Origin of the sequence: Micromonospora sp. WMMD712 (genome assembly GCF_029581295.1) — a bacterium.
GTDB lineage: Bacteria > Actinomycetota > Actinomycetes > Mycobacteriales > Micromonosporaceae > Micromonospora > Micromonospora carbonacea.
In genome coordinates this window covers 597,501-655,171 of the sequence record NZ_CP120743.1, presented here as the reverse complement: position 1 = coordinate 655,171, position 57,671 = coordinate 597,501, and the positions used below count along the sequence as shown (strand labels likewise).

35 protein-coding genes and 2 rRNA genes (2 of these 37 cut by a window edge) are annotated in these 57,671 nt (G+C 74.7%); 16 read left to right on the top strand and 21 right to left on the bottom strand.

Annotation, left to right across the window (positions count from 1 at the left end; genetic code table 11):
- Nucleotides 1–62, bottom strand: the beginning of a protein-coding gene (locus O7633_RS02470; protein ID WP_282325746.1) for a sigma-70 family RNA polymerase sigma factor. 526 nt of this gene lie to the left of the window's left edge; 62 of the gene's 588 nt are visible here — the first part of the coding sequence; it begins with the start codon at nt 60–62; its stop codon lies beyond the left edge, outside the window.
- A 367-nt stretch (nt 63–429) separates the two neighbouring features.
- Here O7633_RS02470 and O7633_RS02465 point away from each other — a divergent pair, with 367 nt between their 5' ends.
- From O7633_RS02465 to O7633_RS02455, 3 genes are read left to right on the top strand one after another with little or no spacing between them, the layout of a single operon-like run.
- Entirely contained in the window at nt 430–966 is a 537-nt protein-coding gene (locus O7633_RS02465; RefSeq protein WP_282325745.1) for a hypothetical protein, read from the top strand.
- A 59-nt stretch (nt 967–1,025) separates the two neighbouring features.
- Complete coding sequence (locus O7633_RS02460; protein ID WP_282325744.1) at nt 1,026–1,568, top strand: hypothetical protein; 543 nt, start codon at nt 1,026–1,028, stop codon at nt 1,566–1,568.
- Nucleotides 1,569–1,620: 52 nt separating this feature from the next.
- Nucleotides 1,621–2,679: a hypothetical protein gene (locus tag O7633_RS02455; protein WP_282325742.1), complete on the top strand. Its 1,059-nt coding sequence runs from the start codon at nt 1,621–1,623 to the stop codon at nt 2,677–2,679.
- A 70-nt stretch (nt 2,680–2,749) separates the two neighbouring features.
- Here the strand turns inward: O7633_RS02455 and O7633_RS02450 are convergent, their stop codons facing one another.
- The 3 genes from O7633_RS02450 to O7633_RS02440 all read right to left on the bottom strand — a co-directional run bounded on the left by O7633_RS02450 (nt 2,750) and on the right by O7633_RS02440 (nt 5,331).
- Nucleotides 2,750–3,259, bottom strand: coding sequence for a PepSY domain-containing protein (locus tag O7633_RS02450; protein ID WP_282325740.1), 510 nt, complete (start codon nt 3,257–3,259; stop codon nt 2,750–2,752).
- A gap of 84 nt (nt 3,260–3,343) precedes the next feature.
- Nucleotides 3,344–4,642: a HAMP domain-containing sensor histidine kinase gene (locus O7633_RS02445; RefSeq protein ID WP_282325739.1), complete on the bottom strand. Its 1,299-nt coding sequence runs from the start codon at nt 4,640–4,642 to the stop codon at nt 3,344–3,346.
- Nucleotides 4,639–5,331: a response regulator transcription factor gene (locus tag O7633_RS02440; protein WP_074476467.1), complete on the bottom strand. Its 693-nt coding sequence runs from the start codon at nt 5,329–5,331 to the stop codon at nt 4,639–4,641. The genes O7633_RS02445 and O7633_RS02440 overlap by 4 nt, the downstream gene beginning before the upstream one ends.
- 102 nt (nt 5,332–5,433) lie before the next feature.
- Between O7633_RS02440 and O7633_RS02435 the strand changes: the two genes are divergently transcribed.
- The gene (locus O7633_RS02435; RefSeq protein WP_282325738.1) at nt 5,434–5,937 is read left to right on the top strand and encodes a septum formation initiator; all 504 of its coding nucleotides are present in this window, start codon (nt 5,434–5,436) and stop codon (nt 5,935–5,937) included.
- A 27-nt stretch (nt 5,938–5,964) separates the two neighbouring features.
- On the opposite strand, the gene O7633_RS02430 is transcribed toward O7633_RS02435, so the two are convergent.
- Together O7633_RS02430 and O7633_RS02425 are read right to left on the bottom strand one after the other, a co-directional pair.
- Nucleotides 5,965–10,980 carry a RelA/SpoT family protein gene (locus O7633_RS02430; protein ID WP_282325737.1) on the bottom strand — a complete coding sequence of 1,672 codons (5,016 nt, stop codon included), beginning with the start codon at nt 10,978–10,980 and terminating at the stop codon, nt 5,965–5,967.
- On the bottom strand, nt 10,959–11,303 hold the full coding sequence (locus O7633_RS02425) for a CU044_2847 family protein (RefSeq protein ID WP_278135115.1): 345 nt from the start codon (nt 11,301–11,303) through the stop codon (nt 10,959–10,961). Before O7633_RS02425 ends, O7633_RS02430 begins: the two co-directional genes overlap by 22 nt.
- A gap of 287 nt (nt 11,304–11,590) precedes the next feature.
- On the opposite strand from O7633_RS02425, the gene O7633_RS02420 reads away from it, so the two are divergent.
- Complete coding sequence (locus tag O7633_RS02420) at nt 11,591–13,198, top strand: RICIN domain-containing protein (protein ID WP_278135113.1); 1,608 nt, start codon at nt 11,591–11,593, stop codon at nt 13,196–13,198.
- Nucleotides 13,199–13,242: 44 nt separating this feature from the next.
- Here the strand turns inward: O7633_RS02420 and O7633_RS02415 are convergent, their stop codons facing one another.
- The 6 genes from O7633_RS02415 to O7633_RS02390 form a co-directional block, all read right to left on the bottom strand.
- Nucleotides 13,243–14,142: a siderophore-interacting protein gene (locus O7633_RS02415; RefSeq protein WP_282325736.1), complete on the bottom strand. Its 900-nt coding sequence runs from the start codon at nt 14,140–14,142 to the stop codon at nt 13,243–13,245.
- Nucleotides 14,143–14,281: 139 nt separating this feature from the next.
- Nucleotides 14,282–14,860, bottom strand: coding sequence for a GNAT family N-acetyltransferase (locus O7633_RS02410; RefSeq protein WP_278135109.1), 579 nt, complete (start codon nt 14,858–14,860; stop codon nt 14,282–14,284).
- A 177-nt stretch (nt 14,861–15,037) separates the two neighbouring features.
- The gene (locus O7633_RS02405) at nt 15,038–17,254 is read right to left on the bottom strand and encodes a carbohydrate-binding module family 20 domain-containing protein (protein WP_282325734.1); all 2,217 of its coding nucleotides are present in this window, start codon (nt 17,252–17,254) and stop codon (nt 15,038–15,040) included.
- Between the two features lie 335 nt (nt 17,255–17,589).
- Complete coding sequence (locus O7633_RS02400; protein WP_347405248.1) at nt 17,590–19,086, bottom strand: MFS transporter; 1,497 nt, start codon at nt 19,084–19,086, stop codon at nt 17,590–17,592.
- Between the two features lie 2 nt (nt 19,087–19,088).
- Complete coding sequence (locus tag O7633_RS02395) at nt 19,089–20,348, bottom strand: MFS transporter (protein ID WP_278135107.1); 1,260 nt, start codon at nt 20,346–20,348, stop codon at nt 19,089–19,091.
- A complete protein-coding gene (locus O7633_RS02390) occupies nt 20,345–21,055 on the bottom strand; it encodes a siderophore-interacting protein (protein ID WP_074476473.1) in 711 nt (236 codons plus the stop codon). Before O7633_RS02390 ends, O7633_RS02395 begins: the two co-directional genes overlap by 4 nt.
- Before the next feature lie 46 nt (nt 21,056–21,101).
- Here O7633_RS02390 and O7633_RS02385 point away from each other — a divergent pair, with 46 nt between their 5' ends.
- Nucleotides 21,102–23,237 carry a penicillin acylase family protein gene (locus tag O7633_RS02385; RefSeq protein ID WP_282325731.1) on the top strand — a complete coding sequence of 712 codons (2,136 nt, stop codon included), beginning with the start codon at nt 21,102–21,104 and terminating at the stop codon, nt 23,235–23,237.
- Nucleotides 23,234–23,800 (top strand): GNAT family N-acetyltransferase, encoded by a 567-nt coding sequence (locus O7633_RS02380; protein ID WP_282325730.1) that lies wholly within the window; start codon nt 23,234–23,236, stop codon nt 23,798–23,800. Before O7633_RS02385 ends, O7633_RS02380 begins: the two co-directional genes overlap by 4 nt.
- Nucleotides 23,801–23,880: 80 nt before the next feature.
- Here the strand turns inward: O7633_RS02380 and O7633_RS02375 are convergent, their stop codons facing one another.
- Nucleotides 23,881–25,125 (bottom strand): PucR family transcriptional regulator, encoded by a 1,245-nt coding sequence (locus O7633_RS02375; protein ID WP_282325728.1) that lies wholly within the window; start codon nt 25,123–25,125, stop codon nt 23,881–23,883.
- 179 nt (nt 25,126–25,304) lie between these two features.
- On the opposite strand from O7633_RS02375, the gene O7633_RS02370 reads away from it, so the two are divergent.
- A complete protein-coding gene (locus O7633_RS02370; RefSeq protein WP_282325727.1) occupies nt 25,305–26,597 on the top strand; it encodes a YncE family protein in 1,293 nt (430 codons plus the stop codon).
- A 62-nt stretch (nt 26,598–26,659) separates the two neighbouring features.
- Here the strand turns inward: O7633_RS02370 and O7633_RS02365 are convergent, their stop codons facing one another.
- Together O7633_RS02365 and O7633_RS02360 are read right to left on the bottom strand one after the other, a co-directional pair.
- Complete coding sequence (locus O7633_RS02365; RefSeq protein ID WP_278135095.1) at nt 26,660–27,457, bottom strand: serine protease; 798 nt, start codon at nt 27,455–27,457, stop codon at nt 26,660–26,662.
- Nucleotides 27,458–27,583: 126 nt separating this feature from the next.
- The gene (locus O7633_RS02360; protein WP_282325726.1) at nt 27,584–30,193 is read right to left on the bottom strand and encodes a CHAT domain-containing protein; all 2,610 of its coding nucleotides are present in this window, start codon (nt 30,191–30,193) and stop codon (nt 27,584–27,586) included.
- Nucleotides 30,194–30,380: 187 nt separating this feature from the next.
- On the opposite strand from O7633_RS02360, the gene O7633_RS02355 reads away from it, so the two are divergent.
- From O7633_RS02355 to O7633_RS02345, 3 genes are read left to right on the top strand one after another with little or no spacing between them, the layout of a single operon-like run.
- Entirely contained in the window at nt 30,381–31,685 is a 1,305-nt protein-coding gene (locus tag O7633_RS02355; RefSeq protein WP_282325724.1) for a S8/S53 family peptidase, read from the top strand.
- 28 nt (nt 31,686–31,713) lie between these two features.
- Nucleotides 31,714–32,346 carry a sigma-70 family RNA polymerase sigma factor gene (locus tag O7633_RS02350; RefSeq protein ID WP_278135089.1) on the top strand — a complete coding sequence of 211 codons (633 nt, stop codon included), beginning with the start codon at nt 31,714–31,716 and terminating at the stop codon, nt 32,344–32,346.
- Entirely contained in the window at nt 32,321–32,785 is a 465-nt protein-coding gene (locus O7633_RS02345; protein ID WP_074476481.1) for a hypothetical protein, read from the top strand. Before O7633_RS02350 ends, O7633_RS02345 begins: the two co-directional genes overlap by 26 nt.
- Before the next feature lie 224 nt (nt 32,786–33,009).
- On the opposite strand, the gene O7633_RS02340 is transcribed toward O7633_RS02345, so the two are convergent.
- Both O7633_RS02340 and O7633_RS02335 read right to left on the bottom strand, forming a co-directional pair.
- The gene (locus O7633_RS02340; protein ID WP_282325723.1) at nt 33,010–38,463 is read right to left on the bottom strand and encodes a carboxyl transferase domain-containing protein; all 5,454 of its coding nucleotides are present in this window, start codon (nt 38,461–38,463) and stop codon (nt 33,010–33,012) included.
- 160 nt (nt 38,464–38,623) lie between these two features.
- Nucleotides 38,624–41,467, bottom strand: coding sequence for a condensation domain-containing protein (locus tag O7633_RS02335; RefSeq protein ID WP_282325721.1), 2,844 nt, complete (start codon nt 41,465–41,467; stop codon nt 38,624–38,626).
- A gap of 140 nt (nt 41,468–41,607) precedes the next feature.
- Between O7633_RS02335 and O7633_RS02330 the strand changes: the two genes are divergently transcribed.
- Genes O7633_RS02330 through O7633_RS02315 form a run of 4 tightly spaced genes read left to right on the top strand, consistent with a single transcriptional unit; the run spans nt 41,608 to nt 52,175 of the window.
- The gene (locus O7633_RS02330) at nt 41,608–47,289 is read left to right on the top strand and encodes a non-ribosomal peptide synthetase/MFS transporter (RefSeq protein WP_282325720.1); all 5,682 of its coding nucleotides are present in this window, start codon (nt 41,608–41,610) and stop codon (nt 47,287–47,289) included.
- Complete coding sequence (locus O7633_RS02325; RefSeq protein WP_282325719.1) at nt 47,286–48,791, top strand: AMP-binding protein; 1,506 nt, start codon at nt 47,286–47,288, stop codon at nt 48,789–48,791. The genes O7633_RS02330 and O7633_RS02325 overlap by 4 nt, the downstream gene beginning before the upstream one ends.
- A gap of 19 nt (nt 48,792–48,810) precedes the next feature.
- A complete protein-coding gene (locus O7633_RS02320) occupies nt 48,811–51,933 on the top strand; it encodes an amino acid adenylation domain-containing protein (RefSeq protein ID WP_282325718.1) in 3,123 nt (1,040 codons plus the stop codon).
- Nucleotides 51,933–52,175, top strand: a complete 243-nt coding sequence (locus O7633_RS02315; protein ID WP_178065507.1) for an acyl carrier protein — start codon at nt 51,933–51,935, stop codon at nt 52,173–52,175. The genes O7633_RS02320 and O7633_RS02315 overlap by 1 nt, the downstream gene beginning before the upstream one ends.
- Nucleotides 52,176–52,229: 54 nt before the next feature.
- On the opposite strand, the gene O7633_RS02310 is transcribed toward O7633_RS02315, so the two are convergent.
- On the bottom strand, nt 52,230–52,631 hold the full coding sequence (locus O7633_RS02310; RefSeq protein ID WP_074476487.1) for a hypothetical protein: 402 nt from the start codon (nt 52,629–52,631) through the stop codon (nt 52,230–52,232).
- Nucleotides 52,632–52,716: 85 nt separating this feature from the next.
- On the opposite strand from O7633_RS02310, the gene O7633_RS02305 reads away from it, so the two are divergent.
- On the top strand, nt 52,717–53,337 hold the full coding sequence (locus O7633_RS02305) for an L-threonylcarbamoyladenylate synthase (RefSeq protein WP_074476488.1): 621 nt from the start codon (nt 52,717–52,719) through the stop codon (nt 53,335–53,337).
- Here O7633_RS02305 and O7633_RS02300 read toward each other — a convergent pair.
- From O7633_RS02300 to O7633_RS02290, 3 genes are all read right to left on the bottom strand, one after another.
- A complete protein-coding gene (locus O7633_RS02300; protein WP_282325715.1) occupies nt 53,334–54,149 on the bottom strand; it encodes a hypothetical protein in 816 nt (271 codons plus the stop codon). The two genes, O7633_RS02305 and O7633_RS02300, sit on opposite strands and share 4 nt — an antisense overlap.
- A 211-nt stretch (nt 54,150–54,360) precedes the next feature.
- Nucleotides 54,361–54,477, bottom strand: a 5S ribosomal RNA gene (rrf, locus tag O7633_RS02295).
- A gap of 89 nt (nt 54,478–54,566) precedes the next feature.
- Nucleotides 54,567–57,671, bottom strand: a 23S ribosomal RNA gene (locus O7633_RS02290) (it continues 7 nt past the right edge of the window).

The window sequence follows — 57,671 nt, the reverse complement described above, 5'->3', positions numbered from 1 at the left end:
GCCCAGCGGGTCACCTGTTCGTCGTCGGCCCCCGCGCCGACCGCCCACCCGGGGCCGCTCACGGGCGGCCGTCCGCGCCGGCGCCGGTCGTCGGCCATTGCCATGGCGGGCGGTGTCGTCGGGCGCTCACCTGGACCGGTACGGTCCGCGACGCTGCTCGGTTCACGTGGTCTGTCTCCCGGCCCAGCTCCGGCGGTTGGCACCCCCCGCCGGGGCGGAGGGCCGTTCTCGGTACGCCGCCCGCAAGCGCCGCACCCCGGTTGGTCGGTGGCCCGGGCGGAAAAGTTCCCGGCCCGCCGCGCCGGGTCGCCTGCCCGGGGGCCGCCGCAGGGCCGGTGGTGTGGACGACGCCGCGCCGCCACCACATCGGACGACCCACCCGGGGCACCCTATTGGACCAATTCTGGCAATTCGGTCTATAGTTGACAGGTGCCTACGTTACTCGCGTCGCTGGGCGTCGCCCTGACCCTCGCCCGGGTCGCCGCCCCCGTCGAGGGGGCGGCCCCGCCCCGCACCGTCCAGCTCGCCCTCACCGTGGGCGTCGACATCACGGTGCCCGCCTCGGCCAACCTCGGCACCGGCTTCGTGGGCGGCGTGCTCACCGGCCAGCTCGGCACCGTCCAGGTGCGCGACCAGCGCGGCAACGTGAATCCCAACCTCTGGGTCGCGACCGTGAGCGCGACGGCCTTCACCACCGCGGGCGGCGGGGCGCAGCGCACCATCGCCAACGGGCAGATCGCGTACTGGTCCGGGCCGGTGGTCCACAGCTCCGGGGGCGGCACCCTGGTGCCGGGCCAGCCCACCTCGGCCCAGGCGGTGACGCTCAACGTGACCCGCGAGGCGTTCCGCAAGACCGCCGGCAACGGCAACAACACGGTGAGCTGGGCGCCGACGATCCGGGTGACCGTGCCGGCCACGATCGTCGCGGGCACCTACCAGGGCACTATCACCCACTCTGTCGCCTAATGGGCGAATTTCCCTGTTCTTGCACGCCGGCCCGCCCGCCGGCCCCTACCTTCGCGGTCATGAGGAAACCACTTCTTACCCTGTCCGCCGCCGCGGCCGCCGTGCTGGCCCTGGCCGCGCCCGCCGCCGCCGCGCCGTCCGGCGACACCATCGTCACCTTCACCATCTCGACCGCGAACCTGGACATCGCGGTGCCGCCCTCGGTCAACCTCGGCGCCGTGTTCGCCGGCTCCACGGTCAACGGCCAGCTCGGCAACGTCACCGTCACGGACAGCCGGGCCGCCCTCAGCGCCACCTGGACCGCGACCGTCAGCAGCACCGCGTTCACCACCGGCGGCGGCACCCCCTCGGAGACGATCCTGCCCAACCTGGTGGAGTACTGGTCCGGTCCGGCGATCTCCACCACGGGCACCGGCACGTTCGTGCCGGGCCAGCTCACCTCCGCGGACGCGGTGACCCTGAACGTCCCGCGCACCGCGTTCAGCAAGACCTCCGGCAGCGGCAACAACTCCGCGACCTGGAACCCGACGTTGCGCATCACCATCCCGGCCGACGCGGTCGGCGGCACCTACACGGGGGTGATCACCCATTCGGTGGCATGAACTCCGCCGCGCCTGCGCGCTGGCGGTCGTCCTCGCGGTCGCCGGGGCGGCCGTGCCCGGCCCGGCGACCGCCGGGCCGGTCGAGGCGGTCACGACGCAGGCGGGCGCGCCCGATCCGGGCCGGGCCCCCGGGCGGGACGGCTCGCCCCGGCCCTCGCCCGGCAACGCCGACGAGGACGTGCCCGCCGCCGTCGGCGTGCGGCTGCTCGACGCTCCGCTGAACCGGCGCGACGACACCCGCGCGCACAAGTACATCGTGGACCACGTCCGCCCCGGCACCACCATCCGGCGACGCATCGTGGTGGAGAACGCCTCACCGGTCAGCCGCACCGTCGACATCTACCCCGCGGCGGCGGAAGTCACCGACGAGGGCTTCGTCCTCACGCCCGGCCGGACCGAGAACGAGCTCAGCAGCTGGATCAGCGTCGACGAGACCCAGGCCGAGCTGGGCCCGGACGACGAGACCACGGTCTGGGTCACCATCGAGGTGCCGAAGCGGGCCGAGGCCGGCGAACGGTACGCGGTCGTCTGGGCCGAGACCACCGGCGGCGGCGACAAGACGGTGCAGCAGGTGGCCCGCGCCGGGATCCGCGTCTACCTGTCGGTGGGGCCGGGCGGCGAACCACCCTCCGGCTTCGAGGTGGCGCCGCTCACGGGTGGGCGGGACGCGGACGGCACCCCGTTCGTCGCCGCCGAGGTGCACAACACCGGCCGGCGCGCCCTGGATCTGGCCGGCGAGCTGTGGCTGGCCGACGGCCCCGGCGGGCTGTCGGTCGGACCGGTGCGGGCCGAGGCGAGGACGCTCCCGCTCGACGGCCGGACCACGATCCGGGTCGCGCTGGACCGCCGGCTGCCCGACGGCCCCTGGCAGGCGCGGCTGGCGCTGGCCAGCGGGTGGACGAAGCGGACCGCGACCGGCGAGGTGAGCTTCGGCGTCGTCCCGGCGGCGGCCGCGGCGAAGGTGGACCGCTCCCGGCTGGCGCTCGCCTCCGGGGCGGCTGCCTCGCTGCTGGTCCTGCTGCTGTTCGGCCTCCACACCTACCGCCGTCGGGCGCGCCAGCCGAGGCGGGTCGTCGGCTCGGGCAGATCCGGTATTCCCCTGCCCGATTAGCGGCCGGACACACCCGTGCGGGCCGCCCCGGTGAGGGGCGGCCCGCACGGGTGTGCCGTTACCGGCCGGCTCAGTCGTCGTCGCGGTCGTCGTCGTGGTCGTCGCGGTCGTCCGCGTCGTCGCGGTCGTCGTCGGCGTCGACCGGCTCCCGCTCGGCGTCGACCACGGTGCCGTCGTTGCGGTCGACGTCGATCTCGTGCTCGGTCTGCCCGTCGACGATCTCGACGCTCCACACCGCCCGGCCGTTCTCGTCGTCGGCCTCGATCTCGACGATCCGCCCGCCGCCGGCCCGCGCGAGGGCGATCTCGCCGGCCCGCTGCCGGTCGACATTGGCGGCCGGGGCGCCGGTCTCCGCCGGGGCGCCGGTGGCCGACGGCACGCCGGTGGCCGGGGGAGCACCGGTCGGGGTGCCGGTCGCGCCGTCGCCCGGGGTCGTGGTGTCCGCCGGGGCGGCGGTAGCGGCGGTCAGGGTGGTGCGGGCCACCCGGTCGTCGGCGGCGGTGACGCCGACGGCCACCCCGGCCGCCGCCAGCATCGCCGCGCCGCCCAGGGACGCCATGATCAGGGAGTTGCGCTTCATCTCGGGCACCTTTCCTCGTGGTTCCTGCCAAGAAGGATCGGTCCCGGCGCGATAGCGGCGCGCTGCACCGACGCTAAGGCCCGGTTAAGGCCGCGCCGGCGCTAGGCGCGGCGGCGGCGCGCCGAGCCAGAGCCGCACCTCCGCACCGCCGCCGGGGGCGGTGCGCAGCTCCAGCCGGCCCCCGGCGGCCTCCGCCGCCCGCCGGGCGATGTCCAGGCCCAGGCCGGTCGACCCGGCCGGGCTCGCGCCCCGGGCCACGGTGGCCGCGGGCATGCCGGGGCCGGAGTCGGCCACGGCGAGCAGCACCCGCCCGTCCCGCCGGGCGAGCCGGACGGTGAACGCGGTGCCGTCCGGGGTGTGCGCGAAGACGTTGCCGAGCAGCGCGTCGACCGCGGCGGCCAGCTCGTCGGCGGGCACCCCGACCGGCAGCGGCCCGCCGGCCAGGTCACGGTGGACCTCCCGCCCGGTGTCCTCGGCCAGCACCGACCAGAAGGCCACCCGGTCGGCGACCACGGCGGCCGCGTCGCAGGCGGCCGGGGCGGCGGCCGGTGACCGGTCGCGGCGGGCCTGGCGGATCAGGCCGGTCACGGCCCGCTCCAGCGCGTCCGTCGCGGCGGCGATGCGGGCCGCGTCCTGCGGGTCGGGCAGCGACTCGGCCTCCAGCCGCAGGGCGGTGAGCGGGGTGCGCAACCGGTGCGACAGGTCGGCCACCTGCTCGCGTTCCTGCGCCAGGAGCACCTGGATGCGGCCGGCCAGGTGGTTGAGCGCGCCGGCCACCTCGCGCAGCTCGGCCGGGCCGGCGGGGGTGACCCGTGCGTCCAGCTCGGCGTTGGCGAGCCGGTGCGACACCGCCGACAGCTCGGTGATCGGCCGGACCAGGGTGCGGGCCAGCCGGTCGGCCACGGCCAGCCCCACCAGCACGAGCAGCACGCCGAGCAGGGCCAGCACGAGCCAGGACCGGGTCACCCCGGCCGTCAGCTCGGCGTGGGGCACGACCGTGCGGATCACCCCGGTGCCGTCCGGCCGGCCCTGCACGGCGATCACCACCTCGCGGCCCGCGTCGGACTCCGCGGTGAGGCTCTGCCCGCGTTCGGCCAGGGCCACCGCGGGGGTACGCGGGACGGGCGTGCCGAGCACGGTGTCGCCGGGCAGGTAGACGCTGACCGGGCGGCCCGACTCGGCGGCGAGCTGCTCGACGGTCAGCCGGATGGTCTCGGCGTCGGCGGTGCCCACCACGGGCACCAGGCTCTGCGCGTCGGCGGTGGCCCGGACGGTGGCCCGGTCCTCGGCCACGGCGCGCACCAGCAGCGCCAGCGGCACGAGGAACGCCACGAGGGTGAGCACGCTGACGGCGGCGGCCAGCAGCGCCAGGCGGGCCCTCACGCCGCGCCGCCCGGCGGCTCCAGCCGCACGCCCACGCCCCGCACGGTGTGCAGGTAGCGGGGCTCCTGGGCGCTCTCGCCCAGCTTGCGGCGCAGCCACGACAGGTGCACGTCGACGGTCTTGTCCGCGCCGCCGTACGGGATCTGCCAGACCTCGGTGAGCAGCTCCCGCTTGGTGACCACCTCGCCGGGCCGGGCGGCGAGGTGGTGCAGCAGGTCGAACTCGCGCGGGGTGAGCTCGACGGCGACGCCGTCGAGGGTCACCTGCCGGGCCCGCGGGTCGACGCGCAGGCCACCCACCACGAGCGTGGGATCCGCCGCCCCGGCGGCCGCGCCGCGGCGCAGCACCGCGCGGACCCGCGCGTCGAGCTGGGCGGCGGTGAACGGCTTCACCACGTAGTCGTCGGCGCCGGCGTCGAGGACCCGGACGATCTCCGTCTCGTCGTCCCGGGCGGTGGCCACGATGACCGGCACCGCGCTGACCGCCCGCAGCATCCGCAGCAGCTCCCGCCCGTCCAGGTCGGGCAGGCCCAGGTCGAGCACGACCAGGTCCGGCCGGTTGTCCAGGGCGTCGCGCAGCCCGTCCATCGCGGTCGACGCGGCGGCCACCGCGTGCCCCCGGTCCCGCAGCGCCCGCACCAGCGGCGTGCGGATGGTCAGGTCGTCCTCGATCAGCAGCAGGCGGGGCACACGACGAGGCTAGCCGCACCGGCCGGCGGCGGCCGGCGTTCTTAACCGTCCCTTAGCGTCGTCCCACGCTGGGGCCAACATTCGATCGGGGATAGTCGGGGCATGCGTCGTCGTTCGTTGTTGGCGGTCGCGGGGTGGCTGGCCACCGCCGTGCTCGCCACCGTGGTCGGGCTGGCCGCGATCCGGCTGGTCGGGGAGAGCATCACCGGCACCCCGGGCGGGGTGCGCAGCCAGGAGGAGGTCGAGCGGGCGCTGGCCGCCCCGGCGTCCACCGCAGCCGCCTCCCCGACGCAGGCCCCCTCCCCCGGCGCGCCGGGGCCGAGCGGGTCCAATCCGCCGGGGCCGAGCGGGTCGGGCGGGCCGGAGCCGACCGGGTCGGGCGCGCGGCGGGTCCTGGCGACCACCGGTGGCACGGCCGTGGCCGAGTGCGTCCCGGGCGGGGTGCGGCTGGTCTCCTGGGCCCCCGCGCAGGACCACCGGGTCGCCGACGTCGACCGGGGGCCGGACGACGACGTCGAGGTCACCTTCGTCGGGCCGGGCGGGGAGCACGAGCTGAAGGTGCGCTGCGTCGGCGGCGAGCCGGTCGCCGTCGCCGACGACGACTGAGGCGCGTCGGCCCCGCACCGGGTCGGCTCAGACGCCCGAGGTGACCCGGTAGGCGTCGAACACCCCGTCGACCCTGCGGACCGCGGCCAGCAGGTGCCCCAGGTGCAACGGGTCGGCCAACCTGAAGCTGAAGCGGCTCACCGCCACCCGGTCGCGGGTGGTGGTGACCGTCGCGGAGAGGATGTCGACCCGCTCGTCGGAGAGCACCCGGCTGACGTCCGCGAGGAGCCGGTGCCGGTCGAGGGCCTCCACCTGGATGGCCACCAGGAACGCCGAGGTGGCGGTGAGGCTCCAGCTCACCTCGACCACCCGCTCGGCCTGGGCCCGCAGGTCGGCGGCCTTGGCGCAGTCGTCGCGGTGCACGCTGACCCCGCCGGAGCGGGTGAGGAACCCGAAGACCGAGTCGGGCGGCACCGGCGTGCAGCAGCGGGCCAGCTTGATCCGCCTGTCGCCGACGCCCCGCACCACCACGCCCAGGTCGTGGCCGTTCATCCGGACCCGGGGCGGCCGGGTGGCCACGGCGGTCTCGGACATGTCCTCCGCCGCGCCCTCCTCGCCCCCGTACGCGGCCATCAGCCGCCGCACGACCGACTGCGCGGATACCCGGCTGTCGCCGACCGCCGCGTAGAGCGACGCCGCGTCGGCCAGGTGCAGGTCCCGCGCGATCGCCAGCAACGCCTCGGGGGTGAGCATCCGCTGCACGGGGACTCCCTGCCGGCGCATGGCCGCGACCAGCGCCTCCTTGCCGGCCTCGATCGCCTCCTCCCGCCCCTCGAGGCTGAAGAACTGGCGGATCTTGGTCTGGGCGCGGGGGCTCTTGACGAAGCCCAGCCAGGCCCGTGACGGCCCCGCCGTGTCGGACTTCGACGTGAAGATCTCGATCACGTCGCCGTTGGACAGCCTCGACTCCAGGGGCACCAGCTTGCCGTTGACCCGCGCCCCGATGCACGTGTGCCCCACCTGGGTGTGCACCGCGTACGCGAAGTCCACCGGCGTCGACCCCGTCGGCAGGGGGATGACGTCACCCTTCTGGGTGAAGACGTACAACTCCTGGCTCGACAGGTCGAAGCGCAACGCGTCGAGGAACTCGCTCGGATCCGCCGCCTCCCGCTGCCAGTCGAGCAGCAGGCGCAGCCACGTCATCTCGTCGACGTGCGCGGGGCCGCCCTGCGCCTGTGCGCCGTGCCGCCACCGGGCCATGATCCCGTACTCGGCGACGCGGTGCATCGCGTGGGTCCGGATCTGCACCTCCAGGTGCCGCCCCGTGGGCCCGACGACCGTAGTGTGCAGCGACTGGTACATGTTGGACTTGGGCATCGCGACGTAGTCCTTGATCCGGCCCGGCACCGGCGGCCAGTTGGCGTGCACCACGCCCAGGGCCGCGTAGCAGTCGCGCACCGTGTCGACCAGGATCCGCACCCCGGCCAGGTCGTAGACCTCGGCGAAGTCGCGGCCCTGCACGATCATCTTCTGGTAGATCGCGTACATGTGCCTCGGCTGGCCCGTCGTCTCCGCCCGGATCCTGGCGGCCCTCAGGTCCGCGTCCACCTTGACGGTGATCTGGCGCAGCAGCGCCTCCCGCCGGGGCCGGCGCGCCTCGACCAGGCGGGCGATCTCCTCGTACCGCTTGGGGAACAGCGTGCTGAACGCGAGGTCCTCCAGCTCCCACTTGATCGTGTTCATGCCGAGCCGGTGTGCCAGGGGCGCGAGGATCTCCAGCGTCTCGGTCGCCTTCTGCTCCTGCTTGGGCCGGGGCAGGAAGGACAGGGTGCGCATGTTGTGCAGCCGGTCGGCCAGCTTGATCACCAGGACCCGCGGGTCCTTCGCCGTCGCCACGACCATCTTGCGGATCGACTCCGCCTCGGCGACGTCGCCGAACGTGACCCGGTCGAGCTTGGTCACCCCGTCGACGAGCGCCGCCACCTCGTCGCCGAACTCGGCCCGGAGCTGGTGCAGGGGGTACGCGGCGTCCTCGACGGTGTCGCCGAGCAGCCCCGCGACCAGCGTCGTGGTGTCCATGCCCAGTTCGGCCAGGATGGTTGCCACCGAGAGCGGGTGGGTGATGTAGGGGTCGCCGGACTTGCGGTACTGGCCGGAGTGCCACCAGGACGCGGTGTCGAACGCGCGTTGCAACAGCAGGACGTCGGCGTCGGGGTGGCACTGCCGATGGGCGGCCACCACCGGTTCGAGGGCCTCGCTGACCTGTGCGGCGTCGCCGCCCAGGAGGCCGTCGATGCCCATCCGGCGGGCCAGCCGCCGCACGGGCGAGACGCGGTGTGGCTCCGCGCCGCCGGCCCGCGCCGCGCCGGGCGCGGCCGCGTCGGGGACGGGTTCACCGGGCGGGGGCGCTGCCTCGACGCCGTCGAGGTGGGCGAGCGCGGTGACGGCCACGCGGCGCTCCAACGGCGCCAGGCCCGCGTGTCGCGCGAGGCGGACCAGCAGCTCGCGGCCCCGCCCGTCGCCCGCACGGGCGAGCGAGTCGGCGGCCCAGACGCGCTGCCCGCCCTCGAACGCCTCGTCCTGGCCGACCACGGCGAGCAGAGCGGGACCGTCGACGTCGACGAGACGCGCCACCTGCTCCATGATCCATTTGTCGCCGCCGTCGCCGACCGTCCCGTCCGGGTCGACGGGGCGGGGCGGCGTCGGGTGCGGCGCGAGGTCGGCCAGCGTGCGCAGGGCGCCGACCCGCAGCCGGCGGTCGATCCTCGGGTCGGTCACGACGGCCCGGGCCAGGTCGGCTCCGGCGGGCCGGCTGAGGTGGACGCAGGTGTCGACGGCCACCTGCCGGTCGTCGACGGGTACGCGCTCGTCGTGGGCGATGACACGCAGCGCCCGTACGGCGTTGTCCACGACCTCCACGGTCAGGTCGTGGCCGTCGTCGACGAGCGCGCCGACGAACAGGGCCGCGCCGAGGCCACCGGTGGCCGTCATGGCCCGCAGGGCCGAGGCGACGGCGTCGGGCTGCGGCCACGCCGCGACCAGGAACCGGGCGAAGGACTGCCGCCAGGCGGGCGGGGGCGCCGCCCGGCCCGACACCGTGCGCTGCAGCAGGTCGCGGAACGCGGGCCCGGCCCGTTCGGGGTCGTGGGCGACGACCTGCGCGGCCAGGTACTCCTGGATGGTCTGGTGCAGGAAGACGAAGTCGTCACCCCGCTCCAGCAGCACCCCGCTGCGGCGCAGGAGATCGGCGAGCAGGTCCCGCCAGGTGCCCGTCGGCACCGACGGCGGGGGCAGGTGGCGGGTCCACCGGGCGAGCTTGTCGACGGCCGGTTGCGCGTCGCCGTCCAGCCGGTCCGCGGCGAGGCGGCCGATGAGGGCGTCGCGCTCGACGATGAGCCGCTCCCCCGCCTCCTCCGCCTGCCGGCCGTAGCGGCGCAGCCGCCGCAGCACCTGCTGGCGGATCCCGCCGTCGGCGTCGCTGTACTGGCGTTCGCTGAGCAGTTGCACGAAGTCGTGGAAGATCCTGCTGCGCCCGCGCGGCAGGCGACGCGGCGCGCTCGCCACGAACAGCTGGCACAGCATGGTGGCCATCAGCGGGTTGCGGGCCAGCTCCCCCAGCCCGAGCCGGTCGAGCTCCCGGTCGAACTCGTCGGCGGTGTCACCGGGGCGATCGACCGCGAGGCGGCTGAACCAGCCCTCGGTGAACCGGCGGCGCTGCTCCTCGTCGAAGGCGAGCAGCTCGAACCGCAGCGGCTCCCAGTCCGCCCCCGAGGCGTGCAGGTCGGCGGCCGGCCGGGTGGCGATGACGAACCGGTGCACGCTGCGCGGCGTCGCCCGGTGGGCGGCGAGGAAGGCGAGGACGTCCTGCCGCCGGCCGGAGTCCATGATCTCGTCGAGGCCGTCGACCAGGACCAGCCAGGTCCCGTCCGACATGGGCGGGGCGTCGAAGAAGCCCGGGGGCCAGGACCCGCCGTTGCCCGCCAACCCGAAGTCGGCCCGCACGCTCCGGGCGACCGCCGCGCCGAGGCTGTCCGCCTCTAGCAGGTCGGTGGCCTGCACCCGGACCGGGACATCGGTGACGTCGGTGCTCTGCTGACGCCGGACCAGATCGCGCGTGACGACCTGGAAGAGGCTGGACTTGCCGGCGCCGGCGCCGCCCACGAGGAACGCGTCCCGGTCGCCGTCGAAGACGACCTCGGCGGGGCGGATCGGCGCGGGCACCGACCACGCCGCCGTGGGTGTCTCGTGCAGCCGGGTCGTCTGCCGGACGTAGACGGCGGACAGGGGCGGCAGCTGGGTGGTCGCGGGCATCCGGTACGGGTGCCGGGCCGATGCCCGCTCCGCGAGCGCCAGGTAGGCCCGTAGCTGGGGGCCGGGGAAGCGCCACCGGCCGGCGGCGAGCTGCCGGTCGGTCAGCAGGCTCAGCCAGTGCCGGTGGTGGGGCTGGACGGTGGCGAGACGCGGGTCGGCGTGCCCGCAGCGGGCGACGATCTCGCCGACGGGCAGCATGTGGGCGCTGCCGGTGGTGCTCGACGTGCAGATCATGCCGCACACCGCGCCGGTGCGGTGGTTGACCACCGGGCTGCCGCTGAACCCCGCCGTGACCGGGGTGCCGCGCAGCCGGAGCAGGCGCAGCGGGTCGTCCTCGCTGCGTCTCGACTGGCCCTCGTAGACGAACGTCGCCGGCTGGCCGCTGCGGAACATGCCGTCGGGGTGCCCGTACGCCCAGAGCGCGTCGCCGACGCTGATCACGGGGCTGGACAGCACGGGCGTCAGCTCGGCCGACGGCGCCGACTGGTCGACGGCCAGCAGGGCGAGGTCCAGCCCGGCCCGGCTGCGGTGGACGGCGTCCGGGACGATCCGCAGGGTGAGGCTGACCCCGGCGGCGACCACCCGCCCGAGCGCGGTCTCCGGTGTCGGCTGCCCGTCGGCGGCGAGCACGTGCGCGCAGGTCGCCACGGTTGCCGGCGCGACGAGGAAGCCGGTGCCGCGGCTCGGCGGGCCCCCGGACGGCGACGGCACCTCGATGGCCACCGTGGCGGCGTGGAGGAGTTCCTCCCAGCTCGCGTCGACCGCGGTCGCTAGGTCGTCGGCTTTTCCCACTCGAGGCCCACCTTGACGCCGGACTTGGCCGAGGCCTTGCCCAGGATCGCCACGAACTTGCCCGACTCGACGGCGAACTCGCAGCTGAACTCGACCGACAGCCGGGTCACGTCCGCCCCGCGCAGCGAGTCGGCGACCTTGCCGGCGAAGGCGGCCAGCCCGGCGAGCGCCTCGTCCAGGCTGGCCGGACGGGCGGCGACCTCGGCCTCGTCGCTGGACGCCCCCGCCCGCAGGACCCCGGTGGACAGGTAGACGACATGCCCGTCGACCCGCAACGGCACCAGGCTCTCCGGCCCGTCCACGGCAACGCCGTCCTCGTTCACGCAACCCACCTCACGTCGCTCGTCGGGTGACGAAGGAGATTCGAACGGTAGTCGCTCGGCGCAACGTCCGGGGCCCGCCAGGCCGGGCAAGCCCTTTCCCGCCCGTCGCGACGCCCTTGACATCCGCCGACGCCCTCGACAGCATCGTGACAACGCATTGACCTGAACCAATGAGGGCGTCCCTGTCGCCCGGCCACCGCCACCGCCACCGGCCGGGCGAACGCCAGCGAAACCCGCCCGGGCCCGGCGGGCCGCGGGCACCGCCACCGTCCCGAGAAGGAGGCCCGATGCCGACCGTGAGCGCGCGCGGCAGGTCGCCACGCCTGGTCCTGCTGGTCACGACGATCCTCGCCCTGGTCGGTGCGAGCGTGGCGGTCGGCCCGCAGGCCGCCTCCGCCGCCACCGTCGACACCGGCGCGACGTACGTGTTCGTCAACCGGCACAGCGGCAAGGCCATGGACCTCTACAACTGGTCCACCGCCGACGGCGCGCCGGTCAACCAGTACGCCCGCAACGACCTCGCCGTGCAGCAGTGGCGCTTCGTGGACGTGGGCGGCGGCTACTACCAGATCCGCTCCGTGCACAGCGGCAAGGTCCTCGAACTGCCCAACGCCGTCGACGGCACGCCGCTCGTGCAGAACCCGGCGGTCAGCGGCAACACCCGCCAGCACTTCGGCCTGGCCGACTCCGACGGCGGACACGTCCGGTTCGTCAACCGGCACTCCGGCAAGGCCCTCGACGTGTGGGGCTGGTCCACCGCCGACGGTGGCATGATCTCGCAGTACCAGGACCTGGGCGGGGCCAACCAGCAGTGGCAGCTCGTCCGGGTGGGCGGCGCCGCCGCCGACTGCGGGTCGGGCTCGTTCCAGGCCGAGGCGGTGCTCAGCGGCGGCACCTGGACGGTCCGCAACGGCGGCAGCACCGTCCACACCGGCACCGACCTGCGCGCCGCCGTGCAGGCCGCCGTGAACAGCCTGACCGCCGGGCGCACCAGCAAGCAGCGGGTCGTGGTACGCGGCTCCGGCTCGATGAGCGCCGGCTCCCGGATCTCGCTGCCCAGCTACACCGCCATCGACGTCTGCGGCACGATCAACGTGACCGGCACCGGCTCCGGCGACCAGGCGCCGATCTACTCCCGGGGCACCACGCAGGTCGAGGTGCAGCACCTCACCGTCACGGGCAGCCCGCTGTACGGGATCTTCCTGCGCAACGTCACCAACGTGGTCCTCGGGCAGATCGACATGCGGCTGACCGCCGGCCTGGGCGTCCGCATCGACAACCGCGGCGACACCAGCCAGTGGACCCGCAACGTGCGCATCGACAACGTCTACGTCTCCGGGGCCAGCTCGCACGCCGTCGAGACCTACGGCGTCGACGGCCTGACCATCGGCACCGTCACCGCCCGCAACGTCGGCGAGTCGGGGCTGCTGCTCAACCAGACGATCAACGCCACCGTCACCACCGTGGACGCGGAGAACGCCGGCGCCGGCACCGGCTACGCGGCGTTCCGCATGGCCAACCGCAACGGCCGTATCGGCGACAGCTACCCGACCAACGTCCGGGTCGGCACCGTGCGGGCCCGGGGCGGTGGCCGGGGGATCTTCTGCGTCTCCGAGTCCGGCGGGGCGGCGATCGACCGGGTCGACATCGCCAACACCGGCAACAACGCCATCCTGATCGAGAACTGCTACGGGGTGAACATCGCCTCCGGCGGCGGCACGATCAGCGGCGGCGGCGAGGTGCGGCTCGCCGAGCGCACCGAGTTCCCCGGCACCCGCGACATCACGCTGCGCAACTTCACGCTGGTCAACAACCGGATCGTGGAGAACCCGTGCGTGGACAACCTGACCATCAGCAACGTCACGTTGAACAACTCGTCGATCAGCCGCTGCTGACCGGGCGGCGCACGGGGGCCGCCGCCGGGCGCGCCGGCGGCGGCTCAGGCGGGGTCGGCCCGGCCCAGCCGCCAGTACCCCATGAACGCCACCGCCCGCCGGTCCAGCCCCCGCTCGGCCACCAGGTGCCGGCGCAGCGTCCGGATGACGCCGGCCTCCCCTGCGAGCCACGCGTACAGCGGCACCGGCGCCGCCGGGACCGGCACCTCCCAGAGGAGTTCCCGGTCCACGTCGACGTCGGTGACCGGGCCGGCAGCCGGCGTGGGGCCGCAGAGCTCGCCGGCCGCCGCCGCGACGGCGGGCACGAGGCGGCTGCCGTGCCGCCCACCGGCCCGGGGCAGCCAGGTGACCCGCACGCCGGGCGGCGCGGCGACGCCGAGCGCGTCGGCGGGCTCGGGCACCTCCAGCAGCGCCCGCCCCCGGGCGTCGGCCGGGAGCCGCTCCAGGATGGCGGTGATCGCCGGCACGGCGGTCTCGTCGCCGGCCAGCAGCAGCCGGCCCGCCGGCGGCGGCCGGAACTCGATGCCGCCGTGCTCGCCGTCGAAGCCGGCGTCGGGGCCGAGCAGGGCCGCCCGGTCGCCGGGGCACACCCGGCGGGCCCACCGGGTCGCGGGGCCGCCGTCGCCGTGCAGGACGAGGTCGACGTCCACCTCCGCCAGGTGCGGGCGGGCCGCCCGGACGGTGTACGTGCGGACCGGGTTGCGCAGGTGCTCGGGCAGGGCCCGGTAGCGGACGTACCAGTCGGGGCCCCCGGGCAGGTCGACCTCGGCCCGCCCGGGCAACGGCAGCGCCAGCTTGATCCGCTGGTCGTAGCCGTTGTCGGCGAAGCGGTCGAGGTCGACGCCGGTGAAGGTGACGCGGACGAACGACGGGCTGAGCCGCCGCACGGCGCGGACCTCGACGTCGAACAGCCGCCACGGCGCGATGGGCAGGGTCTGGGTCATGGCGCCTCTCGGACGTGGGCGGGTTCCGTCCCACGGCACCCGGCGTCGATCATCGGACACCGGTCAGGTTAGCCTACCCTTACACGGGCGCGCGCGGGGGTGGGGCGTCGTCCCCCCACCGGGCGACCCGGCGACCGGATCAGCCTTGGGCGGCCACCCGGTCGAGGAAGACCGACCGGTCCAGGAAGAGCAGCTGGGCCCGCTTCTCCGGCAGGTCGATCTGGGGCCCGGGCACGAACCCGGCACGGACCAGCCGGGCGAGCGCCCGGTCGTTGCGCGCGTCCGGCTCGGCGACGATGCGCAGCCGGGCCGGGTCGGCCAGCACGAAGGCGAGGAACGCGTCGAGGAGGGCTCCGGTGAAGCCGGGCTCGACGCCGCCGTCGGGCGGACCGATCAGCAGGTGGACGCCGAAGTCGCCGGGGCGCACGTCGTAGCACTCCCCGACCGGGTCGGCCGCCGGCTCGTAGGTCTGGAACAGCGCCGCCGGCCGGCCGTCGCGGTGCACCAGGTAGGCGTGGTGGGTGGCGAGCGAGTCGAGGTACTCGTAGATCTCGCGCACCCGCTCGCGGCTGGCCTCGCGCATGCCCCAGAACCGCGACCGCTCCCGGGTGACCCAGTCGTGGATCACGTCGACGTCGCGGGCCGGCTCGACGGGGCGGATGAGCACCTCGCCGAACCCCTCGACGCGTCGCCGGCAGGTGGTCGTTGCGGTCGTCATGGGACTCCTCGGTGGACCGACACCGTGACGGACAGTCACGTAAGGGTAGCTTAACCAGCACATCGCCGGGCGCACCCGCCGCCCCGTCCACCCGCGACGTCCGGGTGCGCACGCGGACGGGCGGCCGGCCCCCGTCGGTGTCGGGGCCGGCCGCCGCGTCGCCGCGTGGCGCGGCGGCTACCTCCAGGTGTCGGTGTTGGTCCGGACGCCGCCGGCCGGGGTGGTGAAGGTGCGGTTGCCCCCGGACTCCCAGGTGACGGTGCCGTCGGGGTTCTTCTTCACGTACTTGTACTCGACGGCGGTGTTCGGGGGCAGGTCGACCGTCGCCCGCCAGACCGGGTAGTCGGCCGGGGAGAGCGCCACGGCGTTGGCCGGGTTCCACCCGCCGAGGGCCGCGACGTTGCCGACGACGTAGACGTTCTGGCCGTAGCTGGTCGTGACGGTGGCGTGGAACGAGGTGGCGACCTGCCCGCTCGTGACGGTGTCGCCGCGGAAGGTCTCGGTGACCGCGTAGGTGCCGCTGGCGGGGGTGGTGAACGCGCGGTTCGCCCCGGACTCCCAGGTGACCACGCCGGCGGCGGTCTTCTTGATGAACTTGTACTCCACCGCCGTGGACCGGGGCAGGTCGACCACGGCCCGGTAGCTGCCGCCGCCCTGCGCGGTCAGCTTGACGGCGCCGGCCGGGGCCCACGAGCCCAGCTCGGCGAGGCTGCCGACGACGTAGAGGTCCTGGCCGGCGGCCGGGGTCGCGCCGACGGTGAAGGTCGTGGCGATCCTGTCGGTCGGGTTGCTGGTCGGGGTGGCCGTCGGCGACGCGGTCGGGGACACCGTGGGGCTGGCCGTCGGCGACGGGGTCGCGCCGGGGCGGGCGTTCACGTGGATCGCGACCGCGTTGTTGGCGGGGATCGTCACCGACGCCCGGCCGCCGGAGACGGTCACCGTGGCGCCGGCGCAGCCGGACGCGGTGGCGGGGCCGGAGACGACGTCGCAGTAGCGGCCGTCGGCGAGGCCGGTGGCGAACGTGGCGGTGGCGGCGCTGCCGGAGTCGTTGATGCCGATCCAGGCGCGGTCGCCGCGGTGGAAGCCGATGACGTTGCTGTTCACCGCCGTGAAGTCCGAGACGGTCCTGACCGACCGCGCGGCGTTGGCCCAGCCGACCATGCCCTTGATGCCGGTGGACTGGGTCAGGCAGTTCCAGGAGCTGCCGCAGACGGTGTCGGTGACGTAGCCGTTGCCGTCGGCAGGCGGGGACTGGTTGCGGTCGGACCAGGAGAAGCTGTCGTAGACCGACGGCTTGCCGTGCGGGTAGGCCAGGGCGAAGTAGTTGGCCAGGGTGTAGTCGCTGCCGTTCTTGTAGGACAGCACGACCCCGTCGCGCTCCAGGTCGTGGTTGGTGACCATGGCGAAGACGTTGGCGCTGGGCGCGTCGAGGTTCCAGCTGCCGACGTTGGCGAGCGTGGAGATCGAGCCCTGGAAGGCCGACTTCAGGCCCTTCGCGTACGCGAAGTCGAGCACGTCGCCGTTGCCGGTGAAGGCCCGCGCCTTGAGGGCGTCGTTGCTCGCGCCGTCGAAGATCTCCTGGGCGACGTACGGGCGCTTGTTCTCGGCGACGGTGTTGTTGAGCTTGCCGAGGATCGCCGCGAAGTCCTCCTTCTTGACGTGCTTGACGGCGTCCACCCGGAACCCGTCAACGCCGAGGCCGATCAGGTCGTTGAGGAAGGCGGCGATCTTGGTGCGGACGCTGTCCTTCTCGGTGTACAGGTCCGTCAGGGACAGCAGCTCGCAGCTGGTGACCTGGGCCTCGTTGTTCCAGTCGGTGATGGTGCCGTTGGTCGGGCAGTTGTCGCCCGGCCGGTGGAAGTCGCCGGTGCCGTAGGGCACCGCGGGGAAGCTGTAGCCGGGGCCGGAGAAGTCGGTGCCGGCGTAGCCGACGACGGACTCCGGGTTGTTCGCGCCGGCCATGTGGTTGACGACCGCGTCGACGTAGACCCGCACGCCGGCGTCATGGCAGGCGGTGACCATGGCCGCGAACTGCGCGCGGGTGCCGAAGCGGCTCTCCAGCTTGTACGACACCGGCTGGTACACCTCGTACCAGGGGTGCACGCCGTCGGCGCTGGTGGGCAGGCTGACCGACTCCTGGGGCGGCGCGACCTGGACCGCGCCGTAGCCGGCGGGGCCGAGGTGGTTGGTGCAGGCGGCGGAGACGGAGGTCCAGTTCCACTCCCACAGGTTCGCCGTCACCTCGCTGTCGTTGAGGGCGACGGCGGCGCGGGCGGGGGTGGCGGTGGTGGTGGCGGCAGCGACGATCGCCGGCGTCGCGCCGGCCGCGACGATCGCGGCGGCGAGCAGCAGGCGACCGGCGCGGCCACGGGGGTGTGGCCCTACGGGTTCCATGACAGGGGGGACCTTCTTCCGGGGTCGAAGAGGCACTGACGCGTGTGGACGGCCGTCCGGGTAGCGAAACGATGCGGCATACCTGAAAGAGATTGCAAGACCTTGCGGCAAGATTCTTGAAACTCAGCGGCAACATGACCGCCGCGCGGACGATCGCACTTCCCCGGAAAGAAGCAGGCCAGCCGCCGCGTGCCCGCTCCGGTGGGTCACCGGAGGGACACGCGGCGTGCCTCGAAAACTGGGACGGCGTTGACGCGCCAGCCGGCCCGCCGTAGCTTCCTCCGCAAGAGGTTCCAGCGGCTTTCAGACCCGGCGTCGCCGCGTCGCGTCCCGCCTCAGCCGGCCCGCTGGGCGCGGCGCAGCAGCCACGCGGCGAGCAGCCCGCCGGCGAGGACCGCGCCGGCCCCGACGGTCTGCCCGGTCTCCGACGCGGCGCGGAAGGCGGCGGTGACCTGGCCGCGCTCGGCGTCCGTGGCGGCGGCCGCCAGCGCCGCGGGGAACGAACCGGCCCCGGCGAGCGCGGCGGGCAGGAGGGCGGCGAACCGCGCGTTGAGCACCGCCCCCAGCACGGCCACGCCGAGGCTGCTGCCGACCTCCGTCATCGTGCCGTCCACGCCGGCGCCCGAGCCGGCCTTCTCCGGCGGGATCGCGCTCATCACCGCCTCCACGATCGCCGGGTTGGCCAGGGCGCAGCCGGTGCCCATCGTGAGCAGCCCGGCCAGCAGCACGCCGTAGCCGTCGGACGGGGCGTGGGTGACCAGCAGGAGGCCGCCGGCGAGCAGCGTCATGCCGACGGCGATGGCGGCGGCCGTCCCGAGCCGGTGGATCAGCCGCGCGGCCACCCCGGCGAGGTTGAGCACGACGATGGACAGCGCGAACGGGACCATCCGCAGCCCGGCCTCCCAGGCGGGGTAGCCGCGGACGAACTGGAGGTGCTGGGTGAGCAGGAACAGCGCGCCGGTCGCGCCGAAGGTGATCAGGACGACCCCGGAGATCGCGCCGACGAAGCGGCGGTTGCGGAACAGGCCCATGTCCAGCATGGGGTGGGCGACCCGCAGCTCCCACCGGACGAAGGCGGCGAGCAGCAGCGCGCCGCCGACGGCCGCGCCGAGCACCGGGGCGGAGGACCAGCCCCGCTCCGGGCCCGCGATGATGGCGTACACCACCGCGGTCAGGCCGGCGGTGGACAGCGCCACCCCGGCCACGTCGAACCGCCCGCCGGCCGGGTCCCGGGACTCCGGCACCAGGACCGCGCCCGCCGCCAGGCAGAGCAGCACGATCGGGATGTTGACCAGGAAGATCGCCTCCCACGGGAAGTGGGCGAGGATGGCGCCGCCGACGGGCGGCCCGGCCGCGAAGCCCAGCGCGCTCGCCGCCGCCCACACGCCGATGGCCCGGGGGCGCTCGGCGGCGTCGAAGACCTGCATCGCCACCGCCAGGGTGGAGGTGACCAGCAGGGCCCCGCCGACGCCCATCCCGGCGCGGGCGGCGACGAGCTGGCCGGTGGACCCGGCGAGCGCGGCCAGCAGCGAGCCCAGTCCGAACAGGACGAGGCCGGCGAGCAGCATCCGGCGGCGGCCGTACCGGTCGACGACGCCGCCGGCGGTGATCAGCAGCCCGGACTGCACCAGCGCGTACGCGTTGATGGTCCACTGCACGTCGGCGGTGCTGGCCCCCAGCTCGGCGGTGAGCACGGGCACCGCCACGGTCAGCACGGTGTTGTCGAGCACCACGGTGACCTGGGCGAGGCAGAGCACCGCCAGGATCAGCCACCGGGTGCGCAGCGGGCGGGCGGGGGCGGCCGGGGGCACCTCCGCGGCCGGGGCGGGCAGGCTCACGGGCCGGTCCGCACGGTCGCCGGGGCCACGGGCGCAGCGGGCCCGGCGGCGGGGGCCGGCGCGGGGCGCGGGTGGCGGCGCTGGTGCGCCACGCCCACGGCGACGCCGGCCGCGACCAGCGCGACCGAGCCGACCGCGACGGCCGGGTAGCCGACCCGGTCGGCGGCGGCGAGCCCCACGGAGGCCGCGGCGAAGGAGCAGACCAGCCCGAACGACGACAGCACCGTGAAGTCGGTGCCGCCGCTGCCCGGCCGGGAGTAGTCCATGTTGACGGTGTAGAGCACGACGTTCGCGGCCGTGTACGCGGCCATGAAGGCCGACAGCGCCAGCACCGTCGGCGCGAGCGGGGCGCGACCGGTCAGCAGCGGCAGCAGCGCCGCCGTGGACGCCGCCAGGGCCACCCCGGCGGCGACGAGAACCCCGGCGCGGCCGAGCCGGCCGACCAGCGCGCCGGCGGCCAGCCCCGCCACGACGGCCGGCACGCTGGTCACGACGCCGGTGACGACGCCGATCCGCTCCAGCGACCAGCCCGCGTCGACCAGGGCGGGCGACACGAGGGCGTACGCCGCGCCCGCTCCGGTGTAGACCAGCGGCACGACGCCGAAGGTCCACCAGCGGCACCCGGGCTGCCCGAGCACCGACCACAGCGCCCGGTACGCCGGCCCGACGCCGGCGGGACGGGCGACGCGCGGGGGCTCCCGGAAGCGCCACACCACCAGCAGCCCGACGGCGGTCAGCCCGGCCAGCAGCAGGATCGCCGGCACCCACCCGTACCGGTCGTAGACGACCACGCAGGCGCCCCCGCCGAGCAGGTTGCCCACGTAGCTGGCCGACACCTGGACGCCGTTGCCGACGCCCCGGGCGCGCTCGGCGAGCACCCGGACGGCGACGGCGTCGACGGCGATGTCCTGGGTGGCCGACAGCAGCACGTACGCGGCGCAGATCGCCACGATGGGCCCGAGCTGCCCGGCGGGCCGGGGGTACGGCAGCAGGGCGAGCAGCGCGAGCACGAGGCCGCCCTGCAACGCCAGCAGCCAGGACCGGTAGTGGCCCAGGCGGCGGGAGCCGAACCGGTCGAGCAGCGGCGCCCAGAGGAACTTGATCGGCCAGATCAGGCCGACGAACTGCAACAGGGCGAGGGTGTCCAGCGAGGTGCCGCCGTCGCGCAGGATCGCGGTCAGGCCGACGGTGATGAACCCGATGCCGAGGTACTGGGTGACGTAGAGGGTGGTGAGGGTGCCCAGCGGTGACCTCACCGGGCGCTCCAGTAGCCCAGCGCGGTGAGCTGGTGCCGGCCGACGCCGAGGGTACGGCGCAGGTGCCGGGTGATGTCCCGGGTGCTGGCGGCCTCGCAGGCCACCCAGTAGTGCGCGTCGTCGACGCCGGGCAGCGCCGAGCGGACGGTGTCGACCAGGTGCCGGCCCTCGTCGCGGCGCGGCACCCAGACGACCTCGTGGTGCTCGCGGGCCCGGGGCGGCAGCGCCTTCTCGTCGTCGTGGGCGTACTCGACCCAGACCGTCGCCGGCACGTCGGGGGCGGCGTCGAGCAGGCTGTTCACGGCCGGCAGCGACGCGGCGTCGCCGACCAGGTAGAGGTGGCGCGGGGCGGGGTCGGGCAGGCGGAACCCGCTGCCCTGCACGGTGGCCTCGATGGTGTCGCCGACGCGGGCGGCGCTCGCCCAGCGGGCCGCGACGCCGTCGTGCAGGGCGAACTCCAGGCTGAACCGCCCGGCCGCCGGGTCCGGGTCCACGAGGGTGTAGGCGCGCTGGTGGGGCCGGCCGTCGTTGTCGAACCACAGCCGGATCCACATGGTGGGGTGGACGCCGCACTCGGCGAGCAGGCCGCCGTCGTCGACGTGGAGCCGCTGGTAGCGCCCGCCCACCGACTCGGTCCCCCGCACCGTGAGCCGGAAGGTCCGGCCGCCCATCGCGCGCAGCACCAGGGCTTCCCAGTTCCGTTTCACGCACCCCTCCAGTAAGGTCTGCCTAAGTTAGGGGAGGGTAACCTAAATGACGCTGTTACGGGAGTCGACGCCACCGCCGGCGTCGCTCGCGCCGCCCGTCGGGCCGCCGGTCCGCGCCGCCGGCATCCACCGCGACACCTGGGGCGTGCCGCACCTGTGGGCCGACACCGTGGACGACCTCGCCCGCCTCCAGGGCCGGGCCACCGCGCTCGACCGGGCCTGGCAGATCGAGGTGGAGCGGTGGCGCTGCGAGGGGCGGCTCGCCGAGCACGTCGGCCCCGCCGAGGTGGGCTGGGACCGCTTCGCCCGCCGGGCCCGCCTCGACGACACCGCCCGGCGCTGCTACGCCCGGCTCGACCCGGCCACCCGGCGCTGGGTCGCCGCGTACGCGCAGGGGGTCAACGACGGGCTCGCCGAGGGCGCCGCCGCGGCCCCGGAGTTCGCGGCGGCCGGCTGCGCCCCCGGCCGGTGGCGGCCGTGGTCGCCGCTCGGCGTCTTCCTGGTGCAGCACGTGCTCTTCTCGACGTTCCCCAACAAACTGTGGCGGGCCCACGTCGCCGCCACGCTCGGGCCGGCGGCCACCGCCCTGTTCGACGTCGAGGCCCCCGGCGGCTCGGGCAGCAACGCCTGGGTGACGCCGGCCGACCCGGCCACCGGCCGCGGCCCGGTCGTCGCCGGCGACCCGCACCGGATCCTCGAACTGCCCGGCGTCTACCAGCAGGTCCGCCTGGCCTGCCCCGAGTTCGACGTGCTCGGCTTCGCGTTCCCGGGGGTGCCGGGCCTGCCCCACTTCGGCCACGCCGGCGACGTCGCCTGGGCGGTCACCAACGCGATGGCCGACTACCAGGATGTCTACCGCGAGCGGCTGCGCCGCGACGGCGACGTGGTCCTGGTCCGCGAGGCCGACGGCTGGGCGCCGGCCCGCCGCCGGGTCGAACACGTCGTGGTACGCGACGGCGAGCCCCTCCCCGTCGAGGTGATCGAGACGGCCCGGGGGCCGGTGGTCGACCACGACCGGGACACCGGCGAGGCGCTGAGCCTGCGCGCGCCCAGCCGGGTCGAGCAGCGCTGCGGCTTCGACGCGCTGCTGCCGCTGCTGCGGTCGCGGACCGTCGACGACGTCGCCGCCGCGCTCAAGGACTGGGTCGAGCCGGTCAACAGCGTGCTCGTCGCCGACCGGTCGGGCGCGGTCACCCAGCTCGTCGCCGGCCTGGTGCCGGTGCGCGACGAGCGGTGCCGCCGCGAGCCGGTGCCCGCCTGGGAGCCCCGCTACCGCTGGAGCGGCCGGTACGCGGCACTGCCCCGCACGACGGTCACCGGGCCCACGGCCTGCGCCAACGACCGCCGGCCCGACGTGGCGGCGCTGGGCCGCGACTTCGCCCCGCCGCACCGGGCCCGCCGCATCCGCGCCCTGCTCGCCGAGGGCGCCGCGCCGGCGGCCGTGCACATGGACACCCGGCTCGACACGGGCGTGCTGCGCGGCGTCCTCGACCGGCTCGACCCCGACGCCCGCACCGGCCCGGCCCGCGACCTGTGGAAGCGGCTGGCCGACTGGGACGGGCGGATGGCCGCCGACAGCGCCGACGCCGCCGCCTACGCCGCCTGGCGGGCGGCCCTCGCCCGGGGGCTGCACGAGCACCCGGCGCTGCGCCCGCTGCGCGCCCCGGGCGCGTACGACGAGCTGTTCCGGCCGTGGACGAACCCCCTCGGGCGGATCGGCCACGCCCTCGACGCCGTGGTGGCGGGGCTGCCCGGCCTCGGCGTCGACGTCGGGCCCGTGGCCGCCGCCGCCCTGGAGGAGGTCGCGCACGGCGACCCGCCCGGCACCTGGGGTCAGCGGCACGCCCTGCACCCCGTCCACCTGCCGGTCTGCCCCGAGGTCGACGCGGCGGTGGCGGCGATGCGCGACCGCGTCGCGCTGGCCGGCGACAGCGACTGCGTGCTCGCCACCAGCAGCGTCCCCGGCCTGTCGGACGCCTGCTGGCGCGGCCCGGTCGCCCGCTACGTGTGGGACCTGACCGACCGGGCGGCGAGCCGGTGGGTGGTGCCCTTCGGCGCGTCGGGCCGCCCCGACGACCCGCACTTCGCCGACCAGTTGCCGCTGTGGGCCACCGGCGACCTCGTCCCGGTGGAGACCGACTGGCGGCTGCTGACCCGTGAATCCGAGAAGAGGGACACGTGACGTACCAGGAGACCCTGCCCGGCCTCGGCGAGCTGTCCCTCGTCGAGGTCGACCCGCAGGCCCACGCCGAGCTGCTGCACGGCTGGGTCACCCAGCCCCGGGCCGTGTACTGGGGCATGGGCGGCTACACCGTCGAGGAGGTCCGCGAGGTCTACGCCTTCGTCGACGGGCTGGCGACGCACCACGCGTACCTGATCCTGCTCGACGGCGCGCCGGTCGGGCTGTTCCAGACCTACCGGCCGGAGGCCGACCCGGTCGGCGAGCGGTACGCGGTGCTGCCCGGCGACATCGGCATGCACCTGCTGCTGTCCCCCGGTCGACGCCCGCCGCGTGACCTCACCGGCACGCTGGGGCAGGCGCTGGTGCGGTTCCTGTTCCGGGACCCGACCCGGCAGCGGGTCGTGGTCGAGCCGGACGTGCGCAACGAGCTGGCGCTGCGGCGGCTGGCGCGCTCCGGCTTCACGTTCGACGACGAGATCGACATGCCGGACAAGCGGGCGCGGCTGGCGTTCCTGACCCGGGAGCGCTTCGAGGCCCTCTTCCCCGCCCCGCTGCCCGGCTGACCGACGCCGGGGGCCGCCGGGTCGGCCGGGGCGGGGCGCGGTGATGTCGTCTTCGACTCAGCTCCCTACCCGGGGGGGCGTCACCTCGCCGGGCGGTGCGACCGGGCGGCCCCGGGACGGCCGGCGGCAGCCTCGCCCAGCGGGTCGCCGGCGAGCCAGGTGCGCAGCGCCCACCACCAACGCACCGTCTGCGGCACCGGCCACCGGCCGCCCGGCTCGGCGAGGGTCGGCGGCATCCCGGTCAGCTCCTGCAACCGGCGCAGCCGGTAGCGCACCGTGTTCGGGTGCAGGTGCAGGGCCTCGGCCGTGCGGTCCAGCCGCTGGCCGTGGTCGAGGTAGGTCAGCGCGGTCGAGGCGAGCTGCCGGTGGAACTCGTCGGCCGCGTCGAGGGCCGCCAGCAGCTCCCCGCTGACCAGGTCGGCCAGGGCCGGCTGGGCGGCCAGCGCGGTCTCCCCGGCGAGGTCGACCACCCGGTGCAGGCCACGCAGCCCGGCCCGGGACGCGGCGCGCAGGGCGGCCACGCAGAGCCGGTGCAGGGCCGGGGCCTGCGCCAGGGGCCGCGCCGGGGCGGCCACCACGAGCCCGGCCGCGTCGGCGAGGTCGGCGGGCGGCAGTCGTACGCACAGGCCGGCGAGCCGGTCGTCGACGGCGCCGAACAGCGCGCCGCCGCCGCAGAGCTGCCGCTCCACCGCCGCGATCCGGGCCGGGTCGGTCAGCTCGGTGACGACGCAGTGGTAGCGGCCGTCGGGGCGCAGCCCGAAGGCGGCCAGGTCGTCGGGGCGCGGCCCGAGGGCGTCCCCGGGGCACGCATCGCCCGCCTCGTCGAGCAGCAGCCGCCGCAGCAGCCGGTTGCGGGCGTCGCGGCGGGAGCGGGCCAGCTCCAGCTCCGCCGTGTGGTGGCCGTCGACCAGGGCGCGTTCCAGCGCGCTGGCGTACCGGCCGAGCTCCAGCAGGGCGTCCAGCAGCGCGGTGTCGGGTATCCCGGCGGCCCGCCCCCGGTCCAGCGCGATCTCGACCACGCGCTGCCGGCCGGCCTGCACCCCGCGCAGCAGGCCGGCGACCGAGACGCCCTGCGCCGCCCGGTCGGCGCCGAGGCGTCGGGCCTCGGCGAAGTCCCGCTCGCTGGGCTCCGTCAGCCGCTCGAACGACGCCAGCCCGGCGGCCAGCAGCGCCGCCACGTGCCGGCGGTTCTCGGCCGTCGGCAGCCGGGCCACCTCGGGCGAGTGCACCCGGGCCGCCTCGACCATCTCGTCCACCACCCGCCGGTCGGTCGCCAGGTCGCGCAGCAGCGCGCCGAGGGCACCGGCCCGCTCCGGCATCGTCATCGGCCCGCTTCCCTCCGCCCGGGCCACTGTGGCCCGTCCACAACGACCCGGCCGGGTTTTGGCCCCCGTGCCCTACCGGGAGTCCGGCTTCGGTTGGTTTCCTTCTGTTACCGCAAAGTAACACCGCACCAGCGCACGCGGAACGCCACCATCGGTCGCCCCACCGGCAGGAGCAGCCCATGACCGCAGCAGCACCGTCGTCCCCGCCCGTCCGCCGTCCCCGCGCCCGCCGGTACGGGGCCGTCGCCGTCGCCCTCGCCGTCGTGGCCGTCGCCGCGCCGGCCCCGGCCGTCGCCGCCCCCGCCGTCCCGGTGGGCCCCGCCGCCCTGGAGGAGGTGATGTTCGTCGGCAACAACTGGGAGGGCACCGTCGACGTCATCCGCTCCCGGGGGGACTACGCCCGCCTCGGCCGGGTCAACGTCGTGCCCGACAAGCAGCAGCGGCTCTGGGAGATCTACCTCAACCCGATCAAGCTCGCCTTCTACCTGGGCATCCAGCAGGGCCCCGGCGAGGGGCACGACCAGCTCGTCGACGACATGTACACCACGCCGGACGGCACCGCGCTGGTGGCGTCCCGGCCCAGCTTCGCCGACGTCGTCTCGATCGACCTGCGCACGGGCGCGGTGCGCTGGCGGTTCCCCGTCTCCGGGTTCCGCTCCGACCACATGGCCGTCTCCCCGGACGGCACCCGCGTCGCGGTGTCGGCGTCCACCTCGGACACGGTGCACGTGCTCGACATCGACACCGGCAAGCAGCTCGGCTCGTTCGGCACCGGCGACACCCCGCACGAGAACATCTTCACCGGCGGCGGCCGGTACATCTGGAACATGTCCATCGGGGATGTCAACAGCTCCTTCGACGCCCCGTCGCAGGACTGGACCAAGGGCGACCGCAAGATCACCATCGCCGACGCGGGCACCTTCGCGAAGGTGAAGGAGATCGACATGCGGCCCCGGCTCGACGCGTACGGCCGCAGCGACCTCTCCGACGCCGTCCGGCCGGCGGTCTTCACCCCGGACGAGAGCAGGCTCTACTTCCAGGTGTCGTTCTTCAACGGATTCGTCGAGTACGACGTGGCCGGCGACCGGGTCACCCGGGTCGCCACGCTGCCGAAGAACCCGAACACCACCGAGGACCGCACGAAGTGGGTCAACGACTCGCGGCACCACGGCATGTCGATCAGCCCGGACGGGGCGAAGCTCTGCGTCGCCGGAACGATGGACGACTACACCACGATCGTCGACCGTTCCACCCTAACCCCGGGTCCGCTGGTCACGGCCAGCAAGCCGTACTGGGCGACGGTGAGCGGCGACGGCCGCGACTGCGTCATCTCCGAGTCGGGCGCCGACCAGGTCACGGCGATCAGCTTCGCCACGGGCCAGAAGGTGGTCAGCGTGCCCGTCGGCGACCACCCGCAGCGGGTGCGGATCGGGCACCTCCCCGCCGGCTGGACCCCGCCGGCCGCCCGGTAGTCCCCCGCGCGGGCGCGGCCCGGCCGGATCACCGGCCGGGCCGCGCCCGTCTGTCGGGGTGGTCAGCCGCCGAGGCTGGCGGCGGCCGAGGCGATCGCGGAGGCGAAGTAGCTCACCTGCGTGTAGACGCCCGGGTAGTTGGGGCGGGCGCAGCCGTTGCCCCAGCTGACGATGCCCACCTGGATCCAGGCGTTGCTGGCGTCGCGGCGGAACATCGGGCCGCCCGAGTCGCCCTGGCAGGTGTCGGTGCCGCCGGAGGCGTAGCCGGCGCAGATCTCCTCGGCCGGGATGATGTCGCCGCCGTAGTTGGCGTTGCAGACGGAGTCGCTGACGAACGGCACGGTGGCCTTGAGCAGGTAGCGCTGCTGGGCGCCGCCCTCGCGCGCCGCGCCCCAGCCGGCGACGGTGAAGGTGCCGCTGTCGTACGCGCCCGAGGTGGCGATGGGCAGGGTGGCCAGGCCGGTGACCGGGGTGGCCAGGCGGATCAGCGCCCAGTCCTTGCCGTTGCCGTTGTAGCCCGGCGCGCGGTAGACGTAGTTGGACCGGACGGTGATCCGGCTGGCCGACTGGAGGTCGACCACGCCGAGCGTGGCGGTGATGCTGGTGTTGGCGCCGGTGCGGCTGACGCAGTGCGCGGCGGTGAGGACCAGGGTGGGGCTGTAGAGCGCGCCGCCGCAGCCCATGGAGAGCCGCACCATGAAGGGGAACTCGCCCTGGGCGGCGGGCGTGCCGCCGACCACGTTCGGGGTGACCGTGGCGTCGCCCGCCGCGGCGGCGGGTGCGGCGAGGGTGAGGCTGCCCGCGGTCACCGCGGCCAGCGCGGTGGCCAACAGGCCGGTGAGGGTGCGCCAGCGAACCATGTGTTCCTCCGCATCATCTGCGGTGCGCCGGGGGTGACGCGCCGCCTTCGGATGACGGGAATCATATTTACGACAGTCGATTACCAATCATCCTCACCTGGTCATACGACGGTGCTATCGCCGCGCTCAGCCTGCGCCGAAGCAGACGAAGGCCGCCGCCGTGGCCAGGGCGGCGGCGTCGCCCGTCGCCACGAACGCGGCCTGGGCGTCGGCCAGGGCCCGCGCCGGCCGCGCGCCGCCCCGCATCCTCCGGTGCAGGTCGAGCATCAGCGCGGTGGTGGGCTCGGCCGGCACCGGCAGCACGGTGGCCACCAGGCAGCGGGCGCCCCGGGCCAGCAGCACCGCCGTGAAGCCCATGACCTCGTCGCCGGGGCGCACCCCGGACAGCCCCGAGTCGCACGCGGACAGCACGACGCAGCCGGGCGGCCGGGGCAGCCGCTCCAGCTCGTAGGCCAGCAGCGGGCCGTCGGCCAGCTCCAGGCGGGAGAATAGCGGGTTGTCGGCCCGGAAGGTGCCGTGCGCGGCGATGTGGGCCAGCGCCGCACCGTCCAGCGCGGCGGTCAGCGCGCCGGCGGTGGCGTCCGCCCCGGTGAACACCCGCGCGCCGGGCAGCACGCCGGCGAGCTGGCGCACCTCGGTCTGCGCGGCCGGCAGGCGCGGCCCCGCCGCCAGCACCGGGGGCCCGGCCGGCGCGTCCCGGCGGTCCGCGGCCAGCCAGGCCGTCGCCGAGGGGGCGACGGTGACCGGCCGGCCGGCGCAGCTGGGCAGGCCCGCCCACGGCACGGCGTGCAGGGCCCCGATCGGGACGACGACCAGGGGACGGTCGCCCAGGTGCCGGCGCAGCGGGTCGAACAGCTGCCGGTCCAGCGCCGTCGCCGCGTGCGCCACCCCGGCCCGCACGCCCGCCGAGTCGCCGGTGGTGACCAGCCGGCGCAGGCCGAAACGCAGCAGCCGGGCCCGGTTCGCCGCCTCGGCGAGCGGGCCGAGGTCGTGCAGCGTCGCCCGGCCGTCGCGGACCAGCACCGCCCGCAGCCGCTCCCCGTGCGCCACCAGCTCGACCAGCACGCGCGGGCCGAGCCGCCCGGCCAGCGTCGACACGCCGGGCGGGGCCGCCACGGCACCGCCGCCGGGCACCCGGCGGGACAGGTCGCGGATGTGCTGCTCCAGCCGCGCCTGCCGGCCCCGCAGCGCGTGCGCCGGCCGACCGGCCAGCAGGTCGTCCTCCAGCAGGCTGCTGACCAGTCGCAGCTCGGTGAGCGCGGCGAGCAGGTCCGGGTCGGCCGGCGGCAGCGCCGCCCGGGTGCGCACCGCGCTGGCCCGCCACCGCTCCGCCCAGGCCAGCACCCGGGCCGGCGCGCCCGAGCGGACCGCGATGTCGAGGCCCTCGGCGGCCAGCTCCTGCCCGTACGCCCCGCTGTGCGCCCGCAGCTCGGTGGCGCCGAGCGAGGCCCGGTGGCTGTCCAGCACGGCCAGCCCGCGCCGCAGCGCCCGCGCCGCGGACCGGTCGTCCCCGGCGAGGCGGTGCGACAGCGCCAGGGCGTACCACCCCTGGGCCCGGCCGGGCGCGGTGCCCCACCGGCGGGCGCGGGCCGCGGCCCCCAGCAGCTCCGCCGCGCGGTCGGCGCGGCCCAGCGCGGCGGCCAGCCGGCCGGCGTCGATCCGGGTGGTCAGCGCGGGGCCGGGCCAGCCGGTCGCGTCGAGCTGACCGGCGGTACGCACCAGCGCCGTCAACAGGGCCGCCGACCGGGTGCCCCGGCGGAACTCCGCGCGCAACTCGACGTGCCGGGCGAAGGCCGCCCAGGTGCGGCGACCCTGGCGGCGGAACCGGGCCCGCGCCTGCGCGGCCGTGCCGATGGCGGTGTCCAGGTCGCCGGCGAGCAGCGCGGCCCGGGCCCGGGCCAGCAGCGCCTCGGCGAGGTCGGAGGCCATGCCCCGGCGGTTCAGCTCCCGCACGGCCACGGCGGCGACCTCGACCGCCTCGTCGAGCAGGGGCACCGACAGCAGCAGCTCGAAGCGGTCCAGCAGCAGCGCCGGCCGGGGCACGGCCAGCCGGCCGTACTCCTGCTCGACCTCGGCGAAGCAGCGCAGCGCGCCCACCGTGTCGCCGCGTTGGCCGACCGCGATGCCCAGGTTCCAGCGGGCGTCGGCGGCGGCCAGGTCCAGCCCCAGCCCCTCGAAGATCGCCGCCGACCGGGCGAGGTCGTCGTCGCGGCCCCGCGCGCCCCGGTGGGCGTTGAGCAGGCCCCGGTTGTTGCGGGCCCGGGCCTCCAGCAGCCGGTCGCCCTCGCGCTGGGCGATGTCGACGGCGAGGGAGTAGTCGCGCACCGCCTCGTCGTAGCGGCCCCGGTAGTGCAGCACCACGCCCCGCTGCATCCGGGCGCGCCCGGCGTCGGCGCCGGTGAGCTGCGGCAGGGCGGCGGTCACCGCCCGCAGCGCCGCGGCGGTGCGGCCGGCGTTGGCCAGCACGTAGCCGAGGCTCATCCGGGCCAGGGCACGCGCCCGGGGCGTCGTGGCGGCCCGTTCCGCCCGGCGCAGGTGACGCAGCGCCCCGGGCAGGTCGTTGAGCTCCCGCAGGGCCAGGCCGATCGCCCGTTCGGCGGTGGACCGCTCGTCACCCGCGACGGCGCGACCCCCGGCGAGCACCCGCTGCGCGACCGCGATCGCCTCGCGGGGATAGCGCTGCACGGCGTCGAGCGCGGACTGGGCCGCGCCGGCGGAACCGGCGCTGTCGGCCATGGCAGACAGCGTTCCCGATGGACCCGCCCACCGTCAATCCGGGGTCCGACAGTGGAAATTGCCGGCATTGGACCGCCCATTCCTCCAATTGACTTTCAACTATGCTTTGGAAGAATCGACAGCGCCCCGACGTGCTGTCGCACCGGGACACCGCCGACCGCGCACGTCGCGACCGCCTGGAGGACCGGTGCTTCCTGACCGCCCCCGCACGCCATTGCCCGCCGGTCGACTGTCCCGGCGAGGGCTGCTCGCCCTCGCCGCGTGCGCGGCGGCGGTGCCGCTCGGCGGCGGGGCGCGACCGGCCGCCGCCGAGGGCACGGACGACGAGGCGTACCAGAAGGCGTTCTCCACGGCGTTGGCCGCCGACCCCGACGTGCGGCGCTTCACCACGCAGGGCCGGGAGTTCCTCTACCGCCCCCGGCAGATGCTCGCCGCCAACGCCGACGTCCAACGGGTCCTGTCCTGGCTGCGCTCGCGCGGGCACCAGGTGAACGCCGGGGCCGGCTTCGCCGGGGTCACCCGCCTGCTGTTCGCCAAGGAGACCGACGTGCCGGCGGTGGTGACGGCGCTGCGCGACCCGAGGCAGTGGCCCGGCCAGCAGGTCCCCCGGGTGCAGCCGCACCACGTGCTGCTGGGCCTGGGCAACATCATGGGCAACCCCGGCAGCCCGCCCCACGCCGCGGCGGCGCTGCCGCCGCCGGACCCGTCCCGCCTCGGCGAGGGGGCCGGCGTCACCGTCGGGGTCTGCGACACCGGGATCTGGCAGCAGGCCGGCGCCTGGCACCCCCAGTGGCTCGGCGGCAGCTACCTGCCGGAGGCCGACGACCTGGACGCGCTCTACGTCTCCGGCACCACGCTGGCCCCGCAGGGCGGGCACGGCACCTTCGTCGCCGGGGTCGTCCGGCAGGCCGCGCCGGGGGTGCGGGTGGACCCCGAGCAGGCGTTGGACCCCACCGGCGTCGGCGACGAGGCGATGCTGGTGGCCGCCATGTCCCGCCTCGGCTCGCAGGTGACCGTGATCAACCTGTCCCTCGGCGGCTTCACCCAGGACGACGTGCCCCCGCTGCCGCTGGTCAACGCCGTGGCCGCGCTGCCGGCGCAGACCGCCGTGGTGGCCGCCGCCGGCAACGCCGGCAGCAGCCGTCCCGCCTGGCCGGCCGCCCTGGAACGGGTGCTCGCCGTGGCCGCGGTGCGCCGCGACGGCGGGGTCCTCGCGCCGGCGTCCTACAGCGGCTTCGGCCCGTGGGTCGACGCCTGCGCCCTCGGCGAGCGCGACAGCACGTACGTCGAAGGCCAACTGCCGCTGCCCGGGCGACCGACCCTGGTGTTCCACGGCTTCGCGACGTGGGCCGGCAGCTCCTTCGCCACGGGCCACGTCTCCGGTAGGCTCGCCGCGATGATGACCGCCGGTGGCCTGAGCGCCGACGCGGCGCGGCTCGCGCTGCTGACGAATCCCCGCTGGCATCCCGACTACGGGGTGTTCGTCGCATGAGCCGCGCGACGGGCCACGGGGAGGCGCGGTGACCGACACGACGGCGACCCGCCTGGTGGCGGCGGCCTCCGACGGCGACGAGGCGGCCTGGGCGGAGCTGGTGCGCCGCTACACGCCGCTGGTGGTGGCGGTGATCCGGGCCCACGGGATGAGCCGCGCCGACGCCGCCGACGTCAACCAGACGGTGTGGCTGCGCCTGGTGGAGCGGCTCGGTCAACTGCGCGACCCGGAGGCGCTGGCCGCCTGGCTGGCGACCACGACCCGGCGCGAGTGCTACCGGCTGTCCCGCCTCGACCGCCGCATGCGGCCCGTCGACCCCTACGACGACACGCTCGACGCCCGGCACGGGTCGCTGGTAGACGCGGTGACGCCCGACGAGGAGCTGCTGCGCGCCGAGCGGCGGCAGGCGCTGCGGGAGGGCTTCGCGCAGCTCCCGCCCCGCTGCCAGGACCTGCTGGCGCTGCTGACGGCCGACCCGCCGGCCAGCTACCGGGAGATCGGCGAACGGCTGGGCATGCCGGTGGGTAGCATCGGCCCGACCCAGGCGCGCTGCCTGCGCAAGCTGCGCGCCTGCCCGGCGCTGGCCCCGTTCCTCGGGGTGCGCCGTGGCCTGGACACGAGCGGGGGTGAACGCGATGGCGCCGTGGCCGCCGGCCGATGACGACGCCCTGACCGTGGAGCTGGGCGCCGCGCTGTGGGACACCGGGCCCGTCCCGGAGGAGTTCCTCACCGCGGCGCGGGCCGCGTTCGCCTGGCGGACGGTCGACGCCGAGCTGGCGGTCGCCGAGCTGATGTTCGACTCGGCGTGCGACGCCGAACCGGCCGGCCTGACCCGCTCGGGCGGCTCCGCCCGCACGCTGTCGTTCCGCAGCGGGCAGGTGGTGCTGGAGATCGAGGTGACCGAGGCCGGGATAGTCGGCCAGCTCTCCCCGCCCCGGGGCGGGCGGGTCACCGCCCGCACGGCCACCGGACCCTACGACGAGTCGGCGGTCGACGAGGTGGGCTTCTTCTCGCTGGGCGCTCCCCCGTCGGGCCCGGTCCGGCTGTCGGCCCGCGCCGACGGGTACGCCGTCGCCACCGACTGGGTCAGCCTGGGCTGACGCCCGTGGCGCAGCGGGTAGCTGGGCCCGCCGATACCGCGAGTCAGCGCATAGGGAGCTGAGTCGGTCACGACATCAACCCGGCCGGATTCACGGCGGGCCACGTGATGGCGTATTCGACTCAGCTCCCTATGCGGCGCGAGAAGGAGCCGCCGGCCGCAAGGTCCGGCCGGCCGATGCCCGAGGGCACCAGCAGGCCGGACCTCGACTCAGCGCATACTGGGTCAGCGCAGGCCGGACTCGATGGCCTCGATGATCCGGGGCCGCAGCTCGGCGGCGCGGATGACGGCGTCGACGGAGCCGACCTCGACCGCGCGCTGGATGTTGTGCACCCGGTCGAACTCGGCGGCGACCTCGCCCAGCTTCTCGGCCCGCACCGACGAGCGCAGCTCGTCCAGCTCGGCGGTCAGGGCGGCCCGGTCGGTGCCGGAGGCCGCCGCGACGCGGGCCTCCAGGTCCCGCACCCGCGGGTCGGCGGCGGTGCGCGCGTTGACGTCGCCGGAGAAGACCACGGCGGCGGCGGGCGCGCCGCCCAGCACCGACGCGAACGAGCCCTCCAGCGCCAGCACGGTCATGTTCGGGTTCAGCGCCTTCGAGAAGACCACGAACGCGCCGCCGTGATAGCGGGAGATCACGCAGAACACGATCGGGCCGCGGAAGTTGACGATCGCCCGGCCGATCTCCGCGCCGTACTCCAGCTGGAGCTTGCGCATCGACTCCGGCGAGCCGTCGAAGCCGGACAGGTTCGCCAGCACGACCAGGGGCCGGTTGCCGCTGGCCGTGTTGATCGCCCGCGCGGCCTTCTTCGACGAACGCGGGAACAGCGTGCCCGCCGTGTAGGTGTCCGGGCCGTCGGTGGGCGGGAAGCCGCGCCGGGGCACCGACCGCGACTCGATGCCGAGCAGGCACACCGGCATACCGCCCAGGTGCACGTCCTGCACCACCGCGGTCTCCGCGTCGGCCATCCCCGCCCAGCGCTCCAGCACCGGGTGGTCCTGGTCGGACAGGGCCCGCATGACGCTGCGGATGTCGAACGGCTTCTTGCGGTCGGGGTTGGCCTCGGCGGAGAAGATCTCGCCGACCGTGGCGAAGTCGCTGCCCGCCATGATGTGCGGGAAGTCGGAGACGTCACGGTCGACGGGGTCGGTCGTGGTCGCCCGGCGCGGCCCGGACTCGCCGGGGACGACGTACGTGTGGTCGTAGTGCGCCATCAGCACGTCCCGCGCGGCGGTCAGGTTCGGCGCCCAGTACTGCGCCTGCCCGTTGGGCCCCATCACCCGGTCGTAGCCGCCGATGCCGAAGTTGTCCTCCGCCGAGACGCCGCCGGAGAAGTCGAGCGACTGCTTGCCGGTGAGCACCATCGCCGAGTCCGGCGTCATCACCAGGACGCCCTTGGTGTGCATGAGCATCGTCGCCTCGGCGTTCCAGTACGGCTGCGCGCCGACGTTGATGCCCGCGACCACAATGTTCATCTCGCCGCCGTCCTGGGTGAACTCGACGATCCGCTTGAGCGCCGCGGCCACCCAGTCCATGTTCTCCGTGCCGGACTCCATGGAGATCCGCGCGCCGGAGGACAGCGCGTACCACTCCAGCGGCACCCGCATCGACTCGGCCAGGTCCAGCGCGGCGATCACCCGCCGGCACTCCGGCTCCGACAGTGCGCCGAGCGACTTCGTCGGGTCGCCGAGCAGCACGACCCGGGTGACGCCCTCCGGGTGGCGCGTCGTGCGGGTGGTGACCACGCCCGCGACGAGCGCCGCGCGGTTGCGGCCCCGGGGCCGGTCGACCGGCACCAGCGCGTGCCGCTCGTCGAGGTCGTGCTCGACGAACTCGCCGAGCAGGCCGGTCAGCTCGTAGGGGTAGACCGTGTTGCGGCTGGCGGCCCGCAGCACCTTCTGCCGGTAGTCGTCGAGCGGCTCGACCGGCTCGTCCGACGGCTCGCCGACGGTCAGCTCGGCCGCGCCGGTGGCGTCGAAGGAGACCCGCACGGCGATCTTGGTCAGCTCGCCGGTCTCCCGGTCGCGCTGCCGCGCGATGAACAGGATCTCCTCCAGCCCCGCGCCGGCGGTCGTCGGCAGCACCCGACCGGCGATCGTCTCCAGCTCGGCGCGGGTGATGTCGCTCGGCGGCCAGACGTAGACCACGATCCGGTTGGTGTTGGCCCGCTTGTTCGACGGCCGCCGCGACAGCGCGCGCCGGATCGAGTCCAGGCAGGTGGCCACGGTGTCCTCGGCCGTCGGCAGCGACACCAGCCGGCCGTCGTGCTCGCGCAGCTCGGTCAGGTCGCGCACCTGGGCGAACGCGACGAGGCGCTCGTCGGACGGGTTCTCCCGGGCCACGCACCGGAAGAGGTAGACCTCCTCGTCCGACGACGGCAGCCGGGTCAGGTCGAACTTGCGCAGCCGCTCCAGCTGCATCCGCTGCGCGATGTACGGGTGCAGGAAGCGGACCAGCCGCTCCTCGGCCATCCCGGTGGTCGACGGGCGGAACGTGAAGTGGTGGTGCATCACCGCGCCGCTGCGGCCGGCGACGGTGGCGGTGATCCGGCGGACTCCGGCAGGCAGCGGGTGGGCCCCGATGACCTCGTGCAGCGCCGCCGCCATCGCGTCGGGGTCCTCCGGCTGCCGCTCCCAGGCGAGGTAGACGTCGGCGTCGACGGCCTCCTCGCCGCCGGCCAGCTCCGCCAGCCCGCGCAGCGCGTCGCCCAGCGCCTCGAACCGCACCGCGGCGGAGACCACCCGCGAGTCGGCCCGGTCGGCGACGACGAACGTGCAGCCGGCGACGGAGCTGGTGCGTACGTCGGTGAGGCCCTTGTTGCCGTAGTAGCGGCGGGTCAGCACCTCCAGCATCACCGCGTTGTCGAGGTGGTCGCGGACCAGCCGCTGGCCGAGCAGCCGCACCAGCGGCTCGGTGCTGCGCACCATCTCGGCGACGCGCTCGGCGCGGTCCGGCGCGTCGGGCTGGGCGTCGAGGTGGCGCAGGTGCCGGCGCACGGCGGCGTAGACGCGGGCCCGGTTGCGGCGCAGCAGCGGCTGGCCCAGCCAGGCGAACACCACCCCGCGCGCGAGGTCGGCGACGACGGGGAAGCGGACCTGCGTGGCGGCCACCAGCCGCTCCAGCGCGAGGCCGGCCGGCTCGCGCAGCACGTCGTCCGGCGGGGGCTCGCGCAGCCACTCGCGCAGCAGCGTCGCGACGACCGTGGCGTCGGCGGCGGCGCGCTGCTGGGCGAGGAAGATCCGGAACACGGCGGCCTCGAGGGCGGGCGTGCGCTCCAGCTCGGTGACGCCGTAGTGCCCGAGGGCCTTGGCCAGCTTGGCCTGGAACGTGTCCGGCAGGCCGGCGCGCTCGACGTCGAGGCACTGCAGGTAGGTGTGGAAGTATTCGCGGGCGCTGAAGACGTGGCCGTCGCCGTCCTCGCCGGCCGGCCGGTTGCGGCTCAGCTCGGCGAGGTCGGCGAACACGTCGACGAGGCCGAACTCCTCGGCCAGCGGCCGGTAGCCGGCCTCGGCGGCGGCCCGGCGGGCGACCAGGTAGTCGTCGAGGACCCGCCGGTCGTCGTGCGGGTCGACGTCGAAGCCCAGCAGCAGGCTGCGCAGGTCCTCCTGGCCGCGCGTGGCACGCTCGCGCGCCGGGACCGTCGCGGGGGCGGCGGGCAGGTCCAGCTCGACGGCCGGGCCGGACGAGGTGTCCTCGGCGGCGGCGTCGTCGGCGAGGGGCTCCAGCCGCAGCAGCGGCGCGCCCGTCTCGACCTGGCTGCCGACGGAGACGGCGCACTCCTTGAGCCGCGCCCGGAACGGCGCGCGCAGCACCGTCTCCATCTTCATGCTCTCCAGCACCAGCACCGGCGCGCCCGCCTCGACCTCCGCGCCGACCTCCAGCGGCGTGGCGACGACCAGCGCGGGCGCGGGCGAGCGGACGACGCCGCCCTCGTCGCGGCTGACCCGGTGGGTCACCCCGTCGACCTCGACCAGGTGCACCGGCCCGTGGGTGCCGGTGAGCAGGCGGTAGCGCGCGCCGTTGACGGCGATCTGCCCGGTGTGCCGGTCGAAGCGGTCGAGCTCGACGTCGGCGGTGCGCACGCCGTCGCCGGCCTCGATGCCGACGCGGAACCGGTGCGCGCCGACGCGCGCCACCCGGACCCGGTAGCCGACGCCGCGCAGCTTCAGGTCCAGCGGCCGGCCGCTGGCGTGCTGCACCTGCGGACGCCCGCCGAACGCCGTCGACAGCAGCCGCTGCCGCTCGGCGCGCTCCTCCTCCTCGTACGCCTCGATGGCGGCGGCGGCCAGCGCGACGGCGGAGTGCCGGTGCGTCACGAGCCGGCCCTCGCCCCGGACGCGGTCGATCCAGCCGGTGTCGGCGCTGGCGTCGATCACCTCGGGCTGGTCGAGCAGGTCGAGCACGAAGCTCTTGTTCGTCGCGCCGCCCTCGATGATCACCGTGGTCTCCGCCATGGCGCGGCGCAGCCGGCCGAGCGCCTCGTGGCGGTCGCGGCCGTACGCGATGATCTTGGCGATCATGGAGTCGAAGTCGGCGGGGATGGTGTCGCCCGCGCTGACGCCGGTGTCGACCCGGATGCCGGGCCCGGCGGGCAGGTCGAGCCGGGCGATGCGGCCCGGGGAGGGGGCGAAGTCGCGGTCCGGGTCCTCGGCGTTGAGCCGGGCCTCGATGGCGTGCCCGCGCTCGACCGGCGGCGCGCCGTCGAGCCGGCCGCCGGAGGCCACGTGCAGCTGCGCCTTGACCAGGTCGAATCCGCAGGTCACCTCGGTGATCGGGTGCTCGACCTGCAACCGGGTGTTGACCTCCAGGAACGCGAACAGCCGGTCGCCGGGGTGGTAGAGGAACTCGACGGTGGCGGCGCCCCGGTAGCCGACGGCGACGGCGAGCCGCTCGGCCGACGCCTTGAGCTCGGCGGCCTGCTCGGGGCTGAGCACCGGCGAGGCCGACTCCTCGATGACCTTCTGGTTGCGCCGCTGCACGGAGCAGTCGCGCACGCCCAGCGCCCACGCGGTGGCGCCGTCGGCGATCACCTGCACCTCGACGTGCCGGGCGCCGGTGACGAGGCGCTCTAGGAACACGACGCCGCTGCCGAACGCGCGGGCCGCCTCCTGGCTGGTGCGCTCGTAGGCGTCGGCCAGCTCGGCGGAGCTGGTGACCACCCGGATGCCGCGCCCGCCGCCGCCCGCCGTGGCCTTGAGCATCAGCGGGTAGCCGATCCGCTCGGCGGCGGCCAGGGCGTCGTCGAGGGTCTCGACCGCGCCCCGGCTCCACGGCGCGACCGGCACGCCGACCTCCTCGGCGATCAGCTTCGCGCCGATCTTGTCGCCGAGCTTGCGCATGGCGTCCGCGCTCGGCCCGACGAAGGTGACGCCGACCCGCTCGCACAGCTCCGCGAAGGCCGGGTCCTCGGCGACGAAGCCCCAGCCGACCCACGCGGCGTCGGCCCCGGTCTCCACCAGGGCGCGCTCCAGGGCCTTCAGGTCGAGGTACGGCCGCGCCGAGGCGGGGCCCAGGTCGTACGACAGGTCGGCCTCGCGGACGAAGGTGGCCGTGCGGTCGACGTCGGTGTGCAGGGCGACGGTCTCGATCCGTGTCCCGGTCTCGGCGGCCAGGTCCCGGACGGCGTGGATGAGGCGCATCGCGGCCTCTCCACGGTTGACGATGGCGACACGACTGAACACCGACCCAGCCCTCCTGTAGACCGACGACGGGCGCACGCGACACTGCGACCCCGGCAGTGTTCACCCTTCCCTCTACCGGCGGGCAGCGCCATGTCGCAGACAGCGCAGGCTGCGCGGCCGACGTTGTAGGAAACCACCAAAGACCGTTGGCCGCACACGCCTAACCAGGGCACTCGTCGCCGGGGCCGGCGGGCGGCGGCGACCACGGCCACGGGACGTCCCGGCAGGCCGCCTCGACGAGCAGGGCCTCGACGGCGCGCAGGAACCCCTCCGCCCGCTCCGGCGGCAGGTAGCGGGTGTCCACGGTCACGGAGAGCTCGACCGCGCCGGGGGCGTCGACGACCTGGAGGCGGCAGCGCCAGCTGAACGCGTCCAGCTCCTCCACCCAGCGGAACGCGCTGCGCTCCGCCGCCGCCCGCAGCGTCGCCTCGTCCCAGCCGGCGGGGTCGGCGTCGACGGCGGGCGGCAGCCGGATGTCGTTGAGGTAGCAGAACGGGGCCAGGGCGGTGTGGTAGTCGAGGCCCCGCTCGGCGAACGCGCGTTCCAGCTCCCCCGGGTCGTAGTAGGCGTGCCGGTAGGCGTCCAGCGACGCCGCGCGGGCCCGGGTGAGCAGCTCGGCGAAGGGGGGCCGGCCGGCCAGGTCGATCCGGCAGAGCCCGATCTGGTTGAGCTTGCTGATCGCCCCGTCGTACCCGGGCTGGAAGCGGTTGTTGACCATCGTGAACACGCCGCAGACGTCGCCGCCGCCGTCGGCGGCGAGCACGGCGGCGGTGGCCGCGAGCAGCACCGTGGCGTTGCTGACCCCGTGCCGGGCGGCGACGAGCCGGGCCGCGTGGCGCACGGCCGGCGAGACCAGCGAGCCCCGGCGGTAGCGGGGGGTCAGGCCGGGGCCGACCGGGTCGAACAGGCCCACGGCGAGGTCGGGGAAGTGCCGCGTCCAGTACGCCACCGCCCGGTCGCCGCGGCGGCGCTCGCCGGCGCCCTCCCGCTCGGCGACGTCGAGCGACTGCGGGCCCGCCGGGGTGGGCACCGACCCCCGCAGCAGGAGCATCCGCAGGTCGCGCAGCACCGTCTCGGTGGCGTGGAAGTCGACGGTGGAGTGGCTGAACACCAGCACCACCTGGCGCACCCGGTCGGCCACGGTGACCAGGGCGGCCCGCACCGGCCACTCGGCGGCGTGGTCGAACCGGGGGTCGCCCAGCCGCGCGGCCAGCGCCGAGGCGGCGGCCCGGCCGTCGGGATCCGCGACGGCGTCGGCCACCGGGCGCACCAGCACGGGCAGCCGGCCCGCGCCGGTGGCCGCCTGGAACAGCTCGCCGTCGACCGAGCGGACCCGGGTGCGCAGCGACTCGTGCCGCCGCGCCAGGGCCGCGACGGCCCGCACGGCCCGCGCCACGTCGACGTCGGCGCGCCGGGACACGGCCAGCGTGCGGCGCAGGTTGAGCACGCTGTGGCGCGGCGACTCGAACACCTCGACGGCCCGCCACATCGCCCGCTGGCCCCAGGTGAGCGGGCCGGTCGCGTCCCGGCCGCCGGTGAACTCCGCGTACGCCAGCTGCTCGCCGGCGGCGGCCGGGAGCAGGGCGGGCGGCGGCGTCGGCGGGGGCGTCGCCGGGGCGGGCGACGGCCAGGGCACCTCGGCGAACGCGGCGTCCACCAGCAACTCCTCCAACTCGCGCAGGAACACCTCGACCGCGTCGAGGGCGACGTGCCGGGTGTCGGCGCTCAGGGTGAGCCCCACCCCGCCCGGTGCGTCGACCACGTGGGTCAACAGGTGCCAGGAGGACCGGCCCAGCCCGACCGTCCAGGAGAAGCCGCTGCGCGCCGCGGCGGCCCGCAGCTCGCCCCGGGTCGCCTCCGGCACGGCGGCGGGTCCGCCGACGGGCAGCCGGACGTCGTTGAAATAGTAGTGGGGCAGGAATGCCGAGTCGTAATCGCGCCCGGCCGCGGCGAATGCGGCGCGCAGCGCGGCCGGATCGTAATAGGCGTTCCGCAGGCCGTTCAGCGACGCCCGCCAGACGCGGGAGAGCACCTCCGGGAATGCCGGCCGGCCGCTCAGGTCCAGCACGCAGAATCCGATCTGGCCGAGGTTGGCCACGGCATTCGCGTAACCGGCCGGGAACCGATTGTGCGCCATCGGGAAAACGCCGCAGAGTTCCCGGCCGGAGCGGGCGGCGGCCAGGGTGCTCACCCCGGCGAGCAGCACCGCCGAGGTGCTGACCCGGTGCCGGGCGGCGATCATCCGGGACGCCACGTCGACGGCCGAGGAGACCAGCACGCCGCGGCGCAGCCGGGGGGTCAGGCCGGGGCCGCCGTCCGGCAGCGGCCCGGCCGGCAGCCGGTCGAACTCCCGCAGCCAGTACGCCACCGTCCGGGCGGAGCGCCGCCCGTCGGCGGTGTGCTGGAGCCGGGCCACGTCCGCCGACTGGGGACCGGGCGGGGTGTCGAGACGCCCGCGCAGCAGGAGCAGCCGCAGGTCCCGCAGCACCACCTCGGCGGCGTGGGCGTCCACCGTCGAGTGGCTGAACACCAGCACGACCTGGCGTACCCGGTCGGCCACGGTGACCACCGCGGCCCGCACCGGCCACTCCTGCGCGTGGTCGAACGCGACGTCGGCGAGCCGGTCGGCGACGTCGCGGGCGGCGGCAGCGCCGTCGTCCACGCCGGGCACGACCAGCACCGGCAGGTGTCCCGTCGCGGCCTCCTGCTGGCAGGGCCCGCCGTCGACCACCCGGACCCGGGTGCGCAGCGAGGCGTGCCGGCCCACCAGCGCGCCGAGCGCCCGGACGGCGCGCTCGGGGTCCACCCCGGCCCGGGCCGACAGCGACACCGTGCGGCGCAGGCTGAGGAAGCGGTGGCTGGAGCCGTACCGGGCGTCCGCCCGCCACGTCACCTGCTGCGCCCAGGTCAGCGGGGCCGGCGGGGAGCCGACGCCACGGAACGGCGCGGACAGCAGCGTCTCGTGCGCCCACTCGGCGGGCACGACCGCATCGACGAATCGCATTCCCGACCGTACGACGGGCGGTAGGGCGCCGGGTCGGTCGATCGGATTTTCCACAGTAGACCGATCAGACGACGCGATGCTCCGTTTGCAGCATGCAGACTACTGCTTCCGACCGACCCGGCGTGTGAGAAGGCTTCCGCGTGACCAATGTTGACGTACCGACGCGGGCCACATACACCCCGCCGAAAACGACGTTCCACCGTTCTGCGGAGAAACCGTCGCTGTCATTCGGCCAGGAGCGGATCTGGTTCACCGAGCAGCTGACCCCCGGCACCGCCGCGTACCTCGTCTGGTCGACGACCCGGCTGCGCGGCCCCCTGGCGGTCGACCTGCTGCGCGCGGCCCTCGACGGCGCCGCCGCCCGGCACGACAGCCTGCGCATGCGGTTCGCCGAGAACGCCGACGGCGAGCCCGTAGTGGCGGTGCTGCCCGAGGCGCGGGTGCCGGTCACCGTGGTCGACGCGCCGTCGCTGGCCGACGCCCGCGAGCTGGTGGCCGCCTCCGTGCGCACCCCGTTCGACCTCGGCGTCGCTCCCCTGCTGCGGGCGCTGGTGATCCGCCTCGCCGACGACGACCACGTGCTGCACCTGGCCATGCACCACATCGTCAGCGACGGCTGGTCGCTGGACCTGCTGCTGGGCGACGTGGCCGCCGGCTACGCCGCGCTGCGCGACGGCGGGCCGCCGCCACCGGCCCCCACCGTGGGGTACGTCGACTACGCCGCCTGGCAGCGCGACCGCCTCGACGGGCCCGCGTCCGGGGACGGGTTCGCGTACTGGGCCGGCGCGCTGGCCGGGGTGCCCCCGCTGGAGCTGCCCACCGACCGGCCCCGACCGGCCGTGCAGTCGTACGCGGGCGGCACGCACCGGTTCACCGTCGACGCCGACCTGACCGACGGGCTGCGCCGGCTCAGCCGCGCGCACCGGGCCACCCTCTACATGACCCTGCTCACCGGCCTGCAGGCGGTGCTGTTCCGCTACAGCGGCCAGCGGGACTTCGCCATCGGCTCCCCGGTGGCCGGGCGGGTGGTGCCGGAGCTGGAGAACCTGGTCGGCCTGTTCGTCAACACCCTCGCGCTGCGCGCCGACCTTGCCCCGATCGGCGCGACCGCCGACTCCCCCGCCGCCGAGCCCAGCTTCGCCGACCTGCTGCGGCGCACCCGCGGCACCGTCGTGCGCGCCCTGGCCCACCAGGAGATCCCCTTCGAACGGCTGGTCCGGGAGCTGAACGTGCCCCGCGACGTCAGCCGCTCCCCGGTGTTCCAGGTCCTGTTCACGTTGCAGAACTACGCCCGCGGCGGCGGCCGGTGGCCACGGGAGCTGAGCAGCGAGAGCCTCGGCGCGGACGCCGCCGCGGCCCGGTTCGACCTGTCGCTGTACGTCAGCGAGGCCGCCGACGGGCTGCGCGGCATGGTCGTCTACAACAGCGACCTGTTCGACGCCGACACGGTCGTCCGGCTGGCCGCGAGCCTCGACGCCCTGCTGCGCGCGGCGGTCGCCCGGCCGGACCTGCCGGTGGTCGACCTGGACCTGCTCGGCGACGCCGGACGCGACCGGGTGCTGGCGCTGGCCCGCCCCGACGGCGACGACCCGACGCCCGGCGGCGACCCGAAACCCGGCGGCGACCCCGCGGCCGACGGCGGGCCCGGGGTCACCGGCGCGGCGGCCACCCTGGCCGACCTGGTCGCCCCGCACGCCGCCGCGACCCCCGACGCGCCGGCCGTGGTGTGCGGCGCGGACGCGATCACCTACCGGGAGCTGGACCGGCGGGCCAACCGGCTGGCGCACTGGCTGCGCGGGCGCGGGGTCGGCCCCGACGTCCTGGTCGGGGTGCTGCTGGAACAGTCGGTGGAGCTGGCCGTGACGCTGCTGGGGGTGCTGCGGGCCGGCGGGGCGTACCTGCCGCTGGACCCGGAGCAGCCGCCGGCCCGGACGGGCCTGATGCTCGCCGACGCCCGGCCCGCCGTGGTGCTGACCAGCGCCGGGCTGCGCGACCGGCTGCCGGCGGAACCGGCCGCCACGCGGGCGGCCGACCCGGACGCCCCGGGCGTCGCGGTGGCCTGCCTGGAGCAGATCGCCGCCGAGGTGGCCGCCCGGCCCGACACGCCGCCCGGGGCCGGCAGCGGCGGCGACCTGGCGTACGTGATCTACACCTCCGGGTCCACCGGCGTCCCGAAGGGGGTGGCCGTCGCGCACCGGCAGGTGCTGCGCTACCTCGACGGGGTGGCCGACCGGTTCGCCGTCGTCCCGGCCGCCCGGTACGCGCTGTTGCAGTCGATGTCGTTCGACTTCGCCGTCACCGTCTTCTACCTGGCGCTGGCCACCGGCGGAACGGTGCACCTGGTGCCGCGCCGGTGCACCGGCGCGGAGCTGGCCGAGCAGCTCCGCGCGCACCGCATCGACTACCTGAAGATCACCCCGTCGCACCTGGCGGCGCTGGCCGCCGACGCCGGGCCGGGCGACCTGCTGCCCGCCCGGGCGCTGATCCTCGGCGGCGAGGCGTCCGACCTGGAGCGGATCGCGCCGCTGGCCGCCGCCGGGACGGCCCGGGTGTTCAACCACTACGGCCCCACCGAGGCCACGGTCGGCGTCGCCACCTACGAGGTGACCGCCGACGGGCCCGCCGACGGCCCGGTGCCGACCGGCCGGCCGCTGCCGCACGCCCGGGTCCACCTGCTCGACGAGCGGATGCGGCCGGTGCCCGTGGGGGTGCCCGGCGAGCTGTACCTGGGCGGGGACCGCCTGGCGCGCGGCTACCTCCACCGGCCCGGCCTGACCGCCGAACGGTTCGTGCCCGACCCGTACGGGCCGCCGGGGGCGCGCCTGTACCGCACCGGCGACCTGGGCCGGTGGCGCGCCGACGGGCAGCTCGTGTTCCTGGGCCGCCGCGACCACCAGGTGAAGATCCGCGGCTACCGGGTGGAGCTCGGCGAGGTCGAGGCCGCCCTGCGCGACTGCCCCGGCGTGCACCAGGCGGCGGTGCTGCTGCGCGACGACCGGCTCGTCGCCTACCTGGAGCCGACGCCCGACGCCGACGCCCCGGAGCCGGCGCGGCTGCGCCGCGTCCTGGCCGACCGGCTGCCCGAGCACATGGTGCCCTCTCGGTGGGTGGTGCTGGACCGGCTGCCGTTGCAGGAGCACGGCAAGGTGGACCGGCGGGCGCTGCCCGCGCCGACCGACGAGGTCCCCGCCGGCGAGCGGGTGCCGCCGGCCGGGCCGGTGGAGACGCTGGTCGCCGCGATCTGGCAGGCCGTGCTGGGGGTGGCCGAGGTCGGCGCGACCGACGACTTCTTCGACCTCGGCGGGCACTCGCTGCTGGCCACGCAGGTGGTGGCCCGGCTGCGCCGGGAGCTGCCCGCCGTGGCCGGCGGCGCGGCGGGCACGGTCAGCGTGATGGACCTGTTCCGGCACCGGACCGTCCGCGAGCTGGCCGCCCTGGCCGCCGGGGGCGACACCGGGCCGGCGGGGCTGCTGCACGAGCTGACCCCGCCGGTGGCCGCCGCCGACCGCGTGGCCACGCTCGTCTGCGTCCCGTACGGCGGCGGCAGCGCCGTGGTCTACCAGCCGCTGGCCGACGCGCTGCCCGCCGGGTACCGGCTGCTGTCGGTGGCCATGCCGGGCCACGACATCGGGCTGGCCGACGACCCCGCGCCGATCGACCAGGTCGCCGCCGGGGTCGCCGAGGAGATCCTGGCCCGGGTGCCGGGCCCGGTGATCCTGTACGGGCACTGCGGCCCCGGCGGCGCCCTCGCCGTGGAGGTGGCCCGGCTGCTGGAGGCGCGGGGACGCGACCTCGACGCCGTGTACCTCGGCGCGGTGTTCCCGTTCGGCCGTCCCGCCGGGGGGCCGCTCGGGCCGCTGCTGCGGCTGCGGCTGGCCGAGCGGATCCGCAGCGACCGGATCTATCGCACCTGGTTGCAGGCGCAGGGCACCTCCGTCGGCTCGCTCGCCCCCGACGAGGTGGCGTTCCTGATCCGGGCGATGCGCCACGACGCCCGGGTCTCCGAGGAGTACTTCACCGAGCTGATGCGCCGGCGGGTCACCCCGCTGCGCGCCCCGCTGATCTCGGTGGTCGGCGAGCGGGACCGCAGCACCGACTACCACGCCGAGCGGTTCCGGGAGTGGCACTTCCTCAGCGACCGCACCGCCCTCGCCGTGGTCGACGAGGCCGGGCACTACTTCCTGAAGTACCGGGCCGCCGAGCTGGCCGAGATCGTCACGACCGTGCACCGGCAGCTCGACGCCCCGGCCCCGCCCGCGCACCCGGCCGCCACCGCGCCTTCGCCGGCCGAGGCGCCGCGAGCCGACCCCGGGGCCGGGGACGCGGCCGCCGGGCCCGGCGCGCCGGCCGGCGCGGAGCCCGCGTGGCAGCTCGCCGGGATCTCCCGCCGGCCCGCCGGCCCGGCCGGGGCGGCGCAGGCTCCGGGGTCCGCGGCCGCCCCCGAGCCGAGCATGCGCCGGTTCGGCCTGGTCGCCGCCGGCCAGGTGGTCTCCGGCATGGGCACCGCGCTGACCAATTTCGCGATCCCCCTGTGGATCTACCTGGAGACCGGGTCGCTGGCCCGGTTCGCCCTGTTCGCCGTGCTCGGCCTGCTGCCGGGGCTGCTGGTCGCGCCGCTGGCCGGGGCCGTGATCGACCGGAGCAGCCGGCGGCGGGTGCTGTTGGCCGCCGGCGTCGCCGCCGGGGGCGCGAACGCGGTGCTGGCCGCCCTGGTGCTGGCCGACCGGGCGCAGGTGTGGCACTTCTACCCGCTGGTCGCCTGGCTGTCGGTGGCGCTGGCGTTCCAACGCCTGGCGTTCGTCTCGGCGGTGCCGCAGCTCGTGCCCAAGCGCTTCCTCGGCCACGCCAACGGCGTCACCCAGACCGCGATGGGGCTGACCCAGTTCACCGTCCCGCTGGTCGCGGTGGCCCTGCTCGACGCCGTCGGGCTGCGCGGCATCCTGCTCATCGACGTGGCCTCGTACGTGTTCGCGGTCGGGGTGCTGGGGCTCGTCAGGTTCCCCCGCACCCTGGCGCTGCAACGCCGCGAGGGCATCGGCGAGGAGATGGCCGCCGGCCTGCGGTACGCGCTGCGCCGCCGCGAGTTCCGGGCGATGCTGGCGTTCTTCGCCGCTCTCAACCTGTTCCTGTTCCCGGCGCTGTACCTGCTCTCCCCGCTGGTGCTGGGCTTCGCCGACCTGGACCAGGTGGCGCGGATCGCGCTGGCCGGCGGCGTCGGCGCGGCCGTCGGCGGCCTGGTGATGCTGGTCTGGGGCGGCCCGAGCCGCCGCCGGATGCGGGCGGTGCTGCTGGGCACCCTCGGCATCGCGGCGGCGGCCGTGCTGACCGGGCTGCGGCCGGATCCGCTGGTGGTCGGGGCGGGCGCGTTCGGCATGTACCTGGCCCTCGGCGTCGTCAACGGCGTCTACAACACGATCATCCAGACGAAGGTGCCGCCGCGCTTCCACGGCCGGGTGTTCGCGCTCAACCAGATGATCGCCTGGTCGACCATGCCGCTGGGCTGGGGGCTCGTCGCCCCGTTCGCGGCGCGGGTCGCCGAGCCGCTGCTGCTGCCCGGCGGCGCGCTGGCCGGCACGGTCGGCGCGGTCATCGGCGTCGGCCCGGGCCGGGGCCACGGCCTGCTCTACGTCGTGTTCGGGGTGTGCATCGCGCTGACCGCCCTCGTGGCGCTGGCCACGCCGGTGCTGGCCCGGTTCGACGACGAGGTGCCCGACGCGCCGCCGGACGACCTGGTCGGCATCGCCGAACGCGAGGCCCGCGCCGCCGGGCGTCCGGCCCGCGCCGCCGCCGACGCGGGGCAGGCCCAGGGCGGGTCGCGGTGACCGCGGCGACTGCCGCGCCGCCGGCCGCCCGGACCGTGCCGGAGCTGCTGGCCTGGCGCACCGCCCTGCACCCCGACCGGGTCGCCGTCGAGGTGGCCGGGGTGCGGGCGCTGACCTTCGCCGACTGGTCGGCCGGCGCGGCGGCCGTCGCCGCCGGCCTGCGCGGCCGGGGGGTGCGCCCCGGCGACCGGGTCGGCCTGGTGTTCGGCGCCCGCGACTGGACCGGCTTCGCGGTGGCGTACTGCGGGGTGTTGCGGGCCGGCGCGGTCGCGGTGCCGCTGTCGGACCGGCTCGCCGCCGGGCAGCTCGGCCACGCGCTGACCCACTGCGGGGCCGCCGCCGTCGTGCACGGCGACGCCACGGCCGCCCCGCCCGCCCCCGCCGGGCTGCCGGTGTGGCGGGCCGCCGACCTGGCCGCCGGGCCCGCCGACGCCGCCGACCCCCCGCCGGTACGCCCCGGCGACCTCGCGCAGATCCTCTACACCTCCGGCACGACCGGCCGCCCGAAGGGCGTCGCCGCCAGCCACGCCAACCTGACCGCCGGCGCGCCGACGCACCCGCGCCGGTTGGCGCTGGCCCACTCGGAGCGGTTCCTGCACGCGTTCGCCATCGGCACCAACGCCGGGCAGACGATGCTGTTCAACGCGCTGACCGCGAAGGCCGGCGCGCTCACCCTGCCCACGTTCACGCCGGTCCGGTTCGCCCGGCTGGTGGAGACCCCGGGCACGGGGACGCTGTTCGTCGTCCCGTCGATGGCCATCGAGCTGCTCGACTCGGGGGCGCTGCGCGGCCGGGACGCCTCCGGCGTACACCTGATCGGGTCGACCGCGGCGGCGCTGCCGCCGGCCGTGGCGGCCCGGCTCGCCGCGGCCTTCCCCGAGGCCACCATCGTCAACTACTACACCTCCACCGAGGCCGCCCCCGCCCAGACCACGATGATCTGGGATCCGGCGCGCCGGGACGCGGTGGGCCGCCCGGTCGGCGGGCAGCTACGCGTCGCCGACGCCGACGGCAACCCGCTGCCGCCCGGCGTCACCGGCGACGTGTGGCTGCGCGCGCCGTACCCCCGCGCCTACTACCGCGACGACGACGCCAACCGGGCCACCTTCCGGGCCGGGTGGGTGCGGATGGGCGACGTCGGACGCGTCGACGCCGACGGCTACCTCTACCTCACCGACCGGCACCAGGACGTCATCAAGTCCGGCGCGTTCAAGGTCTCCAGCCTGGAGGTCGAGGCGGCGCTGCACGAGCACCCCCTCGTCGCCGAGGCGGCCGTCGTCGGCGTGCCGCACCCGGTGCTCGGCTCGGCCGTCGCCGCCGCCGTGGTGGCCCGGCCGCACGCCGACGCCGCCGGGCTGACCCTGCCGGCGCTGCGCGCCTTCCTCGCCGACCGGCTCGCCGACTACCAGCTTCCCGCCCGGCTGCTGCTGCTCGCCGAGCTGCCCCGCAACGAGGGCGGCAAGGTGCTCAAGCGGCAGCTCACCGGCCTGTTCGACAACTGATCCACCCCGACACCGATCCATGGGAGAGCATGTGGGCACCGCCGAGGCGACATCCGCGCAGCACGCCGTCTGGTTCACCGAGCAGGCCGGGGTCGCCGGCGCGGCGTACCACATGGCGCTCGGCGTCCGGTTCGCCGCCGGCCTGGACCGCCGGGCCCTGGTCGAGGCGTGCGCCGCCGTGGCCGACCGGCACCCCGTGCTGGGCGCCCGGGTCGTCACCGACGCCGACGGCACGCCGGGGCTGGCCCCCGCCGCCGGGCGCGCCTCGGTGGCCTTCGGCGAGTGGACCGACACCCGCGTCGCCGAGGAGCTGGCCCGCCCGCACGACCTGCGGGTCGGCCCGCTGGCCCGGTTCACGCTGCTGACCGCCGCCGACGGGCGGCACCTGCTGCTGGTCTGCGTCCACCACCTCGCCTTCGACGGCATGTCGAAGGACGTGCTGGCGCGCGACCTGGCCGACGCGTACGCCGCCGCGCTCGCCGGGACGGCGGCGCAGGCCACGCCCCGCCCCGACGGGTACGCCGGGGACGCGGCGGCCGAACGGGACCGCGTCGCCGTCGACCTGCCGGCCGCCCGCGAGTTCTGGGCGCGGCACCGGCCCGACGCCGTCGACGTGGTCCTGCCGGGGCTGCGCCGGGTGCCCACCGGCGCGGAGCCGGGCGGCGTCGTGGCCGTGGCGCTGCCCGCCGACCTGGTCGACGGCGTGGGCCGGGCCGCCGCCGGCCTCGGGGTGACCCGCTTCGAGCTGCTGCTCGCCGCCGTGCACGCCCTGCTGCACCGCTACGGCAACCGGGGCGTGCCCGTCGGCGTCACGCTCTCCACCCGCACCCCGGGGCAGGCCGACCGGGTCGGGTTGTTCGTCAACGAGCTGCCGGTCACCGCCGACGACCCCGCCGACGGCTCGTTCGCCGCGCACGCCCGCGCGGTGCGGGCCCGGCTACGCGAGGTGTACCGGTTCCGGCACGTGCCGCTGGCCCACGCCGTGCCGGGGCTGCGCCCCGCGCCCGCGCTCACCGCGGTGTCGGTCGGCTACCGCCGGCGCGGCGACGACCCCGCGTTCGCCGGGGTGGCCGCCGAGGTGGAGTGGACCCTGTTCGGCGGCGCCGCCCGCAACGCGCTGCACGTGCAGGTCGTGGACGGCCCGACGGGCATCGACGTCGGCCTCCAGCACAGCCCGGCCGCCATCGACACCGACGCGGTCGACCGCATCGGCGGGCACCTGCGCACCCTGCTCGCCGCCGTCGTGGCGGACCCCCGGCGGCCGGTGGCCGACCTGCCGGTGCTGCCCGCCGACGAGCGGGACCGGGTGACCCGGGCCGGCACCGGCCCCTCGCGGGCGTACCCGGACACCACCGTGCCCGAGCTGTTCGCCGCCCGGGTCGCCGCCGACCCGGACGCGGTGGCCGTCGTCGACGGCGACGTGCGGCTCGGCTACGCCCAGCTCGACGCCGCCGCCGGCCGGCTCGCGGCGCTGCTGCGCGGGCGGGGCGTCGGCCCGGGCTCGCTGGTCGCGGTGGCGCTGGACCGGTCCTGGCGGACGGTGGCGACGATGCTGGCGGTGCTGCGCTGCGGGGCGGCGTACCTGCCCGTCGACCTGGGCCACCCGGCAGCGCGGCAGCGGCTGGTGCTCGCCGACGCCGCCCCGGCGCTGGTGGTGACCGCCGCCGCGCCGGACGCCGGCCCGGACGCCGGCCCGCCGGTGCTCGCCCTCGACGGGGTGGACCTGCTCGCCGGCGCGCGCCCGGGGCCGGACGCCGACGCCCCGACGGCCGCCGACCTCGCGTACGTGCTCTACACCTCCGGCTCGACCGGCCACCCCAAGGGCGTGGCGGTCGGTCACGGCGCGCTGACCAACCTGCTGCTGGGCCTGCGGGACCTGCTGGACGCCGGGCCCGCGCACCGCTGGCTGCACCTGACCTCGCCGTCGTTCGACATCTCCGCCGTGGAGGTGTTCCTGCCGCTGGTCACCGGCGGCCGGGTGGTCGTCGCCTCGGGCGTCAACGCGCTCGACGGCGCGGCCGTGCTGCGGCTGGTCCGCGCCGCCGGGGTGACCCACGCCCAGGCCACCCCGTCTGGCTGGCGGGTGCTGCTGGACGCGGGCCTCGGCGCGGACCACGCGGCGGGCGCGGCCGGGCCGCTGGTCGCGGTCTGCGGCGGGGAGGCGCTGCCGGTCGCCCTCGCCCGCGAGCTGCGGGCCCGCACGGCCCGGCTGGTCAACGGGTACGGTCCGACGGAGGCCACCGTCTACGCCACCGTCGAGGACGTCCCCGCCGACCCGGACACGGTGACCATCGGCCGGCCGCTGCCGAACGTGCGGGCGTACGTGTTGGACGCCGCGCTGCGGCCGGCGCCGATCGGGGTTCCCGGCGAGCTGTACCTGGCCGGGGCGGGGCTCGCCGCCGGCTACCGGGGGCGCGACGACCTGACCGCCGAGCGGTTCGTGCCGGACCCGTCCGGCGCGGCCGACGGCCGCATGTACCGCACCGGGGACCGCTGCCGGTGGCTGCCGGACGGCCGGATCGACTTCCTCGGCCGCGCCGACGACCAGGTGAAGGTCCGGGGGCACCGGCTCGAACTGGGCGAGGTCACCGCCCGCCTGCTGGAGCACCCGGGGGTGGTCGAGGCGACCGCGACGCTGCACGCCGACGGCGACGGCGAGGCCCGCCTCGTCGCGTACGCGGTGCCCCGCGCCGGCTCGGTCGTCGACCCGGCGGAGCTGCGGCGGCACTTGGCGCTCAGCCTCCCGGCGGCGGTCCTGCCCACCGACTGGGTGCTGCTGGACCGGCTGCCCGTCGGCCCCACCGGCAAGGTCGACCGGGCCGCGCTGCCCGCGCCGGCGCGCCGCGACGCCCCCGCGGCGACGCCCGCCGCACCGCAGGACGCCGCCGACCCGGTGGTGCAGGGCCCCGCCGACCCGGTGGTGGAGACGCTGCGCGAGATCTGGCAGGACGTGTTGAAGATCCCCGACATCGGGCTGCACGAGGACCTGTTCGACCTGGGCGGGCACTCGCTGACCATCACCCGGATCAGCGGGCGGATCCAGCAGCGGCTCGGCGTCGAGGTGCCGCTCGACGCCTTCTTCGACACCCCCACGATCGCGGAGATCGCCCAGATCGTCCGCCAGTCCCGAGAGGAGCCCTGATGGGCGTCACCGACCCACGTACCCGGATCGCCGCGATGGTCAGCGAGGCCACCGGGGGCGACGTGTCCGCCGTCGACGTGCTCGACGGCGGCTCGCTGACGGCCCTGGGCGTCGACTCCCTCGGCCTGCTGCGCCTCGTCGACGCCCTCGAGCTGGAGTACGGCGTCGAGGTGGAGCTGACCGCGCCCGGTCAGCGGGTGGACACGGTCGACGACCTGGTGGCGATCGTCGCGCGGGGCTGAACGTCGGGTGGCGGTGGCGCCCCCCGGGCCGCGCCACCGCCACCCCTGCCGGCGTCACCGCAGCCGGCGACGCCCGCTCAACCACTCCCGCGCGGGCCGTGTGTTGAGCGACCAGAGGACCCAGGCCAGCAGCCCCAGCCCGACGATCGTGATCGCGCCGAAGAGACCCAGCGAGGCTGCGGCGAACAGCCCGGACAGCGCGTACGCCGGGTAGGCCGCCCACGGCCGGCGGGCCGCCAGGGTGCCGGCCACCAGCGCGCAGGCCGCCGCCATGACGGCGAAGAACACCGCGGCGCCCAGCGAGCCGTCCTGCACCAGCAGCCGGTGCACCGTCGCCAGGGCGAACAGCAGCGTCAGGACCGCGAACACGAGCACGGTGATCCGCACGGGGCCGGGCATCGGCGGGGAACCCAGCAGGTCCCCGTATCCGCCCCCACGAAACGATCGAACGGCCATGGGACAACGATGGCCGTCTACTTTTACGTCTCTTGAACACTGTCAGGAAGACGACAGGTAGGGGCGGGGGCCTAAGCTTCCCGCCATGGCGAAGTACCTCGACGTGCACCCGGACAACCCGCAGCCCCGCACCATCGGCCAGGTGGCCGACCTCATCCGCCGGGACGGGCTGATCGCCTACCCCACGGACTCCTGCTTCGCCCTGGGCTGCCGGCTCGGCAACAAGGACGGCATGGACCGGATCCGGGAGATCCGCCACCTCGACAGCGGCCACCACTTCACCCTGGTGTGCCGCGACTTCGCGCAGCTCGGCCAGTTCGTGCACCTCGGCAACGCCGTCTTCCGGGCCGTCAAGGCAGCCACCCCCGGCAGCTACACCTTCATCCTGCCCGCCACGAAGGAGGTGCCGCGCCGGCTGCTGCACCCGAAGAAGAAGACCGTCGGCGTCCGCATCCCCGCGCACACCGTCGCCCAGGCCCTGCTCACCGAGCTGGGCGAACCGCTGCTGTCGAGCACCCTGCTGCTGCCCGGTGACGACGAGCCGATGACCCAGGGCTGGGAGATCAAGGAACGCCTCGACCACGTCGTCGACGCGGTCGTCGACTCCGGCGACTGCGGCACCGAACCCACCACGGTGGTGGACTTCTCCGACGGGGAACCCGAGATCGTCCGCGTCGGCGCCGGGGACCCGTCCCGCTTCGCCTAGCCGACCGGGGCGAAGCCGAGGGAGGCGCGGTGTGGGCCGGACCAGCCGGAGCCGAACGAGCCGTCGGGCTGCCCCTGCGCGTCGTACACCACCACGTGCAGCTCGCACGTCGTCATGAAGTCATCCGGCGCGCAGCTCGGCCAGTACCGGACATTCACGGACGCCGCGAACGTGTCGTCCCCGGTGAGCGGCACCGTGGCCAGCGGCGTGTCGTCATAGCAGCCGCTGCCCTGGATGATGTCGTAGCACGCGGTCTGAATGATGGTCACGTGCCGACCGGGTGAGCCCTTCGCGGTGCCGGTGACCTCCACCAGTTGCCCGTCGACCAGGCCACTGTTCGGGGTCGCCGTGATGGTGGCCGGGTCGCCGGTGAACTCCAGGGCCGCCGTGGCGACCGACTGCCGATCACCGTCGACAACCCACTCGACGAAGAGTCGGCAGATGTCCGCGCGGCAGTAGACCGGCTCGTCGTCTCCGTAGGGGCGGCTGCGGTAGACCGTGACGCTGGCGTTCACCCGCTCGGAGATCCGCCCCAGCCGGCCGGTGGTCGTCGTGTGCACGACCGGGCAGCCGATGCGGCTGCCGTCGTAGTCGTAGGCGGCCTTGTCGCACTGGACGATGGAGACCTCGGTCCTCCTGGGCAGGCCGGTCGCCGTGACCCTGACGACCGACGAGGCCGACAACCCGGTCGCCGGGCGCGCCGTGACCGACGGTGCGGGGTCGAGCTGGGCCGACACCGCAGGGGCGGGCGGGCTCACGGCCACGACGCCCGCGGCCAGCACCACTGCGGACAACCATGACCGGAACCTCACGTCGCGCCCCTTCCACAACAGCCCGCCATCGACGCTCGCCGTTGCAGTATCGACCCTAGTCCCAGAGACGGGACCGGTCGCTGTCGGCTGCCGGACAGCGCCGCACACACCGCAACCCCCACGCTGGCGGCATCCGGGTGCTGCGGGCGGCGTTCGGGCCGGAATGCGTTTCAGGGCCACCCCTCATGGGGTGGCCCTGAAACGAAAGAATGTCCGGCGGTGTCCTACTCTCCCACACCCTCCCGAGTGCAGTACCATCGGCGCTGGAGGGCTTAGCTTCCGGGTTCGGAATGTAACCGGGCGTTTCCCCTCCGCCATGACCGCCGTAACTCTATGAACATATCAAACAACCCACAACCCCAACCGGGTGGGCGTCTGTTTGTTCAGAGTTGCACAGTGGACGCGAGCAGAATCTTTGTAGTCAAGTCCTCGGCCTATTAGTACCGGTCAACTCAACCCGTTACCGAGCTTACATCTCCGGCCTATCAACCCAGTCGTCTAGCTGGGGGCCTTACCCCACCAAAGGTGGGTGGGATACCTCATCTTGAAGCAGGCTTCCCGCTTAGATGCTTTCAGCGGTTATCCCTTCCGAACGTAGCCAACCAGCCGTGCCCCTGGCGGGACAACTGGCACACCAGAGGTTCGTCCGTCCCGGTCCTCTCGTACTAGGGACAGCCCTTCTCAAGTATCCTACGCGCACGGCGGATAGGGACCGAACTGTCTCACGACGTTCTAAACCCAGCTCGCGTACCGCTTTAATGGGCGAACAGCCCAACCCTTGGGACCTGCTACAGCCCCAGGATGCGACGAGCCGACATCGAGGTGCCAAACCATCCCGTCGATATGGACTCTTGGGGAAGATCAGCCTGTTATCCCCGGGGTACCTTTTATCCGTTGAGCGACACCGCTTCCACACGCAAGTGCCGGATCACTAGTCCCGACTTTCGTCCCTGCTCGACCTGTCAGTCTCACAGTCAAGCCCCCTTGTGCACTTGCACTCAACACCTGATTGCCAACCAGGCTGAGGGAACCTTTGGGCGCCTCCGTTACCCTTTAGGAGGCAACCGCCCCAGTTAAACTACCCACCAGACACTGTCCCTGAACCGGATAACGGCCCGAAGTTAGATACCCGAATCAACCAGAGTGGTATTTCAAGATTGCCTCCACCCATACTGGCGTATGGACTTCACCGGCTCCCACCTATCCTACACAAGCTAACTCAGATACCAATGTCAAGCTATAGTAAAGGTCCCGGGGTCTTTCCGTCCTGCCGCGCGTAACGAGCATCTTTACTCGTAATGCAATTTCGCCGGGCCTGTGGTTGAGACAGTGGGGAAGTCGTTACGCCATTCGTGCAGGTCGGAACTTACCCGACAAGGAATTTCGCTACCTTAGGATGGTTATAGTTACCACCGCCGTTTACTGGCGCTTAAGTTCTCCGCTTCGCCCCCCAAAAGGAGCTAACAGGTCCCCTTAACGTTCCAGCACCGGGCAGGCGTCAGTCCATATACATCGAATTACTTCTTCGCATGGACCTGTGTTTTTAGTAAACAGTCGCTTCCCCCTGCTCTCTGCGGCCATACAACGCTCCACCCGCAAGGGGCTTCACGTCTCCGGCCCCCCTTCTCCCTAAGTTACGGGGGCAATTTGCCGAGTTCCTTAACCACAGTTCGCCCGATCGCCTCGGTATTCTCTACCTGACCACCTGTGTCGGTTTGGGGTACGGGCCGCTCAGAACTCGCTAGAGGCTTTTCTCGGCAGCATAGGATCACTGACTTCACCTGAATCGGCTCGGCATCACGTCTCAGCCTGAATGATGTGCGGATTTGCCTACACACCGGCCTACACGCTTACCCCGGCACAACCACCGGCCGGGATCAGCTACCTTCCTGCGTCACCCCATCGCTTGACTACTACCCGCCAGGTTCCCACGCTCCCCACCCTCAGTCCGAAGACCTTGGATGGTTTGGGTGGTTAGCACAACGAGGTTCATCACGGGCGCTCCTTCGCGGGTACGGGAATATCAACCCGTTGTCCATCGACTACGCCTCTCGGCCTCGCCTTAGGTCCCGACTCACCCAGGGCGGATTAGCCTGGCCCTGGAACCCTTGGTCATCCGGCGGAAGGGTTTCTCACCCTTCTTTCGCTACTCATGCCTGCATTCTCACTCGTGCCGCGTCCACAACTAGGTCACCCCGCTGCTTCACCCCCGGCACGACGCTCCCCTACCCACCCACACACCTGCACCAGACATCAAGGCCTGGCGAAGTAACATGTGAGTGCCACAGCTTCGGCGGTGTGCTTGAGCCCCGCTACATTGTCGGCGCGGAACCACTTGACCAGTGAGCTATTACGCACTCTTTAAAGGGTGGCTGCTTCTAAGCCAACCTCCTGGTTGTCTATGCGACCCCACATCCTTTTCCACTTAGCACACGCTTAGGGGCCTTAGCTGGTGATCTGGGCTGTTTCCCTCTCGACTACGAAGCTTATCCCCCGCAGTCTCACTGCCGCGCTCTCACTTACCGGCATTCGGAGTTTGGCTGATTTCAGTAAGCTTGTGGGCCCCCTAGACCATCCAGTGCTCTACCTCCGGCAAGAAACACACGACGCTGCACCTAAATGCATTTCGGGGAGAACCAGCTATCACGGAGTTTGATTGGCCTTTCACCCCTAACCACAGGTCATCCCCCAACTTTTCAACGTTGGTGGGTTCGGCCCTCCACGTAGTCTTACCCACGCTTCAGCCTGCCCATGGCTAGATCACTCCGCTTCGGGTCTAGAGCATGCGACTCAAACGCCCTATTCAGACTCGCTTTCGCTACGGCTCCCCCACACGGGTTAACCTCGCCACATGCCACTAACTCGCAGGCTCATTCTTCAAAAGGCACGCCGTCACCCCGCAAGGCTCCGACGGATTGTAGGCGAACGGTTTCAGGTACTATTTCACTCCCCTCCCGGGGTACTTTTCACCATTCCCTCACGGTACTCGTCCGCTATCGGTCACCAGGAAGTATTTAGGCTTACCAGGTGGTCCTGGCAGATTCACGGCAGATTACAGGAGTCCGCCGCTACTCGGGAACACCCACAGAAGACCAGCAAATTTCACCTACCGGACTCTCACCGTCTACGGTCAGCCATTCCAGACCATTCGGCTATCCACTGGCTTTATCACTCCTCACACGAGTGTCAGCTCGTGTAGCAGGGTCCCACAACCCCGACCACGCAACCCCTGACAGGTATCACACGCAACCGGTTTAGCCTCAATCCGCTTTCGCTCGCCACTACTCACGGAATCACTATTGTTTTCTCTTCCTACGGGTACTGAGATGTTTCACTTCCCCGCGTTCCCCCCACACACCCTATGAATTCAGGTGCAGGTGACTGGACATGACTCCAGCCAGGTTTCCCCATTCGGACACCCTGGGATCACAGCTCGGTTGACAGCTCCCCCAGGCCTATCGCGGCCTCCCACGTCCTTCATCGGCTCCTGGTGCCAAGGCATCCACCGTTCGCCCTTGACAA

What these genes read in the sequence shown, in the direction of transcription:
- O7633_RS02420 (WP_278135113.1), top strand. Translation starts at nt 11,591, where the DNA reads ATGCCGACCGTGAGCGCGCGCGGCAGGTCGCCACGCCTGGTCCTGCTG.
- O7633_RS02410 (WP_278135109.1), bottom strand. Translation starts at nt 14,860, where the DNA reads ATGACGACCGCAACGACCACCTGCCGGCGACGCGTCGAGGGGTTCGGC.
- O7633_RS02345 (WP_074476481.1), top strand. Translation starts at nt 32,321, where the DNA reads ATGGCGCCGTGGCCGCCGGCCGATGACGACGCCCTGACCGTGGAGCTG.
- O7633_RS02415 (WP_282325736.1), bottom strand. Translation starts at nt 14,142, where the DNA reads ATGACCCAGACCCTGCCCATCGCGCCGTGGCGGCTGTTCGACGTCGAG.
- O7633_RS02315 (WP_178065507.1), top strand. Translation starts at nt 51,933, where the DNA reads ATGGGCGTCACCGACCCACGTACCCGGATCGCCGCGATGGTCAGCGAG.
- O7633_RS02460 (WP_282325744.1), top strand. Translation starts at nt 1,026, where the DNA reads ATGAGGAAACCACTTCTTACCCTGTCCGCCGCCGCGGCCGCCGTGCTG.
- O7633_RS02320 (WP_282325718.1), top strand. Translation starts at nt 48,811, where the DNA reads ATGGGAGAGCATGTGGGCACCGCCGAGGCGACATCCGCGCAGCACGCC.
- O7633_RS02450 (WP_282325740.1), bottom strand. Translation starts at nt 3,259, where the DNA reads ATGAAGCGCAACTCCCTGATCATGGCGTCCCTGGGCGGCGCGGCGATG.
- O7633_RS02360 (WP_282325726.1), bottom strand. Translation starts at nt 30,193, where the DNA reads ATGGCCGACAGCGCCGGTTCCGCCGGCGCGGCCCAGTCCGCGCTCGAC.
- O7633_RS02370 (WP_282325727.1), top strand. Translation starts at nt 25,305, where the DNA reads ATGACCGCAGCAGCACCGTCGTCCCCGCCCGTCCGCCGTCCCCGCGCC.
- O7633_RS02335 (WP_282325721.1), bottom strand. Translation starts at nt 41,467, where the DNA reads ATGCGATTCGTCGATGCGGTCGTGCCCGCCGAGTGGGCGCACGAGACG.
- O7633_RS02385 (WP_282325731.1), top strand. Translation starts at nt 21,102, where the DNA reads ATGACGCTGTTACGGGAGTCGACGCCACCGCCGGCGTCGCTCGCGCCG.
- O7633_RS02365 (WP_278135095.1), bottom strand. Translation starts at nt 27,457, where the DNA reads ATGGTTCGCTGGCGCACCCTCACCGGCCTGTTGGCCACCGCGCTGGCC.
- O7633_RS02435 (WP_282325738.1), top strand. Translation starts at nt 5,434, where the DNA reads ATGCGTCGTCGTTCGTTGTTGGCGGTCGCGGGGTGGCTGGCCACCGCC.
- O7633_RS02405 (WP_282325734.1), bottom strand. Translation starts at nt 17,254, where the DNA reads ATGGAACCCGTAGGGCCACACCCCCGTGGCCGCGCCGGTCGCCTGCTG.
- O7633_RS02305 (WP_074476488.1), top strand. Translation starts at nt 52,717, where the DNA reads ATGGCGAAGTACCTCGACGTGCACCCGGACAACCCGCAGCCCCGCACC.
- O7633_RS02310 (WP_074476487.1), bottom strand. Translation starts at nt 52,631, where the DNA reads ATGGCCGTTCGATCGTTTCGTGGGGGCGGATACGGGGACCTGCTGGGT.
- O7633_RS02375 (WP_282325728.1), bottom strand. Translation starts at nt 25,125, where the DNA reads ATGACGATGCCGGAGCGGGCCGGTGCCCTCGGCGCGCTGCTGCGCGAC.